This window comes from Flavobacterium sp. (assembly GCF_039930565.1).
In the GTDB taxonomy this organism is placed as follows: domain Bacteria; phylum Bacteroidota; class Bacteroidia; order Flavobacteriales; family Flavobacteriaceae; genus Flavobacterium.
In genome coordinates, this window is record NZ_JBDTTP010000004.1 from 57672 (window position 1) to 115342 (window position 57671).

Genomic DNA, 57671 nt, shown 5'->3' on the forward strand with positions numbered 1-57671 from the left:
ATTAGCCAATTCAATCAATAATGCGTGAGCAATATCTAAAGCCAATGGCATATAATTTTCGGTTTCGTTGGTTGCGTAACCAAACATCATTCCCTGATCTCCTGCGCCTTGCTCTTCCGGCTTAGCTCTGTCAACTCCTTGGTTAATATCAGCTGATTGTTCGTGAATTGCTGAAAGAATTCCGCAGGAATTTGCTTCAAACATATACTCGCTTTTTGTATATCCAATCTTGCGGATTACATCGCGTGCAATTTGCTGAACATCAAGATAAGTATTCGATTTTACTTCACCGGCTAAAATTACCTGACCAGTTGTAACCAATGTTTCACATGCTACTTTTGAGTCAGCATCAAATGCGAGAAAGTTATCAATTAATGCATCCGAAATTTGATCTGCAACTTTGTCCGGATGCCCTTCACTAACAGATTCTGACGTAAATAAATAAGCCATAATAATTTATTAAATTAAAATTAAGTGAGGAAAAAAATTGCTTAAAAAGGGCTAAAGGAGATAGTCTGCTTTAGCATTTTTTAATGCCGAAATTTATCTTTCAGCATTCATAACGAACCATTTCATTATGAAGAGGTTGCAATCAGTTCAAATTTTTCCTCTGTATTTGCGTGCAAAAGTACAAAACCATTTTGATTTGCAAATCAAACTTGTATTTTTTTTAAATTTATAAATAGAAGTTTAACATAATATAGTAATTTGATAGGACAAAAGAAATTAATTTAGTTTTTGTTTGGTAGTTTCAAAAATAGTTCGCAAATTTGTCAAACAAAAGAAATAAAAATGAACTTAATTATTAAAAATATGTGCTGTATGATGCTGGAAACTTCCGCAGAGAGCGCTATTGTTTAGTATTTAAATTAAATATACAATAAAACCTCTGCTACTTGCGGAGGTTTTTTTTGCTCTAACCCGAAAATGAATATCGGAGTATAAAAAATAAAATAGATAGAATAAACAAAATGAATAATTCAATAGTAAATAAAATGATGATGTATTGTAAGATGTCTATGTGTATCCCCATTTGCTATTGCCGAAAGTGAAAGATAAAATCTTTATTATAGTTTCCTAACTATAGCCCTTTTGGTAGCCATCCGAAAGGGCTTTTTTATTTCATAAACTAAAATTAAAAATCATGAAAACATTATATAAAATCTTAAAAACTATTAAACCGAAAATTATTTTTGGAATAATTCAGAATCAAAAGACAAATTTCAATTTACAAAAAGGAAAATTACATTCTGACGAAACAAATCCATTACTGGCAGATATGTATTCTGCTGAAAATGAAAACCTTTTTATTTAATACTACAACTTTAAAAATCAATTTAAATTAATACTTAAACTAAGAAATCATGGGCACAAAAAAATTCGCAACTAATGCACTACACGCAGGACACGACGTAACTAAAAATGGTGGAACTAGAGCAGTACCAATTTATCAGACATCCTCCTATGTTTTTAATAATTCAGACCATGCTGCTAATTTATTTAGTTTGGCCGAATCTGGATTTATTTACACAAGGTTAAATAATCCGACCAATGATGTGTTAGAACAACGACTCGCTGCACTCGAAGGTGGAATAGCCGCTGTTGTAACAGCGTCTGGTGCATCGGCAATTGCCACAACCTTTTTGACTTTGCTAAAAGCTGGCGATCATATTGTGGCATCAAATAGTTTATACGGAGGCACATATAATCTTTTAAAAGTGACCTTGCCCCGCTTAGGAATTACAACAACATTTGTAGATCCTTCAAGAGCAGAGAATTTCAATAAGGCTACAAAAGAAAACACACGGGCCTTTTTCGTAGAATCTTTAGGTAACCCGAAATTGGATGTACTGGATTTAAAAGCAATTTCGCTGGCAGCCAGAAATTTCAAAGTACCTTTTATTGTCGATAATACAGTCGCAACACCTTATTTATTAAATCCAATTGAGTATGGGGCTAATATTGTAATTCATTCTCTGACTAAATATATTTCCGGAAACGGAACTTCATTAGGAGGTGTTATTATTGATGCCGGAACTTTTGACTGGTCTAACGGAAAATTTTCGGAGTTTACAGAACCATCCGCAGGATATCATGGTTTAGTTTATCATGAAGCTTTAGGTAATGCTGCTTTTATTACCAAGGCAAGAATTGAAGGATTGCGTGATTTCGGTTCGGCTTTGAGTCCGTTTAATGCTTTTCAAATTATCCAGGGACTGGAAACCTTGCCCATCCGAATTAAAAAGCACAGCGAGAATGCCTTGGCTTTAGCACAATGGCTAGAAAAACAGGATCAGGTAGTTTGGGTCAATTATCCAGGTTTAAAATCTAGTAAGTATTATGATTTAGCTCAGGAATATTTGCCTGAAGGTCAAAGCGGAATCATAACATTTGGTTTGCAAGGCGGATTTGAAGCAGCAAAAAAAGTTGTTGACGAAACTAAATTATTTTCTCTTTTGGCTAATATCGGTGATACCAAATCGCTAATTATTCATCCTGCCAGTACCACACATCAGCAATTAACGGATAAGGAGCAATTAGAGACAGGAGTTTCAAAAGATTTGATTCGCCTTTCTGTTGGAATTGAACATATCGAAGATTTAATTGCCGATCTGCAAACGGTTTTTGAAAGTGTAGCCCAATCACAATATAGTACTAATAAGAACTAAATTTTTTGTTTTTTGTTTGAAAAATTGCCTTTAGTAAATTGGTTTACTGAAGGTGATTTTTATAAGTAATAGTTTTTAAGTTAACTTTTTAGTTTTATATGTTCTTTGAAATCGTGTTGTTCAAAATTTTATTGTAAGATTTTTTTTAAATAATGGTAAAATATGATTTGTAAGATGTTTTTTTAAAATTAAAATTATTTTTTTTAAGTCTTTTCGTATGAATTGTTTGGCATATTAAAAAAATAGTTGCATATTTGTTACAACCAAAAGCTATCAGAAATGGATTTTAATTCCTATAAAATGTATTATGTCATTTCCGATAAAAATGTTGGGGTGTTTATTGCTTAAATTGTAAGAACAATATTTATATAGCAAAGCCTCCCAGTTTTTTTGAGAGGCTTTTTAATTTAGACAAAATGAATTTTTTAAAAATAACAAATAAATCACAGATGGATAATTCCCTACAGTTGAACAAGATGTTCAATGTCGCATTTATTTGCGTATGCGTCTGCTGATTCCAAAAGTATAGTAAAGTTAAAAACGACTTAACCCTTTTGGTATCTAATCCAAAAGGGTTTTTTTATTTTATCAGCTTGCTGTAAAAAAAAAATAAAAAAATAATAAATATAAAAACACAAACAAACTAAACTTAATATTATGAATACTTTAAACTATTTAGCTAAGACATTCTCAACATTGAAAAACATTAGGACAAAAAGAAATATTCCACCGCCAAAAAACGAATTGATACATCCAAGATTCGGAATCACAGAGGCGGATATCACAGAGGAAAAGAAAGAGCCTAACTCTTTATTGTTTTTAATGTATTCTAAAGAAAATGAAACACTTTTTATTTAAAATCAAAAAGTTTTTCAAATAGGTAATAACCTGCTTAAATTTACTGGGCAATTTGTTCGGTAATTTTTTGCGCACAATAGTTTAGTTTGTGATATATTGAATAATCAAAAGAATCTGTTCAGATAAATTTGTTTGTTTAATAAAATAGTGCTTAATTTGCACCTTTAAGTTCAGAAACGTATTGAAATGTTATAAAGAAAGGACGAGGGATTAGACCCGATGAATCCTTAGCAACCCTTCGGTAAAGCGAAGAAGGTGCTGCATTCTACCACGCCCAACGTGGAAAGATAACAAAAAGAGTTTTTCTAGTTTCGTTCTAGACTTTCTTTCTAATATTTCCATATACAAATCAAAAAAATAAAAGATTTGAAATTGGAAAGTATACCAAACCCTATCATATTAAAAAATTTCACTACCGAAAGTGGTGTTTCATATAATTTATTGCCCTTAAGTTTTGCACTTTTTGGTTTGCCGCTTCACAGTGCGCCAATTATTCTGGTGAATCATGCCTTAACAGGAAATGCACAAGTTACCGGAGAAAATGGCTGGTGGAATGATTTGATTGGTGAGGGAAAAACAATTGACACTACTAAATATTCAGTATTAGCATTTAATGTTCCGGGTAACGGAAACGATTCTTTTAGTATCGAAAATTATCAGGATTTTACGGCCAGGGATGTTGCCCGTATTTTTTTGAAAGGAATCGAAGCTTTAAAAATTGAACCGATTTATGCTATTATCGGAGGTTCTGTAGGCGGTGGGATTGCCTGGGAAATGCTGGCACTTGAACCTAATATTACCAAACATTTAATTCCGATAGCAACAGATTGGAAATCGACAGACTGGATGATTGCGAATTGTTTTTTACAGGAACAAATCCTGAACAATTCATCAAAACCAATTCAAGATGCCAGAATTCATGCCATGTTGTGCTATCGTTCTCCGGAATCATTCAAGGAAAAATTTCAGAGAACCATTAATCAGGATCTTTTGATTTTTAATATTGAAAGCTGGCTGGCACACCACGGAGATAAATTACAAAAAAGATATCAGTTGGCTTCTTATAAACTAATGAACCAATTGCTCAAAACAATAGATATTACCAGAAACGGAGAGGATTTTAAAACTTTAATGTCAAAAACAAACGCAGATATCCATATTATCGCAATCGATTCTGATTTGTTTTTTACACCAAAAGAAAATCAGGAAACGTTTCAGGAGTTAAAAAAGTTCAAAAAAAATGTTTTTTACAGCGAAATAAATTCGGTACACGGACATGATGCTTTTTTAATTGAGTACAAACAATTAGATAATTTACTGGCTGCTATTTTTTAAGCAGAAAATAATAAAAAATACAATGAAAATATTAAAATTTGGAGGTAAATCATTATCAAACGGAGAAGGGCTTAACAAAGTAATCTCTATAATTGCCGAGAAAGTAAACCAAGGTGAAAAAATTGCCGTAGTAGTTTCTGCAAGAGGAAATGCTACAGATGAATTAGAATACATTTTAAAAATTGCCGCTAAAAATGGTGATTACAAACGATTATTAGAAAATTTCAAAACCTATCAGATTTCTGATTATCCACACGTTGATTTGTCTGAAGAGTTTACTGTTCTGGACAAGCTTTTTGAAGGGGTAAGCCTGATTGGCGATTACAGCAATAAAATCAAGGATCAGATTTTATCTAAAGGTGAATTACTGTCTGCAAAATTACTGACTGCTATTTTAATCGAAAATGGGATTCCGGCTAATTTTGCCGATTCAAGGGAGTTACTAAAAACTGATTCTAAATTTGGTGATGCACAGCCTTTAGAACAGCTTTCTAAGAAAAATGTCATCAATTATTTTAAGAAACATAATGGAAATACAGTTAATGTTGTAACAGGATTTATTGGGTCTAACAATAACAATGACACGACAACTTTAGGAAGAAACGGTAGTAATTATACTGCTTCTTTAATTGCTAATTATTTAAATGCCGAAGAATTACAAAACTTTACACACGTTGACGGAATCTATACGGCAAATCCTGATTTAGTTGCAGATGCAAAAAAAATAGAATTTTTATCATTCAATGAAGCAAATGAATTAGCGAATTTTGGAGCTACCATTTTGCATGCCAAAACGATTATTCCTTTGTTGGAAAAAAATATCCCGCTTCGAATTTTAAATACATTCAATCATGAAAATCGCGGTACTTTAATTACTTCCGATTCAGCGAAAGAAGGAATCAAAACACTTTCTGTTCTTGAAAATGTTTCTCTTCTAAACCTTGAAGGTCGTGGATTACTTGGAAAAGCAGGAGTCGATGCCCGAATTTTTAAGGTAATGGGCGATCATAATATCAGTGTAAGTATTATTTCTCAAGGTTCTTCAGAAAGAGGAATTGGATTGGTTGTTGCCACCGAGAAAGCGACTACAGCAATGGTGGAACTGGAGAAAGAATTCGAAAATGACTTTTATTCGAAAGATGTCAATCAAATCACAGTAACGGATAATGTTTCGGTTATTTCGATCATCGGTCAGGATTTGAGCACTTTCCATAAACCCTACACAGCATTAATCAAAAATAAAATTGTTCCGATATTGTTTAACAACACTGTGACGGGTAAAAACGTGAGTTTGGTGGTTAAAAAATCGGAGCTTAATAAAGCTTTAAATGTAATCCACGGGGAGATTTTTGGAGTTTCCAAAAAAATAAATATTGCGATTTTTGGACATGGATTAGTGGGCGGAACTTTAATCAACCAAATTTTAGAATCGGCTTCAGCCATCGAAAAGCGTAAGGATATTAAGCTGAATGTTTTTGCCATTGCGAATTCTAAAAAACTGATTTTAAATAAAAATGGTGTGACTGCTGACTGGAAAAATGAAATTCAGAGCAAAGGGCTCGAATACACTATTCAGGATATTATTGAGTATGCAGATAAATATCATTTAGAGAATTTAATTGCGATTGATAATACTGCAAGTGCTTCTTTTGTAGAAAATTATATTCCACTTGCAGAAAGCAGTTTTGACTTGATTTCTTCTAATAAAGTAGCCAATACGTTGACTTATGGTTTTTATAAGGAATTAAGAAAAGTACTGGCAGAAAATCAAAAGAATTATTTGTACGAAACTAATGTTGGTGCCGGATTGCCATTAATCGATACAATAAAATTACTACATCTTTCAGGAGAAAATATTACCAAAATAAAAGGGGTATTTTCTGGAACGTTGAGTTATTTATTCAATAATTTCTCTGCAAAAGACGCTCCGTTCAGTGAAATTCTAAAGGAAGCAATTGATAACGGATACACAGAACCGGATCCTCGTGAGGATTTATGCGGAAATGACGTGGGAAGAAAATTATTGATTTTGGCCAGAGAATTAGATTTACAAAATGAATTTGAAGAAATCTCCATTCAGAATTTAATTCCGGAACATTTACGTGAAGGAAATGTTTCTGATTTCTTAACCAAACTAAAAGAATTCGACCCAATTTACGATAAAATAAAAGCAGAACAAAAACCAAATCATGTGTTACGATACATTGGTGAATTGTCTGGTGATTTGCAAAACGATAAAGGAAATCTGGAAGTAAAATTAGTTTCAGTACCTTGTGATACTGCACTTGGAGGATTAAAAGGTTCAGACTCTTTCTTCGAAATTTACACAGAATCTTATGGAGACCGACCAATCGTAATACAGGGAGCCGGAGCAGGTTCTGCTGTAACAGCAAGAGGAGTATTTGGAGATATTTTAAGATTGTCTGATAAAGGGTAATTGATTTAGATTCTTTGCAAATTTGTCTTTTTAACAAAGGAGCAATCGTCTGAGAAAATAGTATAATGTTAACTTAAATAATAAAATATGATACCATTAAACGAACTTGCAATTTTTATTTTGGCGGCTTTATTACTTGTACTTACACCAGGTCCAAATATGATGTATCTTATTTCGCGCTCCATTACTCAAGGTAAAAAAGCAGGAATAATATCGCTCACAGGAATTGTTTCTGGCTTTTTCTTTCATATCATCCTAGTTTCTTTTGGAATCACAGCACTACTTTTTGCAGTTCCAATGGCTTATAACATTCTAAAAATTTCCGGAGTTGTTTACCTTTTATACCTGGCTTTTCAGGTCGTAAGACCAAATGGGAAAAATCTTTTTCAACCGAATGAAAATTTAGCTATAGATAAACCAAAAAAATTATTTAGCATTGGGTTTTTAACGAGTGTGTTAAACCCCAAAATAGCCGTATTTTATTTATCATTTTTCCCGCAGTTTATTAAACCGGAATACGGTTCGGTTATGACACAAAGTTTAGAACTTGGTATAACGCAGGTTGTGGTAAGTTTTACAATTAATTTTGCAATCGTTTTAACTGCAGCAAAAATCGCAACATTTTTTGCGAAGAATCCATCATGGTTAAAAGTTCAAAAATGGTTTATGGCTGGAGTTTTAACTTCAATGGCAATTAAAATGGCATTTACCAAAGTAAAACAATAAATTAAGACACTAAAAAAATGAAAATAACATTAGACAGAGTAAACGAAAACTTCCATTTTCAATTAAAAAATGAACGTGGACATGTAGTAAATGTTGATGCAAGACCTGAATTTGGGGGTAACGATATGGGACCAAGTCCTATGGAATTAGTTTTAATGGGAGTTGCAGGCTGCAGCGGAATTGATATGATTTCGATTTTAAAGAAGCAACGTCAGGAAATTACTTCTTTTAAAGCTGAGGTTGAAGGCGAACGTGTACAGTTAGGAGAAGCCAAACCATTTAAAGATATTTATGTAGTATTTTCTTTAGAAGGAAATATTAAAGAAGACAAAGCGGCAAAAGCAGCACAATTATCATTCGAAAAATATTGCTCGGTTTCTAAAACAATAGAACCAACGGCAACAATTCATTACAAAGTAGTTTTGAACGGCGTGGAATTAGAAAAATAAAATAATTAGAAAATTAGTCAATTAGATAATTCTCAGATCTATTGTCAAATAATAAAATTCGCATCTATTTCTTAGTGAATCTCTGAGCTTTTTGCGAGTCTTTGTGAAATTTAAAAACGACGAATTAGTGTCAATTGGCGCAATTCGTGTTAAACAAAAAACAAAATGAACGAACAAGAATTTGGTTTTGAAACTCAAGCCATCAGAACACATTTAGAAAAAACACAATTTCAGGAACATTCTACTCCTTTATATTTATCATCAAGTTTTGTATTTGAAGATGCGGAGGACATGAGAGCATCATTTACTGAAGAAAAAGTACGTAATATTTATTCCCGTTTCAGTAATCCAAACACAACAGAATTTGTAGATAAGGTTTGTGCGATGGAAGGAGCAGAGGCAGGTTATGCTTTTGCAACTGGAATGGCAGCGATTTATTCGACTTTTGCCGCTTTGTTAGATTCTGGTGATCATATTGTTTCTGCAGGAAGTGTTTTTGGGTCGACCCATGCTTTGTTTATGACTTATTTTCCGAAATGGAAGATTGAAACTACCTATTTTGATATTAATAAACCGGAAACAATAGAAAGTTGTATTCAACCAAATACTAAAATCTTGTACGCTGAGACACCTACAAATCCGGGTGTTGATGTTATTGATTTGGAATTTTTGGGTCAGATAGCTAAGAAGCACAATTTGATTTTAATTATTGATAACTGTTTTGCAACACCATATATTCAACAGCCTATTAAATATGGTGCACATATTGTCGTTCACTCGGCAACAAAATTGATGGATGGTCAAGGTCGCGTTTTGGGAGGAGTTGCGGTTGGAGATGCTGAGTTAATTCGTAAAATATACTTGTTTTCAAGAAATACAGGACCGGCAATGTCACCATTTAATGCTTGGGTATTGTCTAAAAGTTTAGAGACTCTTGCTGTTCGTGTCGACAGGCATTGCGAAAATGCGCTGAAAGTGGCTGAGTTTTTAGAAAGTCATCCGAATGTGAATAGTATAAAATATCCTTTTTTAAAATCACATCCAAAATATGAAGTTGCCAAAAAACAAATGCTTTTAGGCGGTAATATTATTGCAATTGAAATTAAAGGAGGTCTCGAAGCAGGAAGAACATTTTTGAACAAGATTAAATTATGTTCGCTTTCGGCAAATATTGGTGACGTTAAAACTATTGTAACGCACCCGGCATCAACAACTCACAGTAAATTGTCTGTTGAAGAAAAATTAGCAGTTGGAATAACAGAAGGTTTGGTACGTGTTTCTGTAGGTCTGGAAACCGTACAAGATATTATTGCTGATTTAGATCAGGCTCTTTCTTAAGATTATCAACTTTAAAATAATAATAACGATTTTTAGCTGTAAATTTATTATGGTTAAAAATCGTTTGTTTTTTTAACAATTGAGAATTAAATGTATATTTGTTTTGACCAAATTAATTGTTCAAATTAAACCAACTTAAATATGAGTGATTCCGATTATATTCTTGATGAAGCATTATTGGCTTCTACCGGAAAACGTTTTTTAAATTACCTTATTGACATTGTTTTTGTCTTCATCGGAATTATAATATTTGGATTTGTAGCAGGAGTTTTAATAGCCTTAGGAATGCAGGGTGTCGGTGATTGGTTAAGTGGTTTAGGAGATTTAGGGTGGAATTTAATTGGGCTGTCAATATTGATTATTTATTACACTTTAACTGAGGGAATCTTTGGAAGATCGATTGGAAAGTTTATCACAGGTACTACTGTTGTTGATGAAAATGGAGTAAAAATAAATTTTGGAACTGCTTTTAAAAGAAGTTTATGCCGTTTAATCCCTTTTGATAATTTTTCGTTTTTAGGTTCAGGAAGAGGATGGCATGATTCAATAGCAGACACGTATGTAGTCGAGAAAAAAGCGCTGGAAGAAAGTTTAAGATTATTTCATGATTTTAAATTAATTGGAGTTCAGGAAACGGAAATATAAAAGATTCTTAGGCATATTCTTTTTGTAAAACTTCAATCAAAAAGCATATTTTTGTTGCTGATAAAAACTTGTAGGTATTGATATGAATTTCATCATACTCTTCGTAAAATTTTATAATGCTTTCAAAGAAAACAAAATACGGAATTAAAGCTTTAACCTATTTGGCCAGAAGAGAAAATAATGAACCTGTACAAATTGCGGAAATAGCTAAGAGCGAGCATATCTCTATTAAGTTTTTAGAGAGTATTTTGTTGTTACTTAGAAATTCTGGTTTTCTTGGCGCAAAAAAAGGAAAAGGCGGGGGGTATTATCTTATAAAAGATCCAAAAGACATCAGTATGGCTAAAGTATACCGCATACTTGAAGGACCAATTGCACTATTGCCATGTGCAAGTCACAATTTTTATGAAAAATGTGATGATTGTGACGATGAAACTAATTGTGCCGCACGTCGCCTAATGACTGAGGTTAGGGACAATACACTCAAAATCTTAGAAAGTAACTCTCTGGCAGACATTGCTTTTTAATCTGTAAAATTTTCTCAAAAATAATTTCGAATTTAAAAAAAAGTGTTACTTTTGCAAAGTAATCTACTAAGCCGATAGGGTAATGGATTAAAAAAGAAAGAATCATTTGTAAATATGGAAAAAGGATTGAAAGTAAATAGTGTAGATGTAAAATCGAATGTTTCTTTTAAAGAACGATTATGGGTTGTAATACCGGTTGTTTTATTAGCGGGTTTGATTGCTACCTTAATATATAACCATCATGCCGATTTTTCCTGGGATGGTTTTATTGCAGGATTTAATAGTGAGTTTTTGATTTTTTTCTTCATAGGAGTATTTGCACAATTGGTTGATGGTACATTAGGAATGGGTTATGGAGCGACTTCAACTTCATTTTTACTGGCTTACGGAGTTCCTCCGGTAATTAGCAGCACTGGTGTTCACGTTGCTGAAATGTTTACTACTGGTGCATCTGCAATTTCGCATCACAAGTTTGGGAATATAAATAAAAAATTAGTTAGAAATTTATTGATTCCCGGAGTATTAGGCTCCATTACAGGTGCTTATTTATTGTCAGATGTTATTGATGGAGATTTTATAAAGCCTTTTATTGCGGTTTATATGATTGTTTTGGCCTTAATTATCATCAAAAAAGCATTAAGAAAAAATGTTATTAAAAAGAAAACCAAAAAATTAGGAATTTTAGCAGCATTTGGTGGATTTATGGATGCTGTTGGAGGGGGGGGCTGGGGACCAATCGTCACCTCTACTTTGTTAGGCAGAGGAAGAAACCCACGATATACCATTGGTTCTGTAAATGCAGCAGAATTTGCCGTTTCATTTGCTAGTGGAATTACATTCATGCTTTTTGGCGGAATTGAAGGCTGGCAGATTATTATTGGATTGATTTTAGGAGGGGTAATGGCAGCACCATTAGCAGCGTTTCTGGTTAACAAAATTAAAAGAAAACCAATGATGATTGCTGTAGGTATTTTAATTATTCTGTTAAGTTTGAAAACATTATCTAAATTATTGTAATATTTAGAAGATAGAGAATATGAGCGTAAAAGATATAAATATATTATTAGATATAACAAAAGATTTTTCTCTTGAGGAAACGTTGACTTTTTTAGCAAATCAATATCCGGGAAAAGTAATTTTTTCGACTTCTTTTGGTCAGGAAGATCAGGTAATTACTGATTTTATTGCAAAAAGTAATACGGATATTACCATTTTTACCTTAGATACCGGAAGACTGTTTCAGGAAACATATGATGTCTTTCACAAAACATTAAAAAAATATAAAAAACATATTGAGGTTTATTTTCCTGAAGCTACGGCAGTAGAAAATTTATTGAAACTAAAGGGACCAAATAGCTTTTATGATTCTGTTGAAAACAGAAAAGAATGCTGTTTTATCCGTAAAGTAGTTCCGTTAAGAAAAGCTTTGGCAGGAAACAAAGTCTGGATTACTGGTTTAAGAGCAGAGCAGTCAGAGAACAGAAATGATTTACAATTGTTTGAATATGATGGCGGTTTTGACATTATCAAATTCAATCCGTTATTAAAATGGTCATTACAGGAAGTTGAGGATTATTTACAGGAAAATAATGTCCCACAAAATGTATTGCATAAAAAAGGTTTTGTAAGTATTGGCTGTGCGCCCTGTACAAGAGCAATTTTTCCTGGAGAAGATATAAGAGCCGGAAGATGGTGGTGGGAATCCAGTCATAAAGAATGTGGTTTGCACAGTGCGAAGAAAGAGTAGAGAAAAAGAAGAAAGACAATAGAATAAAAGAATATAGATTTAAAGTTTCGTAGGAATAATTTATATTGTAGCGTCGGGTTTTAACCCGATGGATATTTAGAATGAAACAACGGATTAAATCCATTGCATAAAAAGAATTAAGAATAAAGAAATACGAGCAGAGAGCTTTAGATCAGCGGAAAAACCTGAGACCTGAAACTTGAAACTTTTTTAAAACGAAAAACAAAATGAGTTCAGTATTAAAAACAAATGCTTTAGAAAGTGAAGCGATATACATCTTTAGAGAAGTTGTTTCTCAGTTTGACAAACCAGTTTTGCTTTTTTCAGGAGGAAAAGATTCCATAACATTAGTACGTTTGGCGCAGAAAGCGTTTTTTCCCGCAAAGATTCCGTTTCCTCTTTTGCATGTTGATACAGGACATAATTTTCCTGAAACAATTGCTTTCAGAGATAAATTAGTTGAAGAATTAGGATTGGAGTTAATCGTTCGGAATGTTCAGGATGCTATTGATTCGGGTAAAGTTGTTGAAGAATCTGGAAAATATTCCAGCAGAAACAGTTTGCAGACTACTACACTTTTAGATGCTATCGAAGAATTTAAATTTGATGCCTGTATTGGCGGGGCGCGTCGTGACGAGGAAAAAGCAAGAGCTAAGGAACGTATTTTTTCAGTTCGTGACGATTTTGGTCAATGGGATGAAAAAAACCAACGCCCTGAGTTGTTTGATATTTTGAACGGGAAAATTGAAAATGGTCAAAACGTTCGTGTTTTTCCAATTTCAAACTGGACAGAATTGGATGTTTGGAGTTATATCGAAAAAGAACATATCGAAATTCCATCCATTTATTTTTCACATAAAAGAAAAGTTTTCCTTAGAGATGGTATGATCTGGTCACATTCTCCTTTTGTTTATCAGGAAGAAGATGAGCAAATCGAAGAAAGAATTGTTCGTTTCAGAACCGTTGGTGATATGAGCTGTACAGCAGCAGTTGACTCTTATGCAGCAACAATTGCTGAAGTAGTTGGTGAAATCAGAGAATCTACAATTTCAGAAAGAGGAGCCAGAATCGATGACAAACGTTCTGAAGCAGCAATGGAGAAAAGAAAACAACAAGGATACTTTTAAAATAATTATGAATTATAAATTTTAAATTATGAATTGTTTTTGAGAACATTTAAAATTTGAAATTCAACATTTAAAATAAAAAATAAAAACTGATGGAAGTTTTAAAAATAGCAACAGCAGGAAGTGTAGATGACGGAAAAAGTACTTTGATAGGAAGATTATTGTACGATACAAAATCATTGACTACTGATAAAATAGAAGCAATCGAAAAAAGCAGTAAGCAAAAAGGATACGATTATCTTGATTTCTCTTTGGCAACTGACGGATTAGTGGCGGAAAGAGAACAGGGAATTACGATTGATGTGGCTCATATTTATTTTTCCACCGCAAAGAAAAGTTACATTATCGCTGATACTCCGGGTCACGTAGAATATACAAGAAACATGGTTACGGGAGCTTCGACTTCACAGGTTTCTATCATTTTAATTGATGCAAGAAAAGGGGTTATCGAGCAAACGTACCGTCACTTTTTTATCAATAATTTGTTGAGAGTAAAAGAAGTTATTGTAGCAATCAATAAAATGGATTTAGTAGATTATTCTGAAGAAGTTTTCAATAAAATCAAAGCCGATTTTCAGGCATTGAATGCTAAAAGCACTTTCAAGGAGCAAAATGTAAGTTATATTCCGTTGAGCGCTTTGACTGGAGATAATGTAGTGGAAAAATTAGGTAAAATGCCTTGGTACGAAGGTCAAACGATTTTGGAACATTTAGAAGATTTGCATTCATCGGATGTTTTTGAAGCTGGTAAAGCACGTTTCCCGGTTCAGACTGTTATTCGTCCAAAAACGGAAGAATATCATGATTTTAGAGGGTATGCCGGAAAATTATACGGAAACTCAATAAAGGTAGGAGATGCTGTAACTGTTTTGCCTTCTTTAACTGAATCAAAAGTGACAAATATTCACTTTTTCGATAAAGAATTTTCAGAAGCCAGTGCAGGTTCATCGATCACAATCGAATTAGAAAATGATATCAATGTTACTAGGGGTGATATGATTGTAAAATCAGATGAGCTTCCAAAAATTGAAAAAGATATTGTGACTACTGTATGTTGGATGGACAGCAAAAAATTAGTTGCAGGAGCTAAATATTTTGTACAGCATAACACAAATAGAGTTTTAGCTAAAATAGAGAGCGTTACCAATACAATTGCAACTGATTATTCAGGAACTACTCCGGCCTCACAATTAGCAATTAATGAAATTGGAGAAGTAAGTATTAAATTAAGCAAAGCTTTGTATTTTGATTCCTACAATGAAAATAAATCAAACGGAGCTTTTATTTTAATTGATGCCGTAACCAATACAACAGCAGGAGTAGGATTTATTAAATAGTTGATAGTTTATGGTTTTTGGTTGATAGTTATTTTGCTAACAACCTGCCGTAAATAAAAAAAAATAGATGATGGTTGATGGTTTTTAGTTTGGCAGTTATTGCCAACAACCAACAACCAACAACCAAAAACTAAAAATAAAATGGAAAGTTTTAGAACAGAAATAGAAAACCCGATAGTTCAGAAAGAGATTATCGATTTAGAAAAAAAGATACACGCATTTCGCGGAGGAACTATTGATGATGAGCGTTTTCGTAGCCTTCGTTTAGCACGAGGAATTTACGGACAGCGTCAGGAAGGCGTTCAGATGATTCGTATCAAATTGCCTTACGGTAAAGTGACCAGCGAACAATTAGTACGTATTACCAAAGTTTCTGATGAATATTCTACAGGACGTTTACACATTACAACACGTCAGGATATCCAGATTCACTACGTAAGTTTGGATAGAACCCCTGAACTTTGGGCAAATCTGGCTAAAGATGATATTACATTGCGTGAGGCTTGTGGGAATACAGTTAGAAATATTACAGGAAGCGAATTGGCAGGTGTAGATATAAACGAACCATTTGATGTTTCACCTTACGCACACGGTCTTTTTCAATATTTGTTGAGAAATCCTATTTGCCAGGAAATGGGACGTAAGTTTAAAATTTCGTTCTCTTCTTCTGATGAAGATACAGCTTTGAGTTATTTACACGATTTAGGTTTTATTCCTAAAGTTGTAAATGGTGAAAAAGGATTTAAAATTGTTTTTGGTGGAGGTTTAGGTTCACAGCCTGCTCATGCCGAATTGCTTTCAGATTTTGTTCCCGTAAATGAGATCGTTCCAACGGCAGAAGGTATCATCCGTATTTTTGACCGATATGGTGAGCGTGCCAAAAGAATGAAAGCGCGTATGAAATTCTTAATCAAAGAAATGGGTAGAGATACTTTCCTTGATTTGGTTGAAAAAGAGAAAAAAGCAATCGCTTTTGAAACCTACGAAATTGACACAACGGCTTTTGACGGTCCAATTCCGGAACCTTTATTAGAAGTTCCTCAGGTTACAATTGAAGATACTGCAGCTTATGAAGCGTGGAAAAAATCGAATGTAATTGCCCAAAAACAATCAGGGTATTACGCTATCGGAATCAAAGTTTTATTAGGAGATTTTTATACGGATAAAGCCAGATTATTAGCCGATTTGATTAAAAATTATGGAGCAAATGAACTGCGTTTTTCATTGCGTCAAAATATTGTCATCCGTCACGTAAAAGAAGAGAATCTTCCTTTCTTTTATCAGGAATTGGCCAAGTTGGATTTTGTTCATTTAGGATATAATTCTACGTTAGATATTACCGCTTGTCCGGGAACAGATACTTGTAACTTAGGAATTGCAAGCAGTACCGGAATCGCAGATGAATTAGAAAAGGTGATTAAAGCAGAATATCCTCAATATTTAAGCAATCATGAAATTGAAATCAAAATCAGTGGTTGTATGAATGCTTGTGGACAACATAACATGTCGGCCATTGGTTTTCAGGGAATGTCAATCAATTCAGGAAAATTAGTAGCTCCGGCATTGCAGGTTTTATTGGGCGGAGGAAGATTAGGAAACGGAGAAGGACGTTTTGCTGATAAAGTAATCAAAATTCCAAGCCGAAGAGGGCCAGACGCTTTACGTACGATTTTAAATGATTACGATGCGAATGGAAACGGACAGAAATTCCTTAATTATTATGATGCTAAAGGAGAGAAATATTTCTACGAAATCCTGAAACCTTTCGCAGATGTAACGAATCTAACCGAAGCCGATTTTATTGATTGGGGTAACGCTGATAACTACGTAAAAGCAGTTGGAGTTGGAGAATGTGCCGGTGTTGTAATTGATTTAGTAGCTACTTTATTATTAGAAGCCAAAGACAAATTGACTTTTGCAGAGGAATCATTTGGAGAAGGAAAATGGTCAGATGCTATTTATCATGCTTATGCAGGATTTGTAAACGGTGCTAAAGCTTTATTGCTTTCTGAAAACGAAAAAACAAACAATCACGCTGGAATTATTGATTTGTTTGATACTGTTTTCATTGCAACATCAAAAATAGGATTGCCAACAACATTCAGAGAATTGGTATATCAAATCAATACAAATGAGCCAACTGAAGCATTTGCAAAACAATACATTCAGGAAGGAATTGCATTTTTTGCTATTATAGAAAAATACAGAGCACAGGAATTAGCTAATGCATAATATCAAACCAAAAGTAACTTTAGTCGGTGCAGGTCCCGGCGATCCGGAATTGCTTACGCTGAAAGGTGTAAAAGCACTGGCTGAAGCGAATGTGGTTTTGTATGATGCCCTGGCGAATGATGAAATATTAGCTCATGCTCCAAAGGATTCCATCAAAATTTTTGTTGGAAAACAAATTGGAAATCATGCTTACACGCAGGATCAGATTAATCAATTGATTGTTGATAATGCATTAACCTACGGAAACGTAGTACGTTTAAAAGGAGGAGACCCTTTTATTTTCGGGCGAGGAAGCGAAGAAATAGAATTTGCAGAAAGTTTTGGAATCGAAACAGCTGTAATTCCTGGAATTTCTTCGGTAGTTGCAGTTTCGGCGAGTCAGGGAATATCCATTACAAAAAGAGGTGTTTCTGAAAGCTTTTGGGCAATCACAGGAACAACTTCCGACAGAAGATTATCTTCGGATGTTGCTTTGGCAGCACAATCCTCAGCAACAGTCGTTATTTTGATGGGAATGCACAAATTGTCTCAGATTATTGAATTGTTTCAAAAAGAAGACAAAGGCGATTTGCCTGTTGCGATTATTCAAAACGGAACAACATCCGAAGAGAAAGTTGGAGTTGGAACAGTAGATTCGATTTTAGAGATTGTAAAAGAGAAAAAATTGAGTTCACCAGCAATTATTATACTCGGAGAAGTAGTTCGCGAAAGCAATAAATTAAAAGGGTTTTACGAAGAGTTTCTGTCAAAAGAAGTTACAAGATAAAGTTCCGGCGGAACGGTTCATATTGTAGCGTCGGGTTTCAACCCGATGGACGCAAAGATAGGTTTCAATCGATGAACGTATAGCATAAAATTAGATTTTTAATCTGATCGAAATAAAATCATCTAATTTTGGCTGGATTAAAACAAATTAAAATGGAACAAAACGAATTATATCCAATATTTTTAAAACTGCACAATCTGAATGTTCTGATTGTGGGCGGAGGAAATGTGGGATTAGAAAAGCTTTCTTTTTTACTGAAATCCAGTCCAAATGCCAATGTTGAGGTTGTTGCTCCTAATTTTTTACCTGAATTGGTAGGATTAGCCAATAATCATCCTTCTGTAAAATTGATTTATAAAAAATTCAATCGTTGGATGCTCCGCAAACGCCACATGGTTATTGCTTGTACTGATGATTTAGCGGTGAATAAAAGGGTTTACGATTTATCACGAAAGCGTTATTTGATTTGCAACATTGCCGATACACCGCCATTATGCGACTATTATTTAGGCGGAATCGTAACCAAAGGAAATGTAAAAATCGCCATTTCGACCAACGGAAAATCTCCAACAACGGCTAAAAGGCTGAGGGAATTTTTTGAAGAGATAATTCCTGAGGATATTAACCAAATGGTTGAAAACCTTAATGAATACAGGAAAACCTTAAAAGGTGATTTTGAAGACAAGGTGAAAAGAATGAACGAAATTACCGCTTCCTTAAAAAATAGAGAATAACAAAAAGTCCCGGAGGGACAAATTATATTGAAGCGTCGGGTTTTAACCCGATGGAAAATTCCACGAAAGAAATGAATGATAAAAATCATTTTAAAAAGAATAAATTATTCGTTTCTTTGTATTATTAAGAATGATTATAAACAACAACATAATGATTAAAACAGATATACTTATAATTGGAGCAGGACCAACAGGTTTATTCGCCGTTTTCGAGGCAGGATTATTAAAATTAAAATGCCATATTTTAGATGCTTTACCACAAGCTGGAGGGCAACTTTCAGAATTGTATCCTAAAAAGCCGATTTATGACATTCCTGGTTTTCCGGAAGTTTTGGCAGGAGATTTAATTGATAACCTACAGGAACAAATTAAACAATTTGAGCCTGGTTATACATTAGGCGAACGTGCTGAAACCATCGAAAAAAAAGAAGACGGAAGTTTTATCGTAACCTCAAATAAAGGAAAAAAATTCCACGCACCGGTTATTGCAATTGCAGGAGGTTTGGGAAGTTTTGAACCACGTAAGCCTCTTATTGAAGATATCGGTTTTTATGAAGATAAAGGTGTAAAATACTTTATCAAAAACCCGGAGAAATTCAGGGATAAAAGAGTCGTTATTGCAGGAGGAGGAGATTCAGCTTTAGACTGGAGTATTTTCCTTGCCAATGTTGCTTCAGAAGTAACTTTGATTCACCGCAGAAACGAATTCAGAGGAGCATTGGATTCTGTAGAAAAAGTACAGGAATTAAAAACAGCCGGGAAAATCAGATTAATCACACCAGCTGAGGTTGTTGGTTTAAATGGTGCTGAACACATCGAGTCAATTGACATTGAGGAAAATGGCGCACACAGAACTATTGAAACCGATTTCTTTGTTCCGCTTTTTGGATTAACTCCAAAATTAGGACCAATTGCAGACTGGGGATTAGAAATAGAGAAAAATGCCATTAAAGTAAACAATGCATTAGATTATCAAACCAACATTCCGGGAATCTTCGCAATAGGAGACGTAAACACGTATCCGGGAAAATTAAAACTGATTCTTTGCGGTTTCCATGAAGCGACTTTAATGTGTCAGGCAGCGTATCAAATCATCAATCCTGGTAAAAAATACGTATTGAAATATACGACCGTTTCCGGAGTAGACGGTTTTGACGGAACTCGTAAAGAAGCTCCAAAAGCAGTTGTTAAGGCAATTATATAAATTGAAAGGCTAAGTCGCTAAGTGACTAAGATTAGAATAGTAAAGCTTAAACTTGCAATATAGTTTGAGCTTTTTTTATAAAAAAATTATCTTTTTTTTAGTTAAATAATTCAGATAAAATGCTAACTTTAAGAGTAAGAAAAAAATATCGCCATGAATAAATACACTGAAGAATTATTAAAAGAAGATAAGGAAGAAATTGTAGACGCAACTCCAACTGAGCAGGCAGATAATAATGAATTTATAGACCATACAGAAGTTTTGGATATATTTCTAAAATGGGATAGGTGCTTTTAAAATAAATACTTTTTAAAATTTAGAGTATCAGTCTGTTTTTTTACAATTTACATCTAACATTTTACCTCGAAACTAATTAAAAAATATAGCGCTAATACTTGCAAGTATTAGCGCTATGTCTTTACTTTGCAGTGTTCCTATTTTTATTGTCAGTTATCACGAAAGGCGGAGGGAAAGACCCAATGAAACCTTAGCAACCCTTTACCATAAAGAAGGTGCTACATTCTACTTAATACTACGGTATTTAAGATAGATAACACAAAATACATCACGTATTTCTCAAAACTTTCCTGATAAATTTACAATACAATTTTACTGAATCAATTTCAGTATCATGAGCGAATCATTGACGCATTTTTGCAGTCATGGGTTCCCGCTTTCGCCTTTATCTCTCCGTTTCACTGCGAGGATACCGGCTCAATCGGGGCTAGATAGCCGGCAATAGTGAACTTTTGGAATCATTAATGGGCTAAACAATTTTGTGTAGTGGCCAGAAAAGGAAAAACATGTCGATAACAATTCAGGAAGCAATCAAAAAAAATATCCTAATCCTTGACGGAGCAATGGGAACCATGCTGCAGCGCTATAATTTCTCCGAAGAAGATTTTCGTGGCGAGCGTTTCAAAGATTTCCCGCATCCGTTAAAAGGAAATAACGATTTACTATCCATAACACACCCTCAGGCAATCCGTGATGTTCACGCCGCTTATTTTGAAGCTGGAGCAGACATTGTAGAAACAAATACTTTTTCAGGAACGACAATAGGTATGGCCGACTATTTCCTGGAAGATCTGGTTTACGAATTAAACTACGAATCGGCTAAAATTGCCCGTGAAGTAGCCGATGAATTTACCGCTAAAAATCCGAACAAACCCCGTTTTGTAGCCGGTTCAATCGGACCCACAAACAGAACGGCAAGTATGTCGCCAGATGTAAACGACCCAGGTTACAGAGCGGTAACTTTTGATGATTTGCGTATTGCTTACAAACAACAAGTTGAAGCCTTAATGGATGGTGGCTGCGATTTACTTTTAGTAGAAACTATTTTCGATACGTTGAACGCCAAAGCAGCACTTTTTGCCATCGAAGAATTAAAAGAGGAACGCAATCTCGATATTCCAATCATGGTTTCAGGAACGATTACCGATGCTTCAGGAAGAACACTTTCGGGACAAACTGTTGAGGCGTTTCTGGTTTCAGTATCACATATTCCGTTATTAAGCGTAGGTTTCAATTGCGCTCTTGGAGCCGATTTGTTGAAACCGTATTTAAAAACATTATCCCAGCATACACAGTTCAACGTTTCAGCACATCCAAATGCAGGTTTGCCAAACGCTTTCGGACAATATGATGAAACACCGGAACAAACTCAGGCTTTAATCAAAGAATATTTAGAGGATAATTTAATCAATATAATAGGAGGATGTTGCGGAACAACTCCGGATCATATCAGATTGATTGCTGAGGTGGCGAAGGATTATAAGCCACGTGTTGCGCCGGTTATTGCGTAATGATTTCCTGTAAGATTCCCAAAACCTTGTAGGTATTTCAAAAGTAAAGTAGTTAAAATTAATTTTAATGTATAAGCATTTACAAGTTATATATTAATAAAATCAAATTATGAAAAAATATATAGTACTTTTTTTATTGTTTTTAAGTGTTTTATGTTTTGGACAAAATAGAGAAAAAGTTATTTTACCTATTATATCAAAAGAAAATAAAGGAGTATTATTAAAAGCTAAAGGATGGTTGAAAAACCAATATGGAGAATGGGTAAGTAGAGATAATAAAATACCAAATGACCTAGGTATTGAATATAAAGCTGTAGATAATTTTGAATATTATTCATTAGGACAGGATAATTTTGTGTCCTATCAAGTAAAAGATATTCAAATAGAAGATGTTACATACGTTTTATTAATTAAAAAAGAGAAGTGGGGATATTATTTGTATCCAACAATAAATGAAGGATGGAAAACTAGTGGTACATGCAAATACTACATTTTTGATAAAAGTGAGTTAATAAAATTTCAAAATGTTTTACCTGAAACAATGACAACAATTAACTTGAAATTAATTTACTCAGGTAACATACAACCGGTTAATTTTTTGAATTTAAATGATTTGTATTTGTCTAAAGAAATTAATCGCGAAATTATTAAACAAAAGGCAAAACAGTATGAAGAAGAGCCGGATTATCTTTCTGTTGATATTACCCTTTTTGAAAATAAAAAAATAGTACAGTTTTATTTTTGGAAGAATTATGAACAGCATGAAAATCGCTACTATGAAGTTGATTTATTGACGTTTAATAAATTTATAAAAATCAGGTAATTAGAAGTTTTAGTATAAAAAAACTTCTAATGAAAACTAAATTTGCGTGAGGGATAGAAGTGAAAAGCCCACAGACCGATGCAGTGATAACGAAATTGGTCGAGGACTTGCAACGGATAGCCCGACCCTTGGGACACGCCCAAAATAGATTGTAGAATATATAGGATTAAAATATTAGAATGAGATTGCTTCGTTCCTTGCAAAGACAAGCAAAACGTTGAATAACAGTTCCAGAGGAACGAAACATATTGTAGCAACGGAATTTATTCCGTTGAAAATTAAAAAAGAAATGGCAGAAAAAAGAAGAGACCTTATATTAGCAGGATTAGAACCGTTGGTTATTACGCCCGAAAGTGTTTTTGTAAACATTGGGGAGCGTACGAATGTAACGGGTTCCAGAAAATTCCTTCGCTTAATTAAGGAAGAGAAATATGACGAGGCGCTTGATATTGCAAGACAACAAGTAGAAGGCGGAGCACAAATCATCGATATTAATATGGATGAAGGAATGCTTGATGGCGTTCAGGCAATGACAAAATTCCTGAATTTAATTGCATCAGAACCGGATATTTCGAGAGTGCCGATTATGATCGACAGTTCGAAATGGGAAATCATCGAAGCGGGTCTTAAAGTAGTACAGGGAAAAAGCGTTGTCAACTCGATTTCGTTAAAAGAAGGTGAAGAAGCTTTTATTCACCACGCCAAATTAATCAAACGTTACGGTGCTGCGGCCATTATCATGGCTTTTGACGAAGTGGGTCAGGCCGATAATTTTGATAGAAGAGTTGAAATATGTCAGCGTTCGTATGATATTTTGGTTGATAAAGTTGGTTTTCCTCCACAGGATATTATTTTCGATTTGAATATTTTCCCGGTTGCAACCGGAATGGATGAGCACCGCTTAAATGCGCTCGACTTTTTTAGAGGTACAAAATGGGTTCGTGAAAACCTGCCTCACGCGCACATCAGCGGTGGAGTAAGTAACGTTTCGTTTTCTTTTAGAGGAAACGATCACGTTCGTGAAGCGATGCACTCGGTGTTTTTATACCATGCGATTCAGAACGGAATGACAATGGGAATCGTGAATCCGGAGATGCTTTCGATTTACGACGATATTCCGAAAGACTTATTGGAACATGTTGAAGACGTAATTTTAAACAGGCGTGACGATGCAACAGAACGACTTTTAGATTTTGCCGAGAACGTAAAAGGAGAAGTAAAAAGCGACGAAAAAGCGATTCAGGAATGGCGTTTAGGAACCGTTCAGGAACGTATCACACATTCATTAGTAAAAGGAGTTGATGCTTTTATTGAAGAAGATGTTGAAGAAGCCCGTTTGGCAGCCGTAAAACCTATCGAAGTTATCGAAATCAATTTGATGACAGGGATGAACGTTGTTGGAGATTTATTTGGAAGCGGGAAAATGTTCCTGCCACAGGTTGTAAAATCAGCACGTGTAATGAAAAAAGCCGTGGCGTATTTATTGCCTTTTATTGATGCGCAAAAACGCCCCCCAGCCCCCGAAGGGGGAGTTAAGACCTCACAACATTGGGAAACTGCAAATCCGTTGAATTATGGTTTATTGAAGCAGTTTTCTTTGGATATGAGAAATAAACCTACCGAAACTGAAAAGATTTTATGGGAGCAACTAAGTGGAAAGCAATTAGAAGGTTATAAATTCAGGAGACAACATATTATAGGTGATTATATTGCTGATTTTGTGTGTTTAAAAGAACGTATCATAATTGAAGTTGATGGCTTAATTCATCAACTGCCTGAAAATGTAGTAAGCGATTTAGAAAGAACTAAATGGTTGAACGAACAAGGATTTCAGGTATTAAGATTTACAAACACAGAAGTTTTAACTGGACTAGAAAAAGTTTTAGCTACTATTAAAGATGCATTGGAAGCTCCCCCTTCGGGTGCGGGGGGGGCCGGTAAGATACTTATAGCAACCGTAAAGGGTGACGTACACGATATTGGTAAAAATATTGTTTCGGTAGTTTTGGCCTGTAACAATTACGAAATTGTAGATCTTGGTGTTATGGTTCCTCCGGAAAAAATTATTGCGGCTGCAATTGAACACAACGTAGACATCATCGGATTAAGCGGACTGATTACCCCTTCGCTTGATGAAATGGTTTATCTGGCTAAAGAATTAGACAAACAAAACATTAAGATTCCGATTATGATTGGAGGTGCCACGACTTCACGCGCACATACCGCAGTGAAGATTGCACCGCAATACAGAGAAACTGTAATTCATGTTAACGATGCTTCAAGAGCCGTTACCGTGGCAGGAAATCTGTTAGATCATAACCGCAAAATATATGCAAGCGATATTCGTGCAGAATACGATGCTTTTAGGGAAACGTTTTTAAATCGTTCACGCGATAAAAACTTCCTGACGATTGAGCAGGCCCGTAAAAATAAACTACAATTGGACTGGGAAAATTTCATACCGGTGAAACCCAATATAATTGGAGAACAGGTGGTCGAAGTAGATTTGGATGTTTTGGTTCCGTATATCGACTGGACACCATTTTTCAGAACCTGGGAATTGTTCGGGAAATATCCGGCAATTTTAACGGATGAGGTTGTGGGTGAACAGGCAACTTCAGTTTTTGCAGATGCTCAGGAAATGCTAAAAGTAATTTTAGCAGAAAAAAAATTACAAGCCAAAGGAATTTACGGTATTTTCCCTGCCAATCAAATCAACGATGATGATATTGAATTGACAGATGAAAACGGAAAACCATTACAGACATTTTTGACTTTGCGCCAGCAGTCACAAAAAACAAAGGGTGCACCCAACATCGCATTAGCTGATTTTATTGCACCAAAAGAAAGCGGAAAAGTAGATTATATGGGCGCATTTTGTGTAACCACAGGTTTCGGGGTTGACGAATGGGCGGCTGAATTCGAGAAAGATTTAGACGATTATAATTCGATTATGGTTAAAGCATTGGCAGACCGTTTTGCTGAGGCTTTCGCCGAATACCTTCACGAAAAAGTGCGTAAGGAAATCTGGGGGTATTCATCAGATGAAAACTTAAGTGCGGAAGCCATGATTGCCGAAGATTACAAAGGAATTCGACCAGCACCTGGATATCCCGCCTGTCCGGATCATTTAGAAAAACCAACAATATGGAAATTGCTAAATGTAGAAAAAGAAATCGGAGTAACCTTAACGGAAAGTATGGCGATGTGGCCTGCTTCATCTGTTTCAGGATATTATTTCGGAAATCCTGAAAGTAAATATTTCGGACTTGGAAAAATAAAAGAAGACCAGGTGGTAGATTACGCAAAACGAAGAAATGTACCAACCGATTACGCCATGAAATGGCTGAATCCTAATATAGCAGATTAGCCCCCTGACCCCCGAAGGGGGAATTAGAAAACTCAATAAAAACAACACAAACCTGATGTCCCCCTTTCAGGAATTCCCCCTTCGGGGGTTAGGGGCCTATTATGAAAGTAACAGAACATATAGAAAACGCCAAGGGAAAAACATTATTCTCTTTTGAAATTATTCCGCCTCAAAAAGGGAAAAGCATTCAGGAATTATATGATAATATTGATCCGTTGATGGCATTCAATCCTCCATTTATTGATGTAACCACTTCACGTGAAGAGTATATTTATATCGATAAAGGCAATGGACTTTTAGACAAAAAACTGACGCGTATGCGTCCGGGAACACTTGGAATCTGCGCTTCTATAAAACACAAATACAATGTTGACACTGTGCCACACCTGCTTTGCGGAGGATTTACGCAGGAAGAAACTGAGTATATGCTGGTAGATTGTCATTATTTGGGAATCAATAACGTAATGGCTCTGCGCGGAGATGCTATGAAACATGAACAGTCTTTTGTTCCTAAAGTTGGAGGGAATAATTTTGCTGTCGATTTAGTTCGCCAAATTAATGAGTTAAATTGCGGAAAATACCTTCATGAAGTAATGGATGTCGACAACAAAGCCGATTTTTGTATTGGTGTTGCCGGTTATCCTGAAAAGCATTTGGAATCACCTTCATTACAGTCTGATTTGAGAAGATTAAAAGAAAAGGTCGATGCCGGTGCAGATTATGTGGTTACACAAATGTTTTTTGATAACTCTAAATATTTTGCCTTTGTAGAGAAAGCAAGGGAAATGGGTATTATGGTGCCAATTATCCCTGGAATTAAGCCAATTGCAGTTCAAAAACACATGCAGATTCTGCCTCAGATTTTCCGTATCGATTTACCGGAAGATCTGATTCACGCTGTTGATAAATGCAAAAACAATGCAGAAATCAAACAGGTAGGAATCGAGTGGGCGATTCAACAATCATTGGAGCTCAAAGCTGCCGGAGTTCCTTTTCTGCATTATTATTCAATGGGTAAATCTGAAAATATTCGTCAAATCGCGAGTCAGGTTTTTTAAATAATTTAGTACAATTCAAGTTTCATTTGTTTTAAAGCTTAATTTAGCTTAAAAGTCCTAATAATAAAACAATTAGGAGCTATTTCCAGCTGTCCGCTGTATCTTTTTTGTCGAGAGCTCTTTGTTTTTGAATAAATAATTGAGGACAAAAAAGGATGCCGCTTCCATCTGGGCTAGGGCATTAGTAATTCAAATTTCTATTTAGTTAAATTATTACGATTATGAAAAAAGAGGAATTGATCGAAATAGCTTCACAACTCAAACTTCCCAAAGGAGAAAAAGGAATAGAAATGGGTAATATGATGCATGAAACAAACATCAATATGACTCGAAATGCTGTTCAAAATCTGAATATTTCTAACGAAAATACGATACTTGAACTGGGTCATGGAAATGCAGCGCATGTAGAATATATTTTAAAAAAAGCCGATGATTTAAATTATTACGGTCTTGAAATGTCTGAATTGATGTTTCGGGAAGCACAACAAATCAATAAAAAAAATACAGTAAAAAAACATGCCGATTTTTTACTGTATGACGGAAATGAAATTCCGTTTCAAGACAATTTTTTCGATAAAATTTTTACGGTAAACACGATATATTTCTGGCAAAATCCGGAAAAAATGATTTCGGAAATTTACCGGGTTTTAAAAACAAAAGGAATTTTCTGTTTGACATTTGCTCAGGAAAGCTTTATGAAACAGCTCCCGTTTACGCAATATGGATTCGAACTGTACACAACAGAAAAAGCGGAAAACCTAATTGAAAAGACTTTGTTTAAGATTAAATATTCCGAAACTTTAAAAGAAAAAATAAAAAGCAACACTGGGGAATTCGTCAATAGGGATTTTACCACGATCATTTTAGAAAAGTAATACCAAATATTTTTAATTTCATCAGGACATTAATTTTTTCGATGTCAATTTTATTCAATGACAACTATTTTAAAATTAATATAATGAATTCAATACTCCTGAACGATTTAATAAACGATATAGAAATATACTTCATGAAACACCAAAGCATTGGTTTTCTAAATACTTTCGAAAATATTCCTAAGAAACGTTAAATACTGTATATTTATAAATCGTTTAAATAAATCAGAATGAAAATAAAAATTAAATTTTGCCTTTATTTATTTGTTTTAGTTTTTTTTAATCGGGGTTTTTCCCAACAAAATGGCACTAAATTTTCTCTTTGGGAAAATGGCGCCCCAGGATTTGAAAATCGTAAAAATGAACCCGAACAGGCTCAGGACTGGTGGGTCAGAAACATCCATAATCCCTCTATTACGGCTTATTTTCCAGAGAAACCTAATGGATTGGCAGTTCTAATTTGCCCGGGTGGAGGTCATGAAAATTTGGTTTTTAATTCAGAAGGAAAAGATGCCGCTGAATTTTTAAATAGTATAGGAATAACGGCTTTTGTCCTGAAATATCGTTTAGCAAGAACAAAAAATTCGCCTTATAAACTGGAAACCCACGTGAGGCAGGATGCCGAAAGAGCGATGAGGTTAATAAGAAGTAAAGCCACAGAATTTAAAATTGATGCCAGCCGAATTGGTGCTATGGGATTTTCAGCAGGGGGCGAAGTCGTTGCGTTAATAGCTTACAATTCCAATAATGTTCTGAAAAATACTTCTGATGCTATCGACAAAATCAACTCGCAGCCTAACTTTCAAATATTGGTTTATCCAGGACCCTTGTTTATTCCAAAAGAAATTAAAGACGATGCACCACCCGCGTTTTTAGTAGCCGCAAATGATGATTCCTGTTGTTCAGGGCCAATTGTAGAATTGCTGAACGGATATCGAAAAGCAAATGTTCCGGTAGAAATGCATTTGTATTCTAAAGGAGGACATGCATTTAATATGGGAAAAAGAGCGAAAACAAACTCCTTAAAAACCTGGTCGCAAAGATTGACAGACTGGTTTGAAGACAATAATTATTTTGTGAAATAAATTTCAGATATTTATTGATATTATGGACTCTCCAATCACAATGAGTATTACTTCAGGTGCCGCATTTTTGCTTGGGTTTTTATTGCTTTCCCATCTTCGGAAAGTAAATGTGCCGGCAAATAGTTATTTAGGGTATTTCGTTATTACCTTGGGTTTGGCAATGATAGAAATACCATTGTTCTATAGAAATTTTCATTTAGAATATCCCAATTTGTTCGAAATGATTGGATTGTCAAGATTTCTTACAGCTCCGTTTCTATATATCAGTATTCTCCATTTTACATCACTTCATAAAAAATTTGAAAAGAAAATTTTATGGCATTTTTTTCCTTTCATAATCTTTTTATTTTTCAGGCTTCCTTTTTTTATTACAGGAAAAAATATTGAATTTAGTTACGAGACAGGTAGAATTGTTTTCTTTGTTTTGGGAATGGCGTTACCTCTTCAAGCGTTACTATATTGGATAGTATCATTTTTAAAATTACAAAAATACCTGAATAACTTACAGCAAATTTCATCTTCAATAGAAAAAAACAATCTTATCTGGCTAAAATATTTTCTATTGATTTTGATGTTAATAATATTGGTTTGGTTCAATCTTATATTTTTCAATTTAGAATATTTAATTCAGTTTACACCTTTCCTATATCTGCTGAGTATTTTTTTTCTGGCCTATTTTTCTCTAAAGCAAAGAGAAATTTTCGATTTCACCAAAAGTGAATTAAATGAATTGTCATCCATTCAGATTTATAAAAAAGACAGCCCAAAAAGGGTATCGGTAAAGCGATTAAACGAGCTGGATGAGAAATTAAGGATACTTACCGAGTCAGAAAAAGTATATTTAGAGAATGATTTAAGTTTACCCAAATTAGCTAAAAGATTGGTAGCCAGCTGCAATGAGGCCTCGTTTGTAATCAATGAATTGTATCAGGATAATTTCTATAATTTTATAAATAAATACCGTATTGAAGAAGCAAAAAGATTATTGCTGTCTGATAAATATAATCAATTGAACGTTTTGGGAATTGCTTTTGAATCAGGTTTTAATTCTAAAACCACTTTTAATACCACTTTTAAGAAGTGTACAGGACAGTCTCCAACAGAATTTGTAAAATCAAACTCATTGCCAATTAAAAAAGAAGAATAACTACGTTCGGATGGGTACAATAGAACATCTGACATTTAATTAATAGCCAAATTTGTGGCATATTAATTTCAAATTAAAAATCATGTCAGAACACTCAAATCCGGAAACTTCAAATTCCTTTTTAAAAAAACTAGTTACTTCGTTAATGTTTGGGCTTGTATTTGCCGCATTGTTATTAATGCTTGGAAATGGTGGAAATATTCCTTGGCTGCCTCCCGGGCTTGTTTTTCCTTTAGTCCTGCTTATTCTTTTGATCGTTCTTGTTTTTCCTTTTATCTGGTATTATCGGGAGAAAAAACAAAAAATGAATTCCAGAAAAGTCTACGGTTTTTTATACAGTGGAATTCGGTATTCACTAGCTTTTAATATTGCTGCTTTTGGCTGGAAGAAATTTTACGGGCTTCAATTTATTGTACCAACAGAAATTTCGAACATGCCCATGAACCAGCAATCAGGTGAGTGGCTCACGTGGTTTTATTTTGGATATTCACATACTTTCGGAATCATAATAGCAGTGATACAAATAGTGGGAGGCTACTTATTATTGTTTAGAAAGACGTTATTAATTGGAGCAATAATTCTGTTTTCTTTGCTCTTTAATCTTACTCTCATTAACATTTTTTATCAAATGAATTTTGGTGCATTGTTACAATCGGTATTGCTGACAATTGGGGTTTTGTTTTTGATTTTACTGGATTATAAAAAGCTTGTTGTGTTTTTTCTAAAGACGAAATCTAATTTGCCATCACTGAACTTTAGAAGTGGAATTGTAAAAGACATACTTAGGATTTCGGCAATTGTATTGTCTTTATTGTTTACGATTTACCTGAAGTCATTGGTAAAATAAAAGAAAAAGCTCGTTTTAAAATGTTTTAAAACGAGCTTTTGTAATTTGAAAACTTATTTTGTAATTTCCCTAAATACGGCTTCCAGATTCTTATTTTTCTGATTAAGCTGTAGAGTCTTTAATCCGTTATCGTGTGCAAAATCAAAAACTGTTGGTCGCATGTCTTTGTCAGCCAGAAAAGTTAATTCCCATAAACAATCATGGATGTTTATGTATGATTTTAAATGTGGAATTGCAGCAATTACCTGTTCTTCAATTTTATAATCGAATTCCACTTCGATTACTTGTTCCTTATCTGCAGAAATTAAGATGTCCAGTTTTTTATCGGCTACAATTTTTCCTTTGTCTATAATAATGACACGGTCACAAATAGCTTCTACTTCCTGCATGATGTGAGTCGATAAAAATACGGTTTTATCTTTCCCCACGTTTTTGATCACATTCCGAATTTCCATTAACTGGTTTGGATCAAGTCCTGTTGTTGGTTCATCCAGAATCAGAACATCAGGATTATGCAATAGAGCATTCGCCAATCCTACACGTTGACGATATCCTTTCGATAATTGACTGATCTTTTTATGACTTTCAGATGATAATCCAGTAAGTTGAATTACTTCTTCGATTCTTGATTTGGAAACTTTATAAACATCGGCATTAAAAGCCAAATATTCGCGAACATACAAATCCAGATATAACGGATTATGTTCCGGCAAGTAGCCAATAGAGCGCTGAACATCTTTAGTTTCAGAAGTAATATTATGTCCATTTACAACTGCAGTTCCTTCGTCTGCTAACAAATAAGTTGTCAAAATTTTCATCAAAGTAGATTTTCCAGCTCCGTTTGGGCCAAGAAATCCAACTATTTCCCCTTTTTGTATGGAGAATGAAACAGCATCTAATGCTTTTTGAGTTCCGTAACTTTTTGATATGTTGTTTACTTCTATCGACATGGGTTTGTTATTTGATACAAAAGTAAACAGAAATAATTTTGATTGCTACAATTTTGTCTTTTATGATAAACCAAATTATAATACTTATAATTGAAGCAATATAATGTAAGATTATCAATTCCGTTTATAACTAGATTTCTGTAAGGTTGAAATAATTTTCTCTAATATTTGCATTTCCAAAATCCGCACCACTTTCAATCTTTATTCTTTAGAATTTGCCTATTTTTTTAACTCAAATTTTAATGGCATTGTTCTTGTTAAAATTTTATTAAAAATTCAAACTACATATTATGAAAAAATTGTTACTTATTATTGCATTAGCTATTTTTAGTTATGCAAATGCCCAGGAAAAATCAATCTTAGTTATGGTAAGTGGTACTTACTTTTCTGAAAACATTTCCACTTCTGGTAATGATATTAAACAAACTAGTTTTGGTTTTGCGCCAAAAATAGGATATCAATATCATGAAAATTGGACGGGTGGTTTAGAAGCTAGTATTGTAACTATTAAACAAAATACTGAAGGTAATACTAATTATGAATATAAATATAACACCGTTTCGCTAGGAGGTTTTTTACGCTATTCAAAATCTTTAAATGAAACCTTTTCTATTTATTCAGATCTAGGAGTTGGTTTCCAAAATAAAAAAGAAATGAATACTTCCGAAGAAGGAAAATCTCCTGAAGGCTTTGGATACTATGTTGCATTGACACCGGCAATTTTGATTAATGTTACAAACGGATTTGCTTTAAATTTTAATATTGGAAGTTTAGGGTACAATACTTTAAATTATAATAGCAATAATAATATTAATTTAGAAGCTGTTAAAAAATTTAATTTTACTTTAGGACAAGCATTTACTATAGGAATTTCAAAGAATTTTTAATTTCAGAAAATATTTTAATTTTGAAAAGCACTTCAATCGAGGTGCTTTTTTGTTTCCCAAAAATCTTGTGAAACCAAAATTTGCTATTTAGCCCCGATAGAAGCGGTATCCTTTTTCTGGCTCCTTTAGCCGGGAAAAGATATAGCAGATAGCGGGAATACAGGCGTTTTGAAAACTAAAAACTTCTGCTTCCAATAAAAATGCCAACTTAAGTGAAGTCGAAACAAAATCATAACTACAAGATTTTCGACTTAACCAGTTGGCATAAAAAACAAAAATATTTAAACAAAAATTATAAACTCACGGCATTTTCTAAAGTAACTCTCATTTCCTGAGCTGCAGCTACCATTTCGATTAATGCTTTTTTGGTTTCGTCCCAATGGCGGGTTTTTAAACCACAATCAGGATTTACCCACAATTGATCTACCGGAATAACAGCTGAAGCTTTTTCCAGCAAACGCACCATTTCTTTGCTTGAAGGAACGCGTGGCGAGTGGATATCGTAAACTCCGGGGCCAATTTCGTTTGGATATTTAAAGTCGGCAAAAGCATCTAAAAGCTCCATTTGAGAGCGGGAACATTCAATCGTGATTACGTCGGCATCCATGTCAGCAATATTTTGGATAATGTCATTGAATTCGCTGTAACACATGTGTGTGTGAATTTGTGTGTCATCTTTAACGCCGGAAGCAGAAATTCGGAACGCTTTTACAGCCCAATCCAGATAATTAGCCCATTCTTCCTTTCTTAAAGGCAATCCTTCGCGAATGGCAGGTTCATCAATCTGAATGATTTTGATTCCGGCCTTTTCTAAATCCACAACTTCATCACGAATGGCCAAAGCTATTTGCGTACAGGTTTCAGAACGGGGCTGATCGTTACGTACAAATGACCATTGCAGGATAGTTACTGGGCCGGTAAGCATTCCTTTAACCCATTTTGAAGTCAATGACTGTGCAAATTTCGACCATTTAACCGTCATTGGATTGGGTCTTGAAACGTCACCATAAATAACCGGAGGTTTCACGCAACGGCTGCCATAACTTTGTACCCATCCGTTTTTGGTAAACGTAAAGCCAGACAATTGTTCACCGAAATATTCCACCATGTCGTTACGTTCAAATTCACCGTGAACCAAAACATCGATTCCGGTTGCTTCCTGAAAACGAATTGTAGCTTCGGTTTCTTTTTCGATTAAATCGTTGTATTGTTCAGTTGTTAATTCTCCTTTTTTAAATTTCGCTCTCCAGCTTCTCACTTCAGCTGTCTGAGGAAAAGAACCGATGGTTGTGGTTGGGAACAAAGGAAGATTTAAAGCTTCAATCTGGCTTTTTCTTCGGATAGTAAAAGTACTTTTACGTTTATCATCAGAAGCTGTAATTCCGGCAACACGTGTTTTTACTTCATTATTATGAATTAATTTTGACATTTTACGGTTTTCATTGGCAATAGTATTTTGTTCAAATGTGGGTGAATTTTTAGTGTCCACTTCATTTGATGCAAATTGTTTTAATACTACAATTTCTTCCACTTTTTGTTTTGCAAAAGCCAGCCATTGTTTAATTTCTGGGGCTAAAGTTGCATCATTTGTCTCTAAGTCCAAATCGCAGGGACTGTGAATTAAAGAGCAGGATGGAGCCACTAAAATCCTGTTTTCTCCTAATATACCCGTTGCTTTTTGGATTAATTCTAACGATTTTACAAAATCATTTTTCCAGATATTTCTTCCGTCAACAACGCCCAAAGAAAGATTTACGTTTGGACCTAATTGTCCGGATTCTAAAATATCATCTAATTGAGAAGGGCAGCGAACTAAATCCAAATGAAAAGTATCAACCGGCAAAGCCAAAACTGTCGCTAAGTTCTCTCCGAAACAATCAAAATAATTCGCTAAAATAATTTTGATATTTGGGAATTGCTGGTTGATTTCGTTGTACACTTTCGTGAAAGTATTTCTTTCTTTATCCGTTAAATTCAAAGCCAGAAATGGTTCGTCTAACTGAATGTATTCCACATTCTCAGCTTGTAATTTTTCGAAAATTTCTAAATAAACAGGAAGCAGTTTTTCGATTAGATCAATTCTGTGAAAACCATCTTCCTTTTCTTTTCCTAAAAGCAAATACGAAATTGGTCCAATTAAAACTGGTTTTGTAGCGATTCCTAAATCCTTTGCTTGCTTATATTCATTGATTATTTTTTCAGAAAATAATTCGAATTTTTGGTTTTTTGTGAATTCGGGTACAATATAATGATAGTTGGTATCGAACCATTTTGTCATTTCCATTGCTACAACATCCTGTCCGTTTTTTTGAGCACCTCTGGCCATTGCAAAATACAAATCGATAGATGAATTGGTTTTTGCAAATTCATGATAACGCTCCGGAATTGCTCCAAAAGTCAGCGTCAAATCAAGTATCTGATCATAAAAAGAAAAATCATTAGACGGAATCAAATCGACTCCGGCTTGAGATTGTAATTTCCAGTTTGCAATACGGATTTGTTTTCCGGCATCGATAAGTTCATCCACAGAAATTTTTCCTGCCCAGTATAATTCAGAGGCTTTTTTTAATTCTCTGTTGCTGCCAATTCTTGGGTAACCTAAATTATTCGTTTTCATTTTTGCTTCAGTATTTTTTACTGCACAAATTTATTGTATTGGTTTTTAATACTTATATTTGGTTGTTATTTAAGTAATTTAACTTTTAAATATTCCTTTTTAAAGATTATATTACTGATAAATTCTTTTAAAAGAACTTTTAGCCGTAAAAAATACTATGGAAAGCTTAGATAAAACCGATTTACAGATACTAAAACATCTTCAGGAAAACTCCAATATCAATACAAAAGACCTCGCCAGTAAATTATTCCTTACGGTAACTCCAGTTTATGAGCGCATAAAACGTCTGGAACGTGACGGATATATCACAAAATATGTTGCTTTGTTAGATAGAAAAAAAATGAACCGGGGAATGACCGTTTTCTGTAATGTCCGATTAAAAGAACATGCCAAAAATGTAGGAAGCAATTTTGTTAAGGATATTGTAGCACTTCCTGAAATTATAGAATGTTATAATATTGCCGGCGATTATGATTTTATGCTCAAAATTTTGGTTCAGGATATGTCCAGTTATCAGGATTTTGTCATGAATAAATTGTCAACAATTGAAAACATAGGAAATACGAACAGTATTTTTGTAATGGGAGAAATTAAGCATAGTACGGCATTGGAATTTTAAAGACTTTAAAATCCTAAAATAAAATGTATTTTTGATTCTTCTAAATCATAAATTCAAAATCGTTAACCGACAATCTAAAATCACAATGAACTGGGAACAACTTTTATCTCTTAAAAAGCAAGGCGACACCGGCAACAGATTACGTATAGAACAAGATGACACCCGATTAGGGTTTGAAGTAGATTATGACAGAATTATTTTTTCTGCAGCATTTCGGTCTTTGCAGGATAAAACACAGGTGATTCCGCTTTCAAAAACAGATTTTGTACATACCAGATTGACACATAGTTTGGAAGTTTCGGTTGTAGGACGTTCTTTGGGACGTTTGGTTGGAAAAAAAATAATCGAAAAATATCCTCATTTAAAAGAAATTCACGGTTACCATATGAACGATTTTGGTGCGATTGTAGCTGCGGCTTCTTTAGCGCATGATATAGGGAATCCTCCTTTTGGACATTCTGGTGAAAAGGCAATTGGAGAATATTTTTCAATTGGAAGCGGATTAAAATATAAAGATAAACTGACTGCTAAGCAATGGCAGGATTTAATTGATTTTGAAGGGAATGCCAACGGATTTTCGGTATTGACAGCAAGCCGCCCTGGAATTGAAGGAGGACTACGAATTTCATATGCCACTTTAGGTGCTTTTATGAAATATCCGAAAGAAAGTCTGCCTAAAAAACCAACAAACAATATTGCCGATAAAAAATACGGTTTCTTTCAGACAGATAAATTATTCTTTGAAGAAGTGGCTAAAGATATGGGAATGATCGCCAATAAATCTGATGGCGATATTGGTTTTGAAAGACATCCTTTAGCCTATTTAGTTGAAGCAGCAGATGATATTTGCTACACCATTATCGATTTTGAAGATGGAATCAATTTAGGGTTGGTTTCTGAAGATTTCGCCTTAGAATATTTGATAAAACTGGTAAAAGATAATATTGGAGTTTCAAAATATAAAATGTTAGAAACAAAAGAAGACCGTATTAGCTATTTACGGGCTTTGGCTATTGGAGCATTAATAAATGATGCCGTGGATGTTTTTATTGAAAATGAAGAAGCAATTCTGGCAGGAAATTTTCCGTATGCCTTAACTGATAAGAGCAAATATAAAGCTCAGATGAATGATATCATTAAGTTGAGTGTCGAAAAAATCTATCAAAGCCGGGAAGTTATAGAGAAAGAAATTGTGGGTTATCAGATTATTCAAACTTTACTGGATAAATTCATAACCGCTTTTAATAACAAGTATGATGGAACAGCGTCTAATTATGATAAACTGATTTTGAAAATGCTGCCTGAAAAGCATCATTTAGACAAGGCTAATTTATACGAACGCCTGCTTCATATTTGCCATTACGTATCGCTTTTAACCGATGGAAATGCATTAGAATTATTCGAAACCATTAATGGGCGAAAAAAGAATTAATTTACTGAAAAGCGTAAACGACACCTACTCCCAAAACTTGTCTCAGCTGGGTTCTTGGCCCATCGTTGACCTGGCTGGCTGATCCTGTTATAGGGTCAATCACTTCTTTTTGAGTTTTAATATCGTCATCATAAACAAGATGTACACCAATATTTGCTTTTACATAAGCATTTACCACAAGATCTAATCGAGTGTCGTAATCAACATCAATATTGCCAAACTTATTTAAATAATCGGTATATAAACTCACTCTGTTTTCGTAGAAAATGTTTTTATAGATTTCAGTTTTCATGTATCCGGTAACGAGAATACCAAATTCAGCTTTTACTTTTTCTCCTGATGTAACTAAAATTTGATTGGCAGGATCATTGGGATCAGTTACATAAATTGCCTTTTTTACACCAAATGCACCCTGATTGGCCAAATATTCATCTAAAACCAATGTCGTTTTTAAAGTAATTGGCGAAAAATAGAAAGTTCTGTTTTTTTCTTTATTTGAGTTTTCAGCTCCGGCTCCTAAAAAGATATAAGCTGGTGCAAAAGGTTTTGAAATAGCAATATCCCGGTTTGGATAATTATATCCGTTAGTAAATTGTGTATTAAAATTAAACTTAGCAGAATAATACCAATTTGAGATGGTGTCTTTTCTAAATCCATAAGTAGAGTTAAACTGGACCGCATCATCCGTTTTTCTTAATTCGGTACCATCTTGTTTGTTTAGTCCATATTTTACAATAAGTTCATTAAACCATTTATGATTATCTTTTGTGTATGTTCTTGTGAATTCACCTTTAAATAATCCTGAAACTGAACTTGTTCCCCCCGCACTCCAGTTTACGAAAGCAATTTCTGAAATATCAAAACCAAGTTTATTTTTTTTGTTCCAATTAGATGGTGTTGGGGGCAGCTGTCCGGGATCTAATGTCGTTCGGATAATACTCTGAGCAAAATTATTTGAAGTAAATAAAAAAAGGAATAATAAAAAGGTGTAGTGTAATAATTTCATTAGGTATTTTTTGATTTTTTTTTGGCTGTGCAAAATAATTATTTTCAATGGTTAGAAAAAAGATTTACCAAACTTTTAACGTCTATTTTACACAATTGTTGTAATTGTAAGACTGTTCCGTGTTCGATGAAAGAATCCGGAATACCTAAAACAATTACTTTATTAGTGAAATTATTGGCTGCTGAAAATTCCAAAACAGAACTTCCAAAACCTCCATTTATTGTTCCGTCTTCAATAGTAAATATAGTATTGAAATCTGAAAAAATATCAGTTAATAATTTGTCGTCTAATGGTTTAATAAAAGAAAAATCATAATGGGCTATAGTTTCAGGATTGCCTGATTCATTTAAGGCAGTAATTACATTATTGCCAATAGTTCCTGTTGACAAAACCGCGATTTTACTTCCGGTTTTTAAGCAATTTGCTTCTCCAATTTTAATTTCTTCGTAATGTCCAAAATTTGCTACTTCCCAATTTGGTAAAACGCCCCGACCACGAGGATATCGAATTGCAATGGGATGATTTAGTCCTAATTGAGCTGTATATAAAATGTTTTGGAGAGCAATTTCGTTGATTGGGGCGTAGATAATCATATTTGGAATAGCCCGTAAATAAGCAATGTCAAAAACGCCATGATGTGTAGCACCATCTTCACCAACCAAACCCGCTCTGTCCAAACAAAAAATAACAGGTAAATTTTGCAATGCCACATCATGAATAACCTGATCATAAGCGCGCTGTAAAAATGTCGAATAAATATTACAGTATACAATCATTCCCTGAGTAGCCATTCCTGCTGCAAGAGTAACCGCATGCTGTTCTGCAATTCCAACATCAAAAGCACGTTCCGGAATTTCGTCCATCATAAATTTTAAAGAGCTTCCTGATGGCATTGCAGGTGTAATCCCGATGATTTTTTTATTTTTTTTGGCTAAATCCAATAGTGTTAAACCAAAAACATCCTGATATTTTGGAGGTAAGTCTTCTTCAGATTTTAAATGAATTTCGCCTGTTGATGCATCAAATTTTCCAGGGGCATGATATTTTACCTGATTTTCTTCGGCTTGTTGTAAACCTTTTCCTTTTGTAGTAACGACATGAAGAAATTTAGGCCCTTTTATCTTTTTTAAACGATTTAATTCTTTGATTAAAGTCGGAAGATCATGACCATCAATTGGACCAGAATAATCGAAATTCAAAGATTTGATCATGTTATTCTTTTTCGGATTTTTGCCTTCTTTTACGGCAGTCAGGTATTGTTTTAGTGCTCCAACGCTCGGATCAATTCCGATAGCATTATCATTAAGAATAACCAATAAATTGGCATCAGTAACTCCGGCATGATTCAGGCCTTCAAAAGCCATTCCGGATGCAATGGAAGCATCGCCGATAACTGCAATATGCTGCTTTTCTAAATCCCCTTTTAGTTGAGATGCAATTGCCATTCCGAGTGCGGCAGAAATAGAAGTTGATGAGTGTCCAACTCCAAAGGCATCATAGATACTTTCGCTTCTTTTAGGAAAGCCGGAAATTCCGCCAATTTGCCTGTTGGTATGAAAAATTTCTCTTCTTTCAGTCAAAATTTTATGTCCGTAAGCCTGATGTCCAACATCCCAAACCAGTAAATCTTCGGGTGTATTAAAAACATAATGTAAGGCAATTGTCAATTCAACAACACCTAAACTCGCGCCTAAATGTCCTTCTTTTACAGAAACAACATCAATTATAAATTGACGTAATTCCTGAGCAATCTGAGGAAGCTGATCTTCTTTGAGAAGGCGTAAATCTAAGGGATTATGTATGTTTGAAAGTAAATGCTTTGACATAATCGCAAAGGTACGAATTGAATTCTTATTTTTGCAATTATGATAGACCCTTTCACAGACGAGTACTTTATGAAAAAGGCTTTACAGGAAGCTGAAATAGCCTATAAAAAGGGCGAAATTCCTGTTGGTGCCCTCATTGTAGTGAGCAATAAAGTAATTGCAAGCAGTCATAATTTAACGGAATTGTTAAATGATGTTACGGCGCATGCCGAAATGCAATCGATAACTGCCGCAGCAAATTTTTTGGGAGGGAAATATCTAAAAGACTGCACCTTATATGTAACACTTGAGCCTTGCCAAATGTGTGCCGGCGCTTTGTACTGGAGCCAGATTTCGAAAATTGTTTTTGGCGCCCGGGATGAACAACGCGGATTTATGGTTATGGGAACAAAACTGCACCCAAAAACTACTATAGTTTCCGGAATTATGGCTGATGAAGCCGCTGATTTGATGAAACGTTTTTTTATTGAAAGACGAAAATAATTACTCATTTTCAATTCTAAAACCAATTTCAAAATAACTGAATTTTCCCGCTAAAAATTTAAAAAATAATATACTTTTACTAATATATAATTTGTATTTTGTTGCTATTTGTTTAAACGAAATGTATCTTATATTTGATAGTATTTGTAACAATTAATTCCATATCTAAGTGAAAGCAAAAGGATTGTTTCTCGTGTTTTGTGTTTTTTTTATTTTTCAGGGCTGTAGTAAAAAATCAGACTTCAATTCAGATTTTTCACTGTTTAAAGAGTATATAACCAGTTTTACAGGCGGAATCGTTTCTTCTGATTCTGATATTCGGGTAGTTTTGGCTTTCAATAAAAATGATTGGAAACCTAATCAGGAACTAGACGACGATTTGTTTGATATTTCACCTGGCGTGCATGGAAAAGTAATAGCACTTTCAACCAACACAATTGCCTTTATTCCGGAAAAAAAATTAAAACCCGGAACAGAATATCAGGTTACTTTAAATCTGGACAAGCTGACAGCAATTCCGAAAGAGAAAGAAAAAGAACTTTCTAAATTTAACTTTACCGTTAAAACAATAAAACAGGATTTTACGATAAATACAGCTGATCTTCAATCGTACAGTAAAGAATATCAATACTTAAACTGCGTTTTGAAAACTGCAGATGATATTGATCTTGAAACTGCTCAAAAACTGGTTGAAGCCAGACAAAAAGGAAATAATCTTAAAATTAAGTTTGAGAAAACATCTGGTCCTGCCAAGGAATTCCGTTTTATAATTGACAGTATCCAGCGTTATTCTGAAGCAACAAATATTGAAATTTTATATGATGGGAATGATTTTGATATCGATCAAAAAGGACAAATCGATTTTCCTATTACCAGTATAAATGAGTTTAAAATTATAAAGGTAGAAGTTCCGGAAGGAAACAACCAATCAGTTTTAATTAATTTTTCAGAACCTTTAGAAAAGGGACAGGATTTTAAAGGGTTAGTTTCGATTCAGAACACTAATAATTTGAAATTTTCTACACAGGGAAATTTGCTTAAAGTATATTTTACAAACGAAACAGCCCCTAAAAAAGAAGAACCTGCACCGGTTATTGTTCAGGAAGAACCTGACGTTATTACTGTTGATTCTGCCGCTGTTGTTGTCGATTCTGCCGCTGCCGTAGTTGACACCGCTGCAGTCGCTTACACAGACGATGCCGTTGAAGTTGTTCCGGATGAAGAACCGGAAAAAGTTATAACGGGAGAATTACTTCTGGAAGTTTTTCAGGGAATTGAAAGCCAGTATGGTAAAAAAATGGAAGCAAATTATTCTGAAAAAATATCTTTTGATCAGATAAAACCAAATATCCGCTTTATTAAAAACGGAACAATCCTGCCAAGTTCAAATAATTTAAAACTCAATTTTGAAGCAGTAAATTTAAGTGCTGTTGATGTAAAGGTTTATAAAATTTATAAAAACAATATTTTACAGTTTCTGCAATATAATGAATTAAATGGGGGGCAAAACCTCAAAAAAGTCGCCCAGCCAATAGCCAAAACAACCCTTAATTTAAAGGAAAGTACTTTAGTAAATCTGACTAAATGGAATACTTACGCTTTAGATTTATCTAAAATCATTAAACCAGAACCAGGAGCGATTTACAGAGTAGAATTTGTTTATAAAAAGAAATACTCATTATATAAATGTGAAACATCAGATACAGATCTGGAAGAAGAAGAAGAAGAAGTTGATGAAAATGATATAAACTACAGCGGTAATTCTTACGATGATTATTATTATGATGATTATGAGTGGAGAGAAAGCCAGGATCCCTGTTCTGGCTCCTATTATTACAATGCGAGGATTGCCACGAATATACTGGCAACAGATTTAGGTGTAATTGCAAAAAGAGGTGAAAATAAATCGTACTTGTTTGCCATAAACAATATTGTAACTACTGAACCAATTTCGAATGCCAGAATTGATCTGTATAATTTTCAACAGCAAAAGATTACAACCGGCAGTACTGATAGTGAAGGAATTGCATCTTTTCAACTTGATAAATTTGCTTATTTTGCTATAGTCTCTTTAGGGGGTCAGTCGACTTACGTAAAATTGGATGACGGACTTTCCTTATCTGTCAGTAATTTTGATGTAGCCGGCGAAGCTCTGCAAAAAGGTTTAAAAGGATTTATTTATGGAGAAAGAGGAGTTTGGCGTCCGGGCGATAATCTGTATTTGTCTTTCATTTTAAACGATGCTTCGAATAAACTTCCAAAATCGCATCCAATCAAATTCAGATTGAATGATCCCAATGGAAAAACCATTTACCAGACTGTTCAGAAAACAAATGAATTAAATCATTATTCTTTTACCGTTCCAACAAGTGCTGATGCGCCAACTGGAAATTGGGAAGCAATGGTCAGCGTAGGCGGAGCCAAATTTTACAAAAGCATCAAAATTGAAACGATCAAACCGAACCGTTTAAAAATAAAAAATACATTTACCAGAAAAACACTTTCATCTTCTTATCCAAATACAGATAATCTTGAAGTAACATGGCTTCACGGAGCCATTGCTAAAAATCTAAATGTAGAAATGCAGGCAAAATTTTCTCCGCAAACAACCACTTTTAAAGGGTATGAGAAATTTAGTTTTGATGATTTAGTACGACAGTTTAGCTCAGAAGAAATTAATGTTTTCTCGGGAAAATTAAATGAAAGCGGAAAGGCTTCAGTAAATATTGAGCCACAATTGCAAGGTCAGGCGCCTGGAATGCTTCGTGCTTCGTTCATTACAAAAGTATATGAAGAAGGAGGAGATTTTAGTACAGATGTGATTTCAACAACTTATTCACCTTATAAAACCTATGTTGGAATTAAATCGCCAGAGCCAAACAAATATGGAATGCTGGAAACCAGAACGAACAATCGTTTTGATATTGTGACGGTTGATGAAAACGGAAGACCAAAATCGGTTCGAAATCTTGAAGTAAAAGTGTATAAAGTCGAATGGCGCTGGTGGTGGGATGCCTCGAGCGATAATTTATCCAATTATAATTCTTCGAACGCTACTACTTCATACAAAACATTTGTAATCAATACCGATTCCAGCGGAAAAGGAACTGTTCAGTTTTCGTTAGCTGATGAAGAATGGGGACGTTATTTGATCCGTGTTTCAGATAATACAGATGGTCATTCAACTGCTTTAACGGTAAATATAGACTGGCCAATCTGGTCTGGAAAAACACGTAACAGAGATGCTTCTACAGCCAATATGTTGGTTTTTTCTACAGATAAAAAGAATTACGCTGTAGGGGAGAAAGCGCAAATCTCTTTCCCTTCAAGTGAAGGCGGACGCGCTTTGATTTCTATAGAAAACGGATCAAAAGTGGTACAGACAATTTGGGCAAAAACACAAAAAGGAGAAACAAAAGTTGAGGTCCCGATAACTTCAGCAATGGCTCCAAATGTGTATTTCAATATTACATTATTACAGCCACATGCTTCAACGAAAAACGATTCGCCAATTCGTATGTACGGAATTGTTCCGATAGAGGTGGTGGATAAAAACACCATTTTGGCTCCAACACTTTCAATGCCTGATGTTTTAAAACCTGAGCAGACTTTTACGGTAAAAGTGGGAGAAAAAACAGGAAAAGAAATGACGTATACGATTGCAGTTGTTGATGAAGGTTTGCTCGATTTAACACGTTTTAAAACACCAAACGCCTGGGATAGCTTTTATGTTCGTGAAGCTTTAGGAGTTAAAACCTGGGATATTTATGACGATGTAATAGGCGCGTATGGCGGAAAAATAAATCAGATTTTTAGTATTGGCGGGGATCAGGATTTAGGTGGTGGAAAAGCTAAAAAAGCCAACCGATTCAAGCCAGTGGTATTGTATTACGGTCCCTTTAAATTAGAAAAAGGGCAAACGAAATCACATCAGTTAAAACTGCCGAAATATATTGGTTCTGTCCGAACTATGGTGGTTGCCGGTGATGCGAATACAAGCGCTTACGGAAGTGTTGAAAAAGCAACTCCGGTTAAAAGTCCATTGATGGTTTTGGCTTCATTGCCGAGAAAAATTTCTCCTTCAGAAAAAGTGACGATTCCAGTTACTGTTTTTGCAACGGAAAATAACATCAAAAAAGTTTCTATTCAGATCAAAACAAGCAAGGGTTTAAAAGTAATGGGAAGCGCAACGCAATCGTTGGCTTTTGCTCAGCCTGATGAAAAAATGGCGTATTTTAATTTAGTCGTTGGTTCCGCAACCGGAATTGCTAAAGTGCAGGTTATTGCTACTTCCGGAAAAGAGAAATCGGTCTATGATGTCGAAATTGACATGACGAATCCGAATCCGGTTACGAATACGTTTACCGATGTTATTTTGCCTCCAAACAGTACTAAAAATATTTCATGGAAAACATTCGGAGTTTCAGGAAGCAATAAGGCAAGATTAGAGGTTTCGTCAATGCCAACAATGAATCTGAATGGAAGATTGCAATATCTTATTCAATATCCACATGGTTGTGTGGAACAGACGACCTCATCGGTTTTTCCACAATTATATTTGAATGATATTGTCGATTTAGATCCGACACGCAAAGGAATCATTCAAAAAAATATTACTGCAGGAATTACCAGATTAGGAAGTTTTCAATTGTCGAATGGAGGAGTGGCATACTGGCAAGGTAATGCGATTGCAGATGATTGGGGAACTTCATATGCTGGTCATTTCCTGATTGAAGCGGAGAAAAAAGGGTATGTTCTGCCGATAAATTTTAAATCAAAATGGATTTCGTACCAACAACGCGAAGCCAAACAATGGCGTTTTGAACCTAAATATGGTAACGATTTGGCTCAGGCCTACAGATTATACACTTTGGCTTTAGCCGGAAATGCCGATTTATCTTCGATGAACAGATTACGAGAAACCAAAGGAATTTCCAATGAAAGTAAGCTGCGTTTAGCTGCGGCATATGTTCTGGCGGGACAAAAATCAGCTGGACTGAACTTGTTTTTACATAGTAAAATTGAAGCTGAATCGAGTAATTATAACTATTATTACTACGGCTCCAGTGAGAGAAACAGAGCAATGGCTCTGGAAACAATGCTGCTTTTAGGACAAAAACAAAAAGCATTTGTAATGGCTGCAAAATTAGCCAAACAAATGTCAAATAATGAGTGGATGAGTACACAAACTACGGCTTATTGCCTTTATGCAATGTCTAAATTTGCGGCTAGTAACGGACCAAAAGGAATTAATATCCAGTTTAGCAAAAATGGAAAAGCCCAGACAATTAATACTCAAAAAACAGTTGCAGACAGAAGTTTAGCTGTTCAGACAGGCGCTAATAGCGTAACGCTGAAAAACAATAAAAACAATACAGTATACGTTCGTGTACTGAACACAGGGATATTGCCTATTGGGCAAGAGAAAGCAATTGAAAGTGATGTTTCGGCTTCTATTGTTTTCAAAAACAGAAAAGGAGGTGTTATCAATGTTGCTAAAATTAATCAGGGAACCGAATTTATTGCTGAAGTAACGATACGAAATCAAAGAAATGAAAGTGTTCAAAATGTGGCCTTATCACAGATTCTTCCTTCAGGTTTTGAAATCGTAAATACTCGTTTTACCGATTATGGTGACGCAACAAATAATACTGCCGACTATATTGATATTCGTGACGACAGAACTAATTTCTATTTTGGAATGAAAGCCGGAGAAACGAAAGTGTTCAGAATTTTGTTGAATGCTTCTTATTTGGGGAATTATTATCTGCCAGGTTTGCAATGTGAAGCCATGTATGACAATACGTTTTTAGCCAGAACTAAAGGATTCTGGGTTGAGGTTGTGAAGTAAAGATAAATTGGCTCACGGATTAAACGGTTTTAACAGATTTACACGGATTGTTTTATTGGAGAATGTTAAATTTGATCGGCAGAACCCTTTAATCCACACAATCCGTGGGCTAAACCAAAATTGTTTTGAAAAATAAATTAATAGCGTTTTCACAACGCATTATAAACTGGATAAAAAAGAATAAAATAAAATCAGCAATTGCATTTATACTCTTGCTGATTTATTATTTCTCCATACCGCGAACTTTGTTTCAGGAACCCTATTCTACGGTAATCGAAAGTAAAGAAGGAGAATTGCTTGGTGCGAAAATAGCCGATGACGGACAATGGCGTTTTCCTGCTCAGGATAGCGTTCCGGATAAATTCAAAAAATGCATTGTCTATTTTGAAGACGAATATTTTTATAAACATCCCGGTTTTAATCCGGTATCGATGGTTAATGCAATTAAACAAAACAGAAAAGCCGGAAAAGTGGTTCGGGGCGGAAGTACGCTGACACAGCAAGTTATCCGCTTATCCCGAAAAGGAAAAGGAAGAACCTATTTTGAAAAATTAATTGAAATTATTCTCGCAACCCGTTTAGAATTGGGTTATTCTAAAAATGAGATTTTAGAGATGTATGCTGCTCACGCTCCTTTTGGAGGGAATGTCGTTGGCTTAGAAATGGCATCCTGGAGGTATTTTGGAGTACAGTCAAATCAGTTGTCCTGGGCTGAGAATGCGACATTGGCCGTTTTGCCAAATGCTCCAAGTTTGATTTATCCAGGTAAGAATCAAATAAAGTTATTGAATAAACGCAACCGACTTTTGCTGAAATTACATCAGGAAGGAATAATCGACAAGCAGACTTATGAACTTTCGGTTGAAGAACCGTTACCACAAAAACCTTATGATCTTCCTCATATTGCACCTCATTTATTGCAAAGAGTGGCAAAAAATGAAGAAGGAACCCGTGTAAAAACCTCAATAGATTATGCGTTGCAGAATAGAGTGAATCAAATTGCTAAATATTATTACAACCAATATAAGCAGAATGAAGTACATAATTTGGCAATTTTGGTAATTGATGTTTCTAATAGAAATGTGATGAGTTATGTTGGAAATTCTCCAACAGATAATAATCACCAAAAAGATGTTGATATCATCGATGCGCCTAGAAGCACCGGAAGTATCTTGAAACCGCTTTTATATGCCGGAATGCTTGACGATGGCGAATTATTACCAAACACTTTAGTGGCCGATGTACCAACACAAATAGCAGGATATACACCGCAAAATTTTAATCTCACTTTTGACGGCGCTGTTCCCGCGCATCGGGCATTGTCGCGATCGCTGAACATTCCGGCAGTTTTGATGCTACAGGATTTTGGCGTGAATAAGTTTTATGAAGAATTGCAAAAGTTTAAATTGAGAGACATTAATAAAACACCGGATCACTATGGATTATCACTTATTTTAGGAGGTGCAGAAAGTAATTTGTGGGATTTATGCCGAACGTACGCAGGGTTATCTTCAACAGTGAATTATTACACTAAAAATCGGGCAACGTATCGTACAAAAGAATTTGCAGAGCTGAATTATAAAAATGATTTTGAAACCGATTTTGGTTCAGAAACTGATCAAAAGAATATAATGGGAGCGGGAGCAATTTGGTTAACGTATAATGCAATGGAAGAAGTAAACCGGCCAGAAGGCGATGAAGCCTGGAAATTTTATGACAGCTCACTGAAAATCGCCTGGAAAACCGGAACCAGTTTTGGAAACAGGGACGCATGGGCAATTGGCACAAATTCAAGATATGTGGTTGGAATCTGGGTTGGAAATGCAACAGGCGAGGGAAGGCCAACTTTAACAGGAGTTACAAGTGCAGCACCCATTTTATTTGATGTTTTTAATTTATTGCCAAGGCAAAAATGGTTTGAAACGCCTTATAAAGATTTAGAAAATGTTGCCGTTTGCCGTTTGAGTGGTTATTTGGCAAAAGAAGATTGTCCGAAAATCAAGCAATGGGTTTCTAAAAAAGGTAAATCGACAGTAGTTTGTCCGTATCATAAAAAGGTTCACTTAGATAAATTGGAGCGTTTTCAGGTCAATAGCAGCTGTGAAAGTGTCGATAATATCATCTCTAAAAGCTGGTTTGTTTTACCTCCTGTCATGGCCTGGTATTACAAAAGCCAGCATATTGAATATCTGCCTTTGCCTCCATTTAAAGAAGGTTGCGAAGGAATTCAATCTAAAACAATGGATTTTATTTATCCAAAGGCGAATAGCAAAATTTATTTGACAAAAAATTTTAACAGCGAAGTGCAGCCAGTTATTTTGAAAGTAGCTTATTCCGAAAGGGATAAGGAATTGTTTTGGTATGTCGATGATGTTTATAAAGCAACTACTAAAACATTCCATGAATTGCCAATCACACCTACTTCGGGAGTACATTATATTACGGTTGTGGATGCTTTTGGGAATGAAATAAGAAGAAAAATTGAAATTGTGAGAGAGTAAATTAAGGTAAAACACCAATTTTTAAATTTCAAAAAACAAAAGTGTCTTTTGAAACATTGATACTCTTATGAAAATAAAAGTCTAGCCCAGATAGGAGCGGTATCCTTTTTCTTGATCTTTTAGCAAGGAAAAGATACAAGCGTATAGCTGGAAATTGCTCCTAATAAAAACAAGTTCCAATTTTAAAAATCCAAATTCCAGATTCTGAAGACGAGATTTACCCGCAAATAAGCATAAAAAAACCGCCTTTCTTCCGAGAGGCGGTTTTTTATTATTCTTTGATAGCATTTCCTTTTTTATCGTAGAAATGATATTCTAAGTACGTGTAAGCGTCACGAGGTATGATTTTCACCCATTTCTTATGCTCAAAAAACCATTTTGAACGTAAGGATGGAAAACCTTTACTGAGGTATGCAGCCACAAACGGATGTACATTAAGCACAACATTTTTGTGGGTTTTTAAAACTCTGTCTAAATCCAGTGCGATTTTATCAATGATTAAAATTGGCGCTTCGATTTCGCCGTTTTCATTGTTTGGATCTTCTTCTCTGGTTTTGATATTAACTTCTGGTCTTACGCGTTGTCTTGTGATTTGAACCAGGCCAAATTTACTAGGCGGTAAGATTTTATGCTTTGCTTTATCATCGCTCATTTCTTCTCGCAGGAAGTCGAACAAAACCTTCCTGTTTTCAGGATTAGACATATCGATAAAATCAATTACAATTATTCCGCCCATATCACGCAAACGCAATTGTCTGGCAATTTCAGCGGCAGCAATCATATTGACTTCCATGGCAGTATCTTCCTGATTAGTCGCCTTATTAGAACGGTTTCCGCTGTTTACGTCTATAACGTGAAGAGCTTCAGTGTGTTCAATAATAAGATAAGCGCCTTTGCTCATAGAAACCGTTCTTCCAAAAGAAGTTTTGATTTGTCTCTCTATATTGTATTTCTCAAAAATCGGAGTGTCGTTTGATTGATAAAACTTCACAATTGATTGTTTTGAAGGTGCAATTTCCTGCAGATAATCCTTCGTCTGATGGTACAACTCTTCATCATCTATTTGGATACCGCTAAAGGTATCATTAAAAACATCTCTTAATATCGAAGAAGCCCTGTTGAGCTCTCCTAATACTTTTGAAGGATGATGAGCAGTTGGTAATTTTTTACACATTGCAGTCCATCTGCCAAGCAGGTTCTGCAAATCTTTTTCTAATTCGGCTGTATTTTTGCCTTCGGCTACTGTGCGAACAATAACACCAAATCCTTTTGGTTTGATAGATAATACAAGTTTTTTTAGACGATCCTTTTCTTTTTTGTCTTCTATTTTTTGTGAAATAGAAACACGGTCAGAAAACGGAACGAGAACAATAAATCTTCCTGCCAATGAAAGCTCAGCGCTTATTCTTGGACCTTTGGTAGATATAGGTTCTTTTACAACTTGGACTAAAACAGATTGATTGGCACTTAAAATATCAGTAATGATGCCATCTTTGTCAATCTCTTTTTCAAACTGAAAGGTTTTTAGGGAGAAATCTTTTATTTTACCTGCGCTTACAAGTTTTATGAATTTCAGTTGGGAAGCTAAGTTAGGTCCTAAATCGTGATAATGTAAAAAGGCATCTTTTTCGAAGCCTACATTTACAAAAGCAGCATTAAGTCCGGCAACGGGTTTTCGTATTTTGGCAATAAAAATATCACCAACCTGAAAGTTGCTTTTCTCTTCTTCCTTGTGTAATTCAATTAGTTTTCCATCTTTTAATAAGGCAAAATCTACGAAATCAGAACTAGATCGAATGATTAATTCTTTATTCATTTGTAAATTTTTATCCGTGGATTGGTTGTTGGTGATTTGTTGTTGGTAAAGTAAAACAATAGCCAGTAACTAAAAAACTTTCAACTTCTACAAGGATGGATTAAACAATATTTAACAGGTATTGAACCCGGGGAAAATAAGATTAGTAGAGAATAGAACAAAGAGAATAGACTTTTACGTCTATATTCTATTTTCTTTACTCTTTCATCTTTTTTCAATTTCAATGAACGTTTAAAAAGAAAAAAGTAGTTTAAAACTACTTTTTCTTTTTGTGACGGTTAGCTCTCGCTCTTTTTTTTCTTTTGTGAGTAGCTACCTTATGTCTCTTTCTTTTTTTACCACTTGGCATATCGTATCGATTTTATGATTAATTAATAGTATTATTTTGCTTCGTTATTCGTTTTAACTCCTTCTACAAAAACTTTTGCAGGTTTAAAAGCAGGAATGTTGTGTGCAGGAATTTTAATTGTGGTATTTTTAGAGATGTTTCTTCCTGTTTTTTCAGCTCTGGTTTTTACGATAAAACTTCCAAAACCTCTTAAGTAAACATTGTCACCAGTTTCCAAAGAAGTTTTAACTTCTTCCATAAAAGTTTCTACTGTTGCCTGAACGTCTCCTTTTTCAAGTCCTAGTTTCTCTGAAATTTTTGCTACGATATCTGCTTTCGTCATTTTCTTCCTGTTTTTATTTTATAAATGATGTACTATTTTTTTGAGTTTGCAAATATAGGAATTAAAAAAATAATTAATCAAGCTAATTCGTTAAATTTTAATTACATAAACATTTACTTTTGTATTTTAAGTATTTAAAGATGGAATTTTATAACATATTGATAGATTGGTATTTACAAAACAAACGTGATTTGCCATGGCGAAATACGACCAATCCGTATCATATCTGGCTATCAGAAATTATGTTACAACAGACTAGGGTTGCTCAGGGAATGCCCTATTATTACTCTTTTACAAAGGAATTTCCTACGGTGTTTGATTTAGCAAACGCCACTGAAGAGAAAGTTTTAAAACTTTGGCAGGGATTAGGATATTATTCCAGAGCCAGAAATTTACATAAAACAGCTCAATATATTTCAAATGAATTAAATGGAATTTTTCCGCCCAGCTATAAAGAACTGCTGCAGTTAAGTGGTGTTGGTGAATATACTGCCGCTGCTATAGCCTCTTTTTCTTATAATGAAGTTGTTCCGGTTGTTGATGGAAATGTATTTAGGGTCTTATCGCGTTATTTTGATATTGAGTCCGATATTTCTCAGCCCGCTACCAAAAAAGAATTTACCGCACTCGCCCAGGAATTAATCCCGAAAGATAATCCTGCAATCTTCAATCAGGCGATAATGGAATTTGGCGCAATGCAATGTGTTCCTAAAAATCCTGTTTGTTCAGTTTGTGTCTTTAATGGAAGCTGTTTTGCATTGCAAAAAAATAAAGTGGCGTTATTACCTGTAAAATCCAAGAAATTAAAAATCACAAACCGATTTTTTAATTATCTGGTTTTAGAAGATGTTTTAGGTAATACTGTAATCCAAAAACGTACCTCAAAAGGGATTTGGCATAATTTATATGAATTTCCATTGCTTGAAACTACTGAAATTGCCGATTTTAATTTTGTTTCAAAAGCTGTTCAGGACGCTTTTTTTTCTCAATATAAAATCAATAGTATAGAAGAATGTTCTGATGCGACTTTAATCCATAAGCTATCCCATCAGCATTTACATATTCAGTTTTGGAAGATAAAAATAAAGGATCAAATTGAAAATGGTATAAATAAACAGGATTTAAAAACATTTCCTTTTCCGATTGTGATTCATAATTTTATCGAAAAAATGTAAAGGGCTTGCAGTTAAGAAGCCCTATTTTTTTACATTATATTCCAGCTGATGCATATTGAATTATTCTCACAACAATCCCAACAGCAAGGCCAATTAAAGCCAAAGTACAAGCTGATTTAGCTGCTTTAGGCTCATTGTCTTTTTTTACGAAATAAATAATTGCTCCTGCAAGCGGAATACAAAAAGATAATACTTTTAGGCCTGTATTTAAATCTTCCTGTGATTTACCATTGTTTTCAAATTCATTAAAGTTTGAGTTCTCTTCTGACATAATGTTTGTTTATTAGTGATTAAAAAATATATAATTAAAGAAAAATACGATCCAATACGCAATGAAATCTGATAACCCTGCTAAACCATATCCTGCGAGCAAACCAGAAGAAAATCGAAGGAAATTATTGCTTTCTCTACTACAGTATGCCTGTGTAAGACCGTCAATAACTGTAGGCAAAATTGATAAAAGTGCCCAGTAAATATCAATTTTTATAAACCATAAAAGAGGAATAAAAATAAAATAGCCCACATAGATTCCGGTACATCTTGCACACATAGGAAACTGTTTTCCTTTGTAGAAAAAAGATCTTTCGGGCATTCTGTGACAACTAACTAATTCTATCTTTCTCATAAGTAATTTATTATAAAAATAGTCTATTTTTTATATTTACAAAACTTTATTGGGATTCGGTTTTATTGTTTTTTTTAGGAAGATTTAAATTATAAAAACATATGTTTCTTTTTCTCATAATCGTTTTTAATTTTATAAGCTTCTTGAAATAAAGTGTCAGGAAAAAATGTATCTTTGATATAACTACAAATGATATAATATGAACGGAACATTAAATAAAGTGATGTTGATTGGTCATCTGGGGGATGATATAAAAATGCATTATTTTGATGGTGGAAATTGTATTGGCCGTTTTCAGTTAGCTACTAATGAAGTTTATATCAATAAAACGACTAATGAAAAAATAACATCTACAGAATGGCATAATTTGGTAGTACGCAATAAAGCAGCCGAAATTTGCGAAAAATATTTATCAAAAGGAGATAAAATATATATTGAAGGCCGAATAAAATCACGTCAATGGCAGGCAGAAGACGGAGTAACTAAGCATACAACTGAAATTCAGGTAACCGAATTTACTTTCCTCACAACAAAAAAGGAAACAGGAAATCACAAACAAAACCATGATTCTGAATCGGTAAAAAATACTAACTTTGATGCCAATAACGAAGGCTTGCCTATTAATGATTTGCCTTTTTAATTGTTTAACTAATTCTTTCTGATTTGGACCCGGAGCCCAGTTTATTTTTTAATACAGCATTATTAGACACTACTATAATTATTGGTTTTGTCGGAATATTTTTTTTATTATTTCTATCTGCAATTGTTTCAGGTGCTGAAGTTGCTTTTTTCTCCTTATCACAGAAAGATCTTGACAATGCCTTACTGGAAAATTCTCATAAAGGAAAAATAATTTCTAAACTTTTAGAAAAGCCAAAAAAACTTCTGGCAACATTATTAGTAACCAATAACTTAGCTAATATTGGTGTTGTGGTTTTATTCTCTTTTGCCGGAAGAAATATTTTTGACAATGTTAACTCGCCTGCCTTCAAATTTACTCTGGAAGTTACCTTAGTTACATTTATGATTTTATTGTTTGGAGAAGTTCTTCCTAAAGTTTATGCAACACGTAATAATGTAAAATTTGTAGAACGTGTAGTCTATCCAATTGCATTTTTAGACACATTATTTTCCCCGATTAGTTTACCTATGCGAAAAATTACGCTGTACCTGCATGAAAAATTCGGAAAACAAAAAAATAATTTTTCTGTAGATCAGCTTTCACAAGCTTTAGAATTAACAGATTCGGAAGGAACATCAAGCGAAGAGCAAAAAATCCTTGAAGGGATTGTTTCTTTTGGAAATACAGATACGAAACAAGTAATGAGTCCGAGGATTGATATTTTTGCCTTAGAGATATCGGAATCATTTTCAGTAATTTATCCAAAAATTATCGAAAAGGGTTTTTCAAGAATTCCTGTTTATCGGGATAATATTGATCAGATTGAAGGCGTTTTATTCGTAAAGGATTTATTACCACACATAGATAAAAAAGAATTTGACTGGACTTCTTTAGTAAGAGAGGCTTTTTTCGTTCCTGAAAATAAAAAACTGGATAATCTGCTGAAGGATTTTCAAAACCTTAAAAGTCACCTGGCAATTGTGGTTGATGAATACGGGGGAACATCCGGATTGGTGTCTTTAGAGGATGTAATCGAAGAGATAGTCGGCGATATAAGTGATGAATTTGATGATGAACATTTGAATTTCTCTCAGATTGATGATAAAAATTATCTTTTTGAAGGTAAAATCAACATGAAAGATTTTTACAGAATTGTAGCTGTTGATGAGGATGTTTTTGATTCTCACAAAGGGGAAGCCGAAACTCTTGCTGGATTTATTTTAGAGATTTTGGGAAATTTCCCTAAAAAGGATCAAAAAATAACTTTTGAAAACTGTATTTTCACTATTGAGACAGTAGATAAAAAGCGCGTAAAACAAATAAAAGTAACAATAGAATAATCATGTTTAAAACAATAAACTCAATCATCATCATTTTACTAGTGCTCACTTTAGCAAGTTGTAAGGATGATGTATTGCCGAAGCCAGCAGGTTTTTTGAGGCTTGATTACCCAGAGGCTAAGTATGTTGATTTTGAAAACACATGCCCTTTTTCTTTTCAAATGAATGAAAAAGCAATTATTAAGGGAGAAAAGGAATGTGGATTTGCTATAACTTATCCAAAAATGAAGGCGACAATTTATCTAACCTATAAACCTGTAAACAATAATATCGAAAAATTACTCAGGGATGCTCAGAAATTAACCTATGAGCATGTTATAAAAGCGGATGATATATTAGAACAACCTTATTTAAACCCACAAAAAAAGGTGTATGGAATGTTTTATCAGGTAAATGGGAATGCTGCGACAAACTCACAATTTTATGTGACAGACAGTACAAAACATTTCATCACCGGATCGGTTTATTTTTATGCAAAACCTAATTTTGATTCGATTATGCCGGCAGCAAGCTATATCAAAAATGACATGCAGAGATTGATGGAAACATTAAAGTGGAAATAATCAGTCATAATTAAACATAAAAAAAGCATTCAACTGAATGCTTTTTTTATGTTTAAAATATTCTGTAGTTACGATTTCATATTAGAAACCTTATATGTTTTTCCGTCTCCGGTTTCCTGAACAACTTTGGTTAAGTTTTCCGAATTTTGAAGAGTTTTATCAAATACAACTATAGCTGTCTTTTTATCAAAATCCACCGTTGCTTTTTCTACACCTTCAAGATTTGACAATTCCTTTTCAATCGTTTTGGCACATCCAACTGCGCAAGTCATTCCTTCAATTGAAAAACTGGCTGTTTGTACATTTTCAGCAGCAATTGCCTTGTGTTCTTTTGCAGTAGTTTTTTCAGCATTTGCCACAGCTAAACTTTTGTCTTCTTCTTTTTTACAGCTTACGAATACTAAACCTGCAATTGCTAATGCAGCTATTGTTTTTGTGAATTTCATTATCATAGATATTTAAATTTAAAGTGAATCTTCTTTGGCAAAATTAATGAAAAAGCAAAGGTCAGTTCATAAAATTATTACAAATTTGTATGAAAATGATATTTATGGATGTAAAACAATTGAAGTGGCTTTATTTGATAGTGCTTTCACTTATATGGGGAAGCTCCTTTATTTTAATTAAAAGAGGGTTGGTTGGCCTAACCGCAATTCAGGTGGGGTCACTCCGCATTATTTTTGCCGGTGTATTTTTACTTCTTATTGGCTTTTCAAGTTTAAGGAAAATATCCCGCCATCAATGGAAGTTTATTGGTCTCACTTCTGTTTTTGGGACTTTTATTCCGGCTTTCTTTTTTGCTATTGCAGAAACTCAGGTCAATAGCTCTATTGTTGCAATTTTAAATTCTCTCACACCTTTGAATACATTAGTTTTGGGAATAATTGCATTTGGAATTCAGTTTCAAAAACGACAGGTTTTAGGTGTTTTTATTGGATTAATGGGTTGCCTCTTGTTGGTTTTTAATGGTGATTCCAGCCAATCAGGACAAAATTATTATTATCTTACTTTGGTAGTAATAGCAAGCCTTTGTTATGCCGTAAATGTAAATTTAATCAAGAAATATTTATCTGATTTGAATTCACTGAGCATCACAACAGGAAATTTTGCTATTTTGCTTTTACCTGCCTTGGTAATTTTGAGCTTTACAGATTTTACTCAAAAAATAAACTTCGAAGTAACACAGTACTCTATTGGATATGTAATAATTTTAGGTGTCCTTGGGACCGGAATTGCCAATATTTTGTTTTTTAAATTAATACAAATGTCTTCGCCTGTATTTGCTACATCGGTAACTTACATCATTCCGATAGTAGCTTTTTTCTGGGGATTACTGGACAATGAAATGCTGACATCCATTCAGTTTTTTGGCGCTTTTGTTATTCTGATCGGAGTGTATTTATCGGCTAAAAAGTAAAATAATAATAAAAGAAAGGCTGTCAATTACGACAGCCTTTAATCTAAAGATCTATTTCTTTTTATTGAAAATCAGCATCAGAAACTCCTTCGTTGATTTTAATATCCGACATTTTAATATCCAATT

At 34.3% G+C, this 57671-nt stretch carries 49 protein-coding genes and 2 riboswitches (2 of these 51 cut by a window edge); of the genes, 38 read left to right on the forward strand and 11 right to left on the reverse strand.

Features of this window, described 5'->3' with window-relative positions; all coding sequences use genetic code 11:
- On the reverse strand, nt 1-450 hold the beginning of the coding sequence (metK, locus tag ABI657_RS02360) for a methionine adenosyltransferase (RefSeq protein ID WP_348095633.1). The gene continues 801 nt to the left of window position 1, outside the view; 450 of the gene's 1251 nt are visible here — the first part of the coding sequence; the start codon lies at nt 448-450; its stop codon lies off the left edge, out of view.
- Nucleotides 451-1144: 694 nt separating this feature from the next.
- Between metK and ABI657_RS02365 the strand changes: the two genes are divergently transcribed.
- The 27 genes from ABI657_RS02365 to ABI657_RS02495 all read left to right on the forward strand — a co-directional run bounded on the left by ABI657_RS02365 (nt 1145) and on the right by ABI657_RS02495 (nt 31144).
- Entirely contained in the window at nt 1145-1315 is a 171-nt protein-coding gene (locus ABI657_RS02365; RefSeq protein ID WP_348095634.1) for a hypothetical protein, read from the forward strand.
- A 49-nt stretch (nt 1316-1364) separates the two neighbouring features.
- Entirely contained in the window at nt 1365-2669 is a 1305-nt protein-coding gene (locus ABI657_RS02370; RefSeq protein ID WP_348095635.1) for an O-acetylhomoserine aminocarboxypropyltransferase/cysteine synthase family protein, read from the forward strand.
- A 657-nt stretch (nt 2670-3326) separates the two neighbouring features.
- Nucleotides 3327-3527: a hypothetical protein gene (locus ABI657_RS02375; RefSeq protein WP_348095636.1), complete on the forward strand. Its 201-nt coding sequence runs from the start codon at nt 3327-3329 to the stop codon at nt 3525-3527.
- A 186-nt stretch (nt 3528-3713) separates the two neighbouring features.
- Nucleotides 3714-3821: riboswitch (SAM riboswitch) on the forward strand.
- Between the two features lie 78 nt (nt 3822-3899).
- The gene (locus tag ABI657_RS02380; protein ID WP_348095637.1) at nt 3900-4862 is read left to right on the forward strand and encodes an alpha/beta fold hydrolase; all 963 of its coding nucleotides are present in this window, start codon (nt 3900-3902) and stop codon (nt 4860-4862) included.
- Nucleotides 4863-4884: 22 nt separating this feature from the next.
- Nucleotides 4885-7299: a bifunctional aspartate kinase/homoserine dehydrogenase I gene (thrA, locus tag ABI657_RS02385; RefSeq protein ID WP_348095638.1), complete on the forward strand. Its 2415-nt coding sequence runs from the start codon at nt 4885-4887 to the stop codon at nt 7297-7299.
- Nucleotides 7300-7386: 87 nt separating this feature from the next.
- On the forward strand, nt 7387-8025 hold the full coding sequence (locus ABI657_RS02390) for a LysE family translocator (RefSeq protein WP_348095639.1): 639 nt from the start codon (nt 7387-7389) through the stop codon (nt 8023-8025).
- 17 nt (nt 8026-8042) lie between these two features.
- Complete coding sequence (locus ABI657_RS02395) at nt 8043-8474, forward strand: OsmC family protein (RefSeq protein ID WP_348095640.1); 432 nt, start codon at nt 8043-8045, stop codon at nt 8472-8474.
- A gap of 165 nt (nt 8475-8639) precedes the next feature.
- Nucleotides 8640-9812, forward strand: a complete 1173-nt coding sequence (locus ABI657_RS02400) for an aminotransferase class I/II-fold pyridoxal phosphate-dependent enzyme (protein ID WP_348095641.1) — start codon at nt 8640-8642, stop codon at nt 9810-9812.
- Nucleotides 9813-9953: 141 nt separating this feature from the next.
- Nucleotides 9954-10457: an RDD family protein gene (locus tag ABI657_RS02405; protein WP_348095642.1), complete on the forward strand. Its 504-nt coding sequence runs from the start codon at nt 9954-9956 to the stop codon at nt 10455-10457.
- A 116-nt stretch (nt 10458-10573) separates the two neighbouring features.
- Nucleotides 10574-10984, forward strand: coding sequence for an Rrf2 family transcriptional regulator (locus ABI657_RS02410; RefSeq protein ID WP_171571391.1), 411 nt, complete (start codon nt 10574-10576; stop codon nt 10982-10984).
- Between the two features lie 114 nt (nt 10985-11098).
- On the forward strand, nt 11099-12001 hold the full coding sequence (locus tag ABI657_RS02415; RefSeq protein ID WP_348095643.1) for a sulfite exporter TauE/SafE family protein: 903 nt from the start codon (nt 11099-11101) through the stop codon (nt 11999-12001).
- Between the two features lie 19 nt (nt 12002-12020).
- Nucleotides 12021-12731, forward strand: a complete 711-nt coding sequence (locus ABI657_RS02420) for a phosphoadenylyl-sulfate reductase (protein WP_348095644.1) — start codon at nt 12021-12023, stop codon at nt 12729-12731.
- 227 nt (nt 12732-12958) lie between these two features.
- The gene (gene cysD / locus ABI657_RS02425) at nt 12959-13858 is read left to right on the forward strand and encodes a sulfate adenylyltransferase subunit CysD (protein WP_348095645.1); all 900 of its coding nucleotides are present in this window, start codon (nt 12959-12961) and stop codon (nt 13856-13858) included.
- A 92-nt stretch (nt 13859-13950) separates the two neighbouring features.
- The gene (locus ABI657_RS02430) at nt 13951-15195 is read left to right on the forward strand and encodes a GTP-binding protein (protein ID WP_348095646.1); all 1245 of its coding nucleotides are present in this window, start codon (nt 13951-13953) and stop codon (nt 15193-15195) included.
- A 141-nt stretch (nt 15196-15336) separates the two neighbouring features.
- On the forward strand, nt 15337-17427 hold the full coding sequence (locus tag ABI657_RS02435) for a nitrite/sulfite reductase (protein WP_348095647.1): 2091 nt from the start codon (nt 15337-15339) through the stop codon (nt 17425-17427).
- Nucleotides 17420-18193 (forward strand): uroporphyrinogen-III C-methyltransferase, encoded by a 774-nt coding sequence (gene cobA, locus ABI657_RS02440; protein WP_348095648.1) that lies wholly within the window; start codon nt 17420-17422, stop codon nt 18191-18193. Before ABI657_RS02435 ends, cobA begins: the two co-directional genes overlap by 8 nt.
- Before the next feature lie 152 nt (nt 18194-18345).
- On the forward strand, nt 18346-18927 hold the full coding sequence (locus ABI657_RS02445) for a bifunctional precorrin-2 dehydrogenase/sirohydrochlorin ferrochelatase (protein WP_348095649.1): 582 nt from the start codon (nt 18346-18348) through the stop codon (nt 18925-18927).
- Between the two features lie 151 nt (nt 18928-19078).
- Complete coding sequence (locus ABI657_RS02450) at nt 19079-20131, forward strand: NAD(P)/FAD-dependent oxidoreductase (RefSeq protein ID WP_348095650.1); 1053 nt, start codon at nt 19079-19081, stop codon at nt 20129-20131.
- Between the two features lie 153 nt (nt 20132-20284).
- Nucleotides 20285-20428 carry a hypothetical protein gene (locus ABI657_RS02455; protein ID WP_348095651.1) on the forward strand — a complete coding sequence of 48 codons (144 nt, stop codon included), beginning with the start codon at nt 20285-20287 and terminating at the stop codon, nt 20426-20428.
- A 150-nt stretch (nt 20429-20578) separates the two neighbouring features.
- Nucleotides 20579-20688, forward strand: a riboswitch (SAM riboswitch).
- A 246-nt stretch (nt 20689-20934) separates the two neighbouring features.
- Complete coding sequence (locus ABI657_RS02460) at nt 20935-21939, forward strand: homocysteine S-methyltransferase family protein (protein WP_348095652.1); 1005 nt, start codon at nt 20935-20937, stop codon at nt 21937-21939.
- A gap of 109 nt (nt 21940-22048) precedes the next feature.
- Nucleotides 22049-22762 carry a hypothetical protein gene (locus ABI657_RS02465; RefSeq protein ID WP_348095653.1) on the forward strand — a complete coding sequence of 238 codons (714 nt, stop codon included), beginning with the start codon at nt 22049-22051 and terminating at the stop codon, nt 22760-22762.
- Between the two features lie 289 nt (nt 22763-23051).
- A complete protein-coding gene (locus ABI657_RS02470; protein WP_348095679.1) occupies nt 23052-26132 on the forward strand; it encodes a vitamin B12 dependent-methionine synthase activation domain-containing protein in 3081 nt (1026 codons plus the stop codon).
- Nucleotides 26133-26233: 101 nt separating this feature from the next.
- Nucleotides 26234-27190 (forward strand): methylenetetrahydrofolate reductase [NAD(P)H], encoded by a 957-nt coding sequence (gene metF / locus ABI657_RS02475; protein WP_348095654.1) that lies wholly within the window; start codon nt 26234-26236, stop codon nt 27188-27190.
- Between the two features lie 221 nt (nt 27191-27411).
- A complete protein-coding gene (locus tag ABI657_RS02480; RefSeq protein ID WP_348095655.1) occupies nt 27412-28065 on the forward strand; it encodes a class I SAM-dependent methyltransferase in 654 nt (217 codons plus the stop codon).
- A 230-nt stretch (nt 28066-28295) separates the two neighbouring features.
- Nucleotides 28296-29150 carry an alpha/beta hydrolase gene (locus ABI657_RS02485; protein ID WP_348095656.1) on the forward strand — a complete coding sequence of 285 codons (855 nt, stop codon included), beginning with the start codon at nt 28296-28298 and terminating at the stop codon, nt 29148-29150.
- 22 nt (nt 29151-29172) lie between these two features.
- Nucleotides 29173-30297 (forward strand): AraC family transcriptional regulator, encoded by a 1125-nt coding sequence (locus ABI657_RS02490; protein ID WP_348095657.1) that lies wholly within the window; start codon nt 29173-29175, stop codon nt 30295-30297.
- Nucleotides 30298-30379: 82 nt separating this feature from the next.
- Nucleotides 30380-31144 carry a hypothetical protein gene (locus ABI657_RS02495; RefSeq protein ID WP_348095658.1) on the forward strand — a complete coding sequence of 255 codons (765 nt, stop codon included), beginning with the start codon at nt 30380-30382 and terminating at the stop codon, nt 31142-31144.
- Between the two features lie 53 nt (nt 31145-31197).
- Here the strand turns inward: ABI657_RS02495 and gldA are convergent, their stop codons facing one another.
- Complete coding sequence (gene gldA, locus ABI657_RS02500) at nt 31198-32094, reverse strand: gliding motility-associated ABC transporter ATP-binding subunit GldA (RefSeq protein WP_348095659.1); 897 nt, start codon at nt 32092-32094, stop codon at nt 31198-31200.
- Between the two features lie 290 nt (nt 32095-32384).
- On the opposite strand from gldA, the gene ABI657_RS02505 reads away from it, so the two are divergent.
- Nucleotides 32385-32981, forward strand: coding sequence for an outer membrane beta-barrel protein (locus tag ABI657_RS02505; RefSeq protein WP_348095660.1), 597 nt, complete (start codon nt 32385-32387; stop codon nt 32979-32981).
- A 292-nt stretch (nt 32982-33273) separates the two neighbouring features.
- On the opposite strand, the gene metE is transcribed toward ABI657_RS02505, so the two are convergent.
- Entirely contained in the window at nt 33274-35598 is a 2325-nt protein-coding gene (metE, locus tag ABI657_RS02510) for a 5-methyltetrahydropteroyltriglutamate--homocysteine S-methyltransferase (RefSeq protein WP_348095661.1), read from the reverse strand.
- A 157-nt stretch (nt 35599-35755) separates the two neighbouring features.
- Between metE and ABI657_RS02515 the strand changes: the two genes are divergently transcribed.
- Nucleotides 35756-36217, forward strand: coding sequence for an Lrp/AsnC family transcriptional regulator (locus tag ABI657_RS02515; protein WP_348095662.1), 462 nt, complete (start codon nt 35756-35758; stop codon nt 36215-36217).
- A gap of 85 nt (nt 36218-36302) precedes the next feature.
- Nucleotides 36303-37649, forward strand: a complete 1347-nt coding sequence (locus ABI657_RS02520) for a deoxyguanosinetriphosphate triphosphohydrolase (RefSeq protein WP_348095663.1) — start codon at nt 36303-36305, stop codon at nt 37647-37649.
- A 1-nt stretch (nt 37650) separates the two neighbouring features.
- On the opposite strand, the gene ABI657_RS02525 is transcribed toward ABI657_RS02520, so the two are convergent.
- Both ABI657_RS02525 and ABI657_RS02530 read right to left on the reverse strand, forming a co-directional pair.
- Nucleotides 37651-38655 (reverse strand): DUF3078 domain-containing protein, encoded by a 1005-nt coding sequence (locus ABI657_RS02525; RefSeq protein ID WP_348095664.1) that lies wholly within the window; start codon nt 38653-38655, stop codon nt 37651-37653.
- A gap of 44 nt (nt 38656-38699) precedes the next feature.
- Entirely contained in the window at nt 38700-40481 is a 1782-nt protein-coding gene (locus ABI657_RS02530) for a 1-deoxy-D-xylulose-5-phosphate synthase (RefSeq protein ID WP_348095665.1), read from the reverse strand.
- A gap of 39 nt (nt 40482-40520) precedes the next feature.
- Here ABI657_RS02530 and ABI657_RS02535 point away from each other — a divergent pair, with 39 nt between their 5' ends.
- The 3 genes from ABI657_RS02535 (at nt 40521) to pbpC (ending at nt 49316) form a co-directional block, all read left to right on the forward strand.
- Nucleotides 40521-40964: a nucleoside deaminase gene (locus tag ABI657_RS02535; protein ID WP_348095666.1), complete on the forward strand. Its 444-nt coding sequence runs from the start codon at nt 40521-40523 to the stop codon at nt 40962-40964.
- 169 nt (nt 40965-41133) lie between these two features.
- The gene (locus tag ABI657_RS02540; RefSeq protein WP_348095667.1) at nt 41134-46815 is read left to right on the forward strand and encodes an MG2 domain-containing protein; all 5682 of its coding nucleotides are present in this window, start codon (nt 41134-41136) and stop codon (nt 46813-46815) included.
- A 125-nt stretch (nt 46816-46940) separates the two neighbouring features.
- Nucleotides 46941-49316 (forward strand): penicillin-binding protein 1C, encoded by a 2376-nt coding sequence (gene pbpC, locus ABI657_RS02545; RefSeq protein ID WP_348095668.1) that lies wholly within the window; start codon nt 46941-46943, stop codon nt 49314-49316.
- 271 nt (nt 49317-49587) lie between these two features.
- Here the strand turns inward: pbpC and ABI657_RS02550 are convergent, their stop codons facing one another.
- Both ABI657_RS02550 and ABI657_RS02555 read right to left on the reverse strand, forming a co-directional pair.
- Nucleotides 49588-51132: a ribonuclease E/G gene (locus ABI657_RS02550; protein WP_348095669.1), complete on the reverse strand. Its 1545-nt coding sequence runs from the start codon at nt 51130-51132 to the stop codon at nt 49588-49590.
- A 380-nt stretch (nt 51133-51512) separates the two neighbouring features.
- Complete coding sequence (locus tag ABI657_RS02555; protein WP_007805026.1) at nt 51513-51803, reverse strand: HU family DNA-binding protein; 291 nt, start codon at nt 51801-51803, stop codon at nt 51513-51515.
- 140 nt (nt 51804-51943) lie between these two features.
- On the opposite strand from ABI657_RS02555, the gene mutY reads away from it, so the two are divergent.
- Complete coding sequence (mutY, locus tag ABI657_RS02560) at nt 51944-52978, forward strand: A/G-specific adenine glycosylase (protein WP_348095670.1); 1035 nt, start codon at nt 51944-51946, stop codon at nt 52976-52978.
- Nucleotides 52979-53012: 34 nt separating this feature from the next.
- On the opposite strand, the gene ABI657_RS02565 is transcribed toward mutY, so the two are convergent.
- On the reverse strand, nt 53013-53249 hold the full coding sequence (locus tag ABI657_RS02565; RefSeq protein ID WP_348095671.1) for a hypothetical protein: 237 nt from the start codon (nt 53247-53249) through the stop codon (nt 53013-53015).
- A gap of 12 nt (nt 53250-53261) precedes the next feature.
- A complete protein-coding gene (locus ABI657_RS02570) occupies nt 53262-53603 on the reverse strand; it encodes a DUF2085 domain-containing protein (protein ID WP_348095672.1) in 342 nt (113 codons plus the stop codon).
- Nucleotides 53604-53802: 199 nt separating this feature from the next.
- On the opposite strand from ABI657_RS02570, the gene ssb reads away from it, so the two are divergent.
- The 3 genes from ssb to gldD are packed head-to-tail and all read left to right on the forward strand — an operon-like array spanning nt 53803 to nt 56128.
- Nucleotides 53803-54243: a single-stranded DNA-binding protein gene (gene ssb / locus ABI657_RS02575; RefSeq protein WP_348095673.1), complete on the forward strand. Its 441-nt coding sequence runs from the start codon at nt 53803-53805 to the stop codon at nt 54241-54243.
- Between the two features lie 23 nt (nt 54244-54266).
- A complete protein-coding gene (locus ABI657_RS02580) occupies nt 54267-55565 on the forward strand; it encodes a gliding motility-associated protein GldE (protein ID WP_348095674.1) in 1299 nt (432 codons plus the stop codon).
- A gap of 2 nt (nt 55566-55567) precedes the next feature.
- Complete coding sequence (gldD, locus tag ABI657_RS02585; protein WP_348095675.1) at nt 55568-56128, forward strand: gliding motility lipoprotein GldD; 561 nt, start codon at nt 55568-55570, stop codon at nt 56126-56128.
- Nucleotides 56129-56196: 68 nt separating this feature from the next.
- Here gldD and ABI657_RS02590 read toward each other — a convergent pair whose 3' ends face one another.
- Complete coding sequence (locus ABI657_RS02590; RefSeq protein ID WP_348095676.1) at nt 56197-56574, reverse strand: heavy metal-associated domain-containing protein; 378 nt, start codon at nt 56572-56574, stop codon at nt 56197-56199.
- A gap of 104 nt (nt 56575-56678) precedes the next feature.
- Here ABI657_RS02590 and ABI657_RS02595 point away from each other — a divergent pair, with 104 nt between their 5' ends.
- Entirely contained in the window at nt 56679-57545 is an 867-nt protein-coding gene (locus ABI657_RS02595; protein ID WP_348095680.1) for a DMT family transporter, read from the forward strand.
- 61 nt (nt 57546-57606) lie between these two features.
- Here ABI657_RS02595 and ABI657_RS02600 read toward each other — a convergent pair whose 3' ends face one another.
- On the reverse strand, nt 57607-57671 hold the final stretch of the coding sequence (locus ABI657_RS02600; RefSeq protein WP_348095677.1) for a pitrilysin family protein. The gene runs 1987 nt beyond the window's last position; the window shows 65 of its 2052 coding nt (coding positions 1988-2052); its start codon lies off the right edge, out of view; it ends in the stop codon at nt 57607-57609.

Bases quoted from the DNA above. Each gene is read 5' to 3' on its own strand.
- ABI657_RS02565 (WP_348095671.1), bottom strand. From the start codon at position 53,249: ATGTCAGAAGAGAACTCAAACTTTAATGAATTTGAAAACAATGGTAAA.
- metF (WP_348095654.1), top strand. From the start codon at position 26,234: ATGAAAGTAACAGAACATATAGAAAACGCCAAGGGAAAAACATTATTC.
- ABI657_RS02505 (WP_348095660.1), top strand. From the start codon at position 32,385: ATGAAAAAATTGTTACTTATTATTGCATTAGCTATTTTTAGTTATGCA.
- ABI657_RS02570 (WP_348095672.1), bottom strand. From the start codon at position 53,603: ATGAGAAAGATAGAATTAGTTAGTTGTCACAGAATGCCCGAAAGATCT.
- ABI657_RS02405 (WP_348095642.1), top strand. From the start codon at position 9,954: ATGAGTGATTCCGATTATATTCTTGATGAAGCATTATTGGCTTCTACC.
- ABI657_RS02520 (WP_348095663.1), top strand. From the start codon at position 36,303: ATGAACTGGGAACAACTTTTATCTCTTAAAAAGCAAGGCGACACCGGC.
- ABI657_RS02450 (WP_348095650.1), top strand. From the start codon at position 19,079: ATGATTAAAACAGATATACTTATAATTGGAGCAGGACCAACAGGTTTA.
- metE (WP_348095661.1), bottom strand. From the start codon at position 35,598: ATGAAAACGAATAATTTAGGTTACCCAAGAATTGGCAGCAACAGAGAA.
- ABI657_RS02550 (WP_348095669.1), bottom strand. From the start codon at position 51,132: ATGAATAAAGAATTAATCATTCGATCTAGTTCTGATTTCGTAGATTTT.
- ABI657_RS02395 (WP_348095640.1), top strand. From the start codon at position 8,043: ATGAAAATAACATTAGACAGAGTAAACGAAAACTTCCATTTTCAATTA.
- ABI657_RS02415 (WP_348095643.1), top strand. From the start codon at position 11,099: ATGGAAAAAGGATTGAAAGTAAATAGTGTAGATGTAAAATCGAATGTT.
- ABI657_RS02495 (WP_348095658.1), top strand. From the start codon at position 30,380: ATGTCAGAACACTCAAATCCGGAAACTTCAAATTCCTTTTTAAAAAAA.
- ABI657_RS02530 (WP_348095665.1), bottom strand. From the start codon at position 40,481: ATGTCAAAGCATTTACTTTCAAACATACATAATCCCTTAGATTTACGC.
- ABI657_RS02430 (WP_348095646.1), top strand. From the start codon at position 13,951: ATGGAAGTTTTAAAAATAGCAACAGCAGGAAGTGTAGATGACGGAAAA.
- ABI657_RS02485 (WP_348095656.1), top strand. From the start codon at position 28,296: ATGAAAATAAAAATTAAATTTTGCCTTTATTTATTTGTTTTAGTTTTT.
- ABI657_RS02455 (WP_348095651.1), top strand. From the start codon at position 20,285: ATGAATAAATACACTGAAGAATTATTAAAAGAAGATAAGGAAGAAATT.
- ABI657_RS02515 (WP_348095662.1), top strand. From the start codon at position 35,756: ATGGAAAGCTTAGATAAAACCGATTTACAGATACTAAAACATCTTCAG.
- ABI657_RS02365 (WP_348095634.1), top strand. From the start codon at position 1,145: ATGAAAACATTATATAAAATCTTAAAAACTATTAAACCGAAAATTATT.
- ABI657_RS02400 (WP_348095641.1), top strand. From the start codon at position 8,640: ATGAACGAACAAGAATTTGGTTTTGAAACTCAAGCCATCAGAACACAT.
- ABI657_RS02460 (WP_348095652.1), top strand. From the start codon at position 20,935: ATGTCGATAACAATTCAGGAAGCAATCAAAAAAAATATCCTAATCCTT.
- ABI657_RS02490 (WP_348095657.1), top strand. From the start codon at position 29,173: ATGGACTCTCCAATCACAATGAGTATTACTTCAGGTGCCGCATTTTTG.
- ABI657_RS02370 (WP_348095635.1), top strand. From the start codon at position 1,365: ATGGGCACAAAAAAATTCGCAACTAATGCACTACACGCAGGACACGAC.
- ABI657_RS02595 (WP_348095680.1), top strand. From the start codon at position 56,679: ATGGATGTAAAACAATTGAAGTGGCTTTATTTGATAGTGCTTTCACTT.
- gldD (WP_348095675.1), top strand. From the start codon at position 55,568: ATGTTTAAAACAATAAACTCAATCATCATCATTTTACTAGTGCTCACT.
- ABI657_RS02535 (WP_348095666.1), top strand. From the start codon at position 40,521: ATGATAGACCCTTTCACAGACGAGTACTTTATGAAAAAGGCTTTACAG.
- ABI657_RS02555 (WP_007805026.1), bottom strand. From the start codon at position 51,803: ATGACGAAAGCAGATATCGTAGCAAAAATTTCAGAGAAACTAGGACTT.
- thrA (WP_348095638.1), top strand. From the start codon at position 4,885: ATGAAAATATTAAAATTTGGAGGTAAATCATTATCAAACGGAGAAGGG.
- ABI657_RS02445 (WP_348095649.1), top strand. From the start codon at position 18,346: ATGGAACAAAACGAATTATATCCAATATTTTTAAAACTGCACAATCTG.
- mutY (WP_348095670.1), top strand. From the start codon at position 51,944: ATGGAATTTTATAACATATTGATAGATTGGTATTTACAAAACAAACGT.
- ABI657_RS02435 (WP_348095647.1), top strand. From the start codon at position 15,337: ATGGAAAGTTTTAGAACAGAAATAGAAAACCCGATAGTTCAGAAAGAG.
- cobA (WP_348095648.1), top strand. From the start codon at position 17,420: ATGCATAATATCAAACCAAAAGTAACTTTAGTCGGTGCAGGTCCCGGC.
- ABI657_RS02525 (WP_348095664.1), bottom strand. From the start codon at position 38,655: ATGAAATTATTACACTACACCTTTTTATTATTCCTTTTTTTATTTACT.
- ssb (WP_348095673.1), top strand. From the start codon at position 53,803: ATGAACGGAACATTAAATAAAGTGATGTTGATTGGTCATCTGGGGGAT.
- ABI657_RS02390 (WP_348095639.1), top strand. From the start codon at position 7,387: ATGATACCATTAAACGAACTTGCAATTTTTATTTTGGCGGCTTTATTA.
- ABI657_RS02465 (WP_348095653.1), top strand. From the start codon at position 22,049: ATGAAAAAATATATAGTACTTTTTTTATTGTTTTTAAGTGTTTTATGT.
- ABI657_RS02420 (WP_348095644.1), top strand. From the start codon at position 12,021: ATGAGCGTAAAAGATATAAATATATTATTAGATATAACAAAAGATTTT.
- ABI657_RS02410 (WP_171571391.1), top strand. From the start codon at position 10,574: ATGCTTTCAAAGAAAACAAAATACGGAATTAAAGCTTTAACCTATTTG.
- ABI657_RS02480 (WP_348095655.1), top strand. From the start codon at position 27,412: ATGAAAAAAGAGGAATTGATCGAAATAGCTTCACAACTCAAACTTCCC.
- cysD (WP_348095645.1), top strand. From the start codon at position 12,959: ATGAGTTCAGTATTAAAAACAAATGCTTTAGAAAGTGAAGCGATATAC.
- gldA (WP_348095659.1), bottom strand. From the start codon at position 32,094: ATGTCGATAGAAGTAAACAACATATCAAAAAGTTACGGAACTCAAAAA.
- ABI657_RS02590 (WP_348095676.1), bottom strand. From the start codon at position 56,574: ATGAAATTCACAAAAACAATAGCTGCATTAGCAATTGCAGGTTTAGTA.
- ABI657_RS02375 (WP_348095636.1), top strand. From the start codon at position 3,327: ATGAATACTTTAAACTATTTAGCTAAGACATTCTCAACATTGAAAAAC.
- ABI657_RS02470 (WP_348095679.1), top strand. From the start codon at position 23,052: ATGGCAGAAAAAAGAAGAGACCTTATATTAGCAGGATTAGAACCGTTG.